Origin of the sequence: Streptomyces sp. NPDC048383 (assembly GCF_040651775.1) — a bacterium.
GTDB lineage: Bacteria > Actinomycetota > Actinomycetes > Streptomycetales > Streptomycetaceae > Streptomyces.
In genome coordinates this window covers 55,321-112,991 of the sequence record NZ_JBEZKS010000013.1, presented here as the reverse complement: position 1 = coordinate 112,991, position 57,671 = coordinate 55,321, and the positions used below count along the sequence as shown (strand labels likewise).

The window sequence follows — 57,671 nt, the reverse complement described above, 5'->3', positions numbered from 1 at the left end:
CCTCCGGCGGCGGGCCCGGCGGTTGCGGGGTGCGTTTGCGGCCCTTGCGGGGCAGGTCCGGGTCCTCGTCGGCACGCGGCAGCCGGCGGTGGCCCTCGGAGTGGTCGTTGACCCAGCCGCACACCCCGCACGCGTACCGGCCGTCGAGCCCCGCGATGTAGGTGCCGCAGCGGCGGCACTCGGCCTCGGTGAGCTCGGGCGCGGGCAGCGGGGCCGTGGCTTCCGCGTACGCGTCGGAGTGGTGAGCCCCGTGGGGCCGGCGGGTCATGGACCGCAGCGTACGCGGAGGTCCGCTCCCGGTCCGTAAAGGGCCCTACCCATTCTGCACACGATCGGATGAATGTGGGGCAGAGAGGGCGGTGGGGGCGGAGTTCGCCGCTACATTCACGCCGTTCACAGGGCCGGGACTCCGGTCCGTCACGTCAGGAAACCGTGGAGCAGATGACGGAACGACCTGCCCAGCGCGTCCCCAACCGGCAGCTCGCGGCGCTGATCGCGGAAGCCGGGTTCTCCAACGCCGGGCTTGCCCGCCGCGTCGACCAGCTCGGCCTGGAGCACGGTCTGGACCTGCGCTACGACAAGACCTCCGTGACCCGGTGGCTGCGCGGCCAGCAGCCCCGCGGCACCACCCCGGCGCTGATCGCGGAGGTTTTCACCCGGCGCCTCGGGCGCCGGTTGTCGGCGCAGGACCTGGGCCTCGACGCGTGCGCGCCCGTCTACGCCGGGCTGGAGTTCGCGGCCACCCCCGAAGAGGCCGTGGACATCGCGAGCGGGCTGTGGCGCAAGGACTCCGGATCGCACGCCGAGCTGCGCAAGATCGCCTTCACCCCGGCCGGCCTCGTGGTGCCCAGCCGGGACTGGCTCATCGGCCGGGCCGACGAACGGGTCGGACGCGGCGCGGACATGGCCGCCTCCCGCGTCCCCGCGCAGGGTCGCGCCTCGGTGCCAAGGCAACGGCAGGTCGACCGCGGGCCCGGGCAGCGGGTCACCGGCGGGGACATCGCGGCCCTGCGCTCGGTGAGCGAGCTGTTCCGCACCCTCGACCACGCCTACGGCGGCGGCCACGCCCGCCAAGCCCTGGTGCGCTACCTGGAGCACGAGGCCGAACCCATGCTCCGCGGCACCTACGGCGAGACCACCGGGCGGCGGCTGTTCTCCGCCGCCGCCGACCTGACCCGGCTCGCGGGCTGGACCTCGTACGACATCGCCGCGCACGGCCTGGCCCAGCGGTACTTCGTCCAGGCGCTGCGCCTCGCGCAGGCCGCCGGGGACCGGCCGTACGGGTCCTACGTGCTGGTCACCATGAGCCGGCAGGCGGTCTACCTCGGGCACGGCCGCGAGGCCGTCCAGCTGGCCCGGGTCGCCCAGCAGGGCGTCGGCTCGGGGCCCCCGCCGGTGGTGCAGGCGCTGCTGCACGCCGCCGAGGCGCGGGGGCACGCGGTGCTCGGCGAGGTGCGCTCGGCGACGGCCTCCCTGGTCCGCGCCGAGCGGGCGCTGGGCGCGGGCCGGCCGGGGGACGACGTACCGCCGTGGGCCCGGTTCTTCGACGAGGCGCAGCTCGCCGACGAGTTCGGGCACTGCCACCGGGACCTCCAGCAGTACCGGGCCTGCGCCCAGCACGCGGAACGCTCCCTGCAACTGCGTTCGCCCGGCTACGCGCGGTCCCGGCTGTTCTGCCGGGTGGTGCTGGCCACGGCGCGGCTGGGGCTGGGCGAGCTGGACCAGGCGTGCGCGCTGGGCGCGGAGGCGGCACAGCAGGCGATGGAGATGCGGTCGGTGCGCGCGGTGGAGTACGTACGGGACTTCGAGCGGCGGCTGGAGCCGTACCGGGACGCGTCGGCGGTGCGGACGTACCGGGACCGGGTGGCGGCGCTGTCGTAGGGGGCGCGTTGCCCTGGCCCGGGTGGTCGGGGCGGGCCGTGACGGTCCGGAGCGGGGTCGGGGCGGTCCGGGGCGGGGTCGGGCGTGTGGAAGGCCCGGCCCCCGTGGCTTGGGGGACCGGGCCTTGGCCGGGGGCGGTCAGGCCACCGCCGGAAGGGCTGGTTCCGGGGCGGCCGGGAGCGGGATGCCGAAGTCGCGGAGCAGGGCCGTGGCCGCCCGCCGGGCGGAGTGCAGGGCGCCCTGGACGGTGTTCGAGTCGCGGTGGTCCCCGCACACGTAGAGCCCCGCCAGAACCCGTACCGGGCGTCGCAGGTCGTACGGCGGGGGCATCGCGGGCACGGCCTCCGGGGTGTGGTGCACGGCGAGGAGGTCCCAGTCCCGGGTCGAGGTGTCGTAGAGCCGGGCCAACCGGGAAGCCACCGTCCGAGCGGGGGGCGGAGGGCCGTGCACGGTGGTGGTGACCAGGCCGCGGCCGGTCGGCGCCCGGCTCGGGTCGACCGCGCTCATCACGGTGGTGTGCGCGAGCGGCCACTTCGGGTCGGCGTCCAGGAGCAGCGAACCGTCCCAGGGCAGCGGCGCGGGGGTCGCGTGGTGGATGACGGTCACCTCGTGGAAGCGCGGCACCCGCAATCCCGGCAGCAGCTCGGCCGCGGCCCGGGCGCCCGTCGCGAGGACCACGGAGCGGCAGCGGAAGTCGCCGTGCTCCTCGGTGGTGACCAGGCTGGTCGCCACCGACCGGACCCGGACCCCGGTGCGGACCGTGCCCGGTGGCAGGGACTCGGCGAGCAGCCGCGGCAGGACCGCGGCCCCGCCCTCGGGCACGGCGAGCCGGCCGCGGACGAAGGTGCGCAGCGCGAGGTCGGCGACGCGGCTGGAGGTGGTGAGGTCCGGGTCGCGCAACAGGGTGGAGAGCAGGGGCCGCAGGACCCCGTTCACGGTGCGCGGTGGCAGGCCGCGGGAGCGCAGCGCGGTGAGCGCCGAGCGTTCCGGGCGGGCCAGCACCCGTTCCTCGGGCAGCGCTGCGAGCCGGCCGAGGGCGGCGCTGAGCCGGGCCTGGTCCAGGGATCCGCCGGCCAGCGCGCGGGCCGGGGTGAGCGCCCCGGCCCGCTGCTGCTTGCCGTCGACCCCGTGCACCAGGACCCCGGGGGCGAAGGGCCGCAGTGTGAGGCCCTCCAGACCGGGGGTGCGGGCCGGTTCGGTGTACGAGGTGTTGAGGAGCTGCCCGATCCGGTCGAGGCGGAACCCGTCGGCCGATTCGGTGGCCATCCGGCCTCCGGGATCGTCGGCGGTCTCCAGGACGGTGACCGTGACCCCCGCCGCGATCAGGTGGTGTGCGGCCGCGAGTCCTGAGACTCCGGCTCCTACGATGACGACGTCCGCGAGCTGTGCGGTGTGGTGTGCGGCGTGGTGCGTGCTGCTGAGCACGTGCCCCTCCCCGAGGTCGGCGCGGCTGTGTGGGGACCTCCTTCCCCCAACGGACTCCAGGAGAACCCGAGTTCGGTGGGGTATTGCGCACAACTTCGGTCGCATGACGGTCGCATACGGGTCACGAACGGTCGCACATGGGCACGGGGGGCGCCTTTGGGGTGCCGGGGGTTGGGGGATGGGGGTCGGGGGACGGCGGGGCTCAGGCCAGGGCTGCCCTGATGGAGTCGTCGATGCCCGGGTGGCGGAAGACGAAGCCCGACTCCAGCAGGCGGGCAGGGCGCACCCGCTGACTGCCGAGCACGTCCTCGGCGAACTCCCCGATCGCGATGCGCAGGGCCGGCGCGGGTACGGGGAACAGGGTCGGGCGGCGCAGCACGCGGCCCATGGCGGCGGTGATCTCACGGTTGGTCAGCGGCTCGGGCGCGGTCAGGTTCACCGGGCCGGAGAGGTCGGGGGTGTCGATCAGGTGCCGCAGGGCGGCGATCTCGTCGTGCATCGAGATGTACGACCAGTACTGGCGGCCGTTGCCGAGCCGACCGCCGATGCCCGCCTTGAAGACGGGGAACAGCTTCCCCCAGGCCCCGCCCTCGGCCGCGACCACCAGCCCGGTACGGGCGAACACGGTACGCACGCCGGCCTCGCGGGCCGGGGCGGCGGCCGCCTCCCACTCCACGCAGACGGACGGGAGGAAGCCGTGGCCCGCCGGTGCGGTCTCGTCCACGGGGCGGTCGCCGGTGTCGCCGTAGTAGCCGACGGCGGTGCCGCACACCAGGACCGGCGGAGGGCTGTCGAGGGCGGCCACGGCCTGGGCGATGGCGGCCGTGCCGAGGACGCGGCTGTCGCGGATCTGCCGCTTGTACGCCGCCGACCAGCGGCGGTCCCCGACGCCGGCCCCCGCCAGGTGCACGACGGCCCCGCACCCCACGAGCCCGGCGGGGTCGACGCGGCCGGCGGCGGGGTCCCACCGCGCCTCGTCCGGCCCGGCGGGCGCCCGCCGCACGAAGCGCACCACGTCGTGGCCGTCGGCGCGGAGTGACTGGGCGAGGGCCTGCCCGATGAGTCCGGAGGATCCGGTGATGGCGATACGCATGCCCCCAGTCTGCCGCCGCCCTGGCCGGGCGGGGCGCCGCAACTCCCCGGGGCGGGGCGGGGGCTGCGTCCGGGGTCGGGGCGCGGGTGGGGGCTGCGGGTGGGCGTGGGGTGCGGGCGGGGGTGGGGTCAGGTGGTGCCCAGCAGGGTGCCGGCCGCGTACGTGACGGCCATCGCGAGGGCGCCGCCCGTGACGTTGCGGAGCACCGCGCGGGGCACCGGCGCCCCGCCCAGCCGGGCGCTGACCACCCCGCACAGGGTGAGCGCGGCGAGAACGGCCGCCACCGTCACCGGCACCCGCGCCGACGCCCCCGGCAGGACGATCGCCAGCAGCGGCAGCAGCGCCCCCACCGTGAACGCCACCAGGCTGGCCACCGCCGCGTGCCACGGGTTCGCCAGTTCGCCCGGCTCGATCCCCAGCTCCACCCGCGCGTGCGCCCGCAACGCGTCGCGCTCCGTCAGCTGGACCGCCGCCTCCCGGGCCAGCTCCTGGCCCAGGCCCCGGGCGGCCAGCAGGTCGGTGAGTTCGTCCAGCTCCTCCTCCGGCTGCTGCGCCAGCTCCCGCCGCTCCACCTCCAGCGCGGCCCGTTCCGAGTCCCGCTGCGAGCTGACCGAGACGTACTCCCCCGCCGCCATCGACAGCGCGCCCGCCAGCAGCCCGGCCACCCCCGCCGTCAGGATCGCGGTCCGCGAGTTGGTGGCGCCGGCCACGCCCACGACCAGGCCCGCGGTGGAGATGATCCCGTCGTTGGCGCCGAGCACCCCCGCCCGCAGCCAGTTCAGGCGGGTACTGATGGCCGCGCTGGTATCCGTCACCGCTCCACTGTCCCGGGCGACGCCCAGGGGGGCCACCCGGCGTGCGCGGCCCGGTACCGCGTACCAGGGTGGAGGGGTGAGACGCGCTTGGGAGGATCCGGGCAGGCTGCACGGTGCCCCGCCGCCGCGCTGGGCCCGGTTCGCGCCCGCCGTGGCCCTGGTGGCACTGTGCTGCGCCCAGTGGCTGACGCCCGGCAACGTCGAGCTGGGCTACTTCCTGGCGGCCCTGCCCGCGGTGGCCGCCTTCTCCTACGGCGCCGCCGGCACGGCCGTCTTCGCCGCCCTGGTGCTCGCGCTGCTCGCCTTCCCCGACCTCGGCGTCGGGCACGCGCGGGGCTCGGACCTGGCCACGGTGGCCGTCGTCGGGCTGCTCAGCGTGGTCATCGCCTGGGTGCGCCACCGCCGGGACGCCCAGCTGGTCAGCGTCCGTACGGTCGCCGAGGCGGCCCAGCTGGCGGTGCTCCCGCCCGTACCGGAACGGGTGGGTCCGGTACGGTGCGCCGGTCTGTACCGGGCGGCCCAGCAGGGCACGCTGGTCGGCGGCGACCTGTTCGACGTACGGGCCGGCCCCTTCGGGGTGCGGGCGGTCGTGGGCGACGTCCAGGGCCACGGTCTGGCGGCCGTCGGGACGGTGGCGGCGCTGCTCGGTGCCTTCCGGGAGGCGGTGCTGGACGACCGGGAGCTGGTGGACGTCGCGTCGCGCCTCGACCGGCGGCTGGTCGCGGACGCCGCCGCTGAGGCGGTGGAGCATCCGGAGCTCTTCGCGACGGCCGTGCTGCTGGAGTTCCCGACCGGGCTGGACCTCGTACGGATCGTCTCGTGCGGGCATCCTCCGGTGCTGCTGCTCCGGGACTTCGTGGCCTCGGAGGTCACGGTGGAACCGGGCCCTCCGTTGGGTCTGGGACTGGCCGGCCCGGCGCTCCCCCCGGTGACCGAACTCCGGCTGGTGCCGGGCGACCGGCTGCTCGCGCACACCGACGGAGTGACGGAGGCGCGCGACGCCGGCGGCCGCTTCTATCCGCTGGCCAGCCGCGTTCCGGTGCTGGCGAGCGACCCGGCGGGCCTGGTCCGGGCGGTCTGGAAGGACCTGGCGTCCTTCACCGACGGCGGGCCGCACGATGACGTGGCCCTGCTGATGTTGTCGGTCGGGGCGGAGGGGCCGGTTCCGCGAGGCGGCGTGACCGGCCCGTACTGATCGGATGATCAGTTGGTAACAGTGCGGGCTACGGCCCGGTTTTCGTGTTTCGCTCGCAGCACGACGACAGCGAAGAACACGATGAGCGCGATGAGCGCGAGGCCGGCCGCGATGACCGCGGCGCGGGCCCCGCGCACGAGAGGACGAGGCCCCCATGCACGCACCGCGTCAGCACAGGAAGCGCTTGGCGGCGGTCGCCGCCGCGGCCACGGCGGCCGGGCTGCTCACCGGGGCGATGCTCCTGGGGTACGAGGCCGGCGACCACTCCGGGCCGTCCACGGACCGCAGCGGCGGAGCCTCCGCCGGCATGGCCCCCGCCGGCGTGCCCCCTACCGAGGCGCGGACGGGATCCATCCACTTCGTCGGCGGCGAGGGCGGCGACGAGGGCGGCGGCACGGTGGTCGGCGTACCGCTGGAGCGGGACGGGACCGCCCGGTCCGGCGGGTCCGGCGGGTCCGCCGACGCATCCGGCTTCGTCGGCGGACCGGACGTCATCGCGGCGTCATGAGACGTCGCGGATGAAGGAGCGCACCATCTTGCAGGTGAGGTTGGACGGGCGGTGGATGCCCACCCGTACCGCCATCGTCCGGATCTTGCGGTTGGTCGCGCGCTTGACGTCGTAGGTCCCGGTGTCGAGCAGGGATATCGCGAGCCGCATCGCCTTCAGACGGCGGTTGTGGCTCTCGTACCATTCGCGGGGCAGCCCCGCGGGCAGCGGCTTCTTCTTGGGCATCACAATGACAGCGGCAGCGGCCATCTACAGCCTCCCAAACGGTAGTTGGCTTCCTGTCGTTCTCCTTCGATTTTACCGGGGGGCACTGACAAAAGCCCCTGGCCAGACGGAGTCCAACTAGGCTGGCGGCCATGGAGATCTGGATCAATCCCGCCTGCTCGAAGTGCCGGAGCGCGCTGACCCTGCTGGACGCCGAAGGCGTCGATTACACGGTCCGCCGATACCTGGAGGACGTGCCGTCGCAGGACGAGATCCGCGCGGTGCTGGAACGCCTCGGCCTGGAGCCCTGGGACATCACCCGCACCTCCGACCCCCTGGCGAAGGAGACCGGCGTACGGGACCTCCCGCGCGAGGAAACCGACACGGCCCGGCAGCGCTGGATCACCCACCTGGCGGCCCACCCGAAGCTGATCCAGCGCCCGATCATCACGGCCGAGGACGGCACGGCCGTCATCGCCCGCTCGGACGAAGCCGTCCGGGACGCCCTGTCCCGTAAGGGATAAGGGGTAGGGGGCGGGGAAGCCACCCAGGCGGTGCGGGGGCGGGGGCGGTTCTGAGCGGCGGGGTCGGGGGTGACGGAACCCCGTTGATCCGGATCAGAGCGGGTTTGGTGGCTTCCCGCCGGTCTCATCGTCTCTCCGCGTCGGGCCGGTCCCTCAAGGGCGCTCCCTTCGGTCGCGTCGCTACGCGATGGCCTACGGCCACCCTTGACCGACCGACCCGCCACGGAAAAACGAAGACCAGCGGGAACCCCCCAAAAGAACGGTCACGGGTCAGAGAGACGAGGAACGGGTCTCTCAGCGATGAGGCGAGGGACCAGGGGCTGGCCGGTTGGGCACACGGGCACGCCGGAGGGCCGGCGGCCGGGCCCCGGGCGCGGCCAAGAGCCCTACCCTGCACTCCAGAACGACCAGAGCAGTCTGGAGTGCGGGTAGGCGGGGGCACGCGCCGGTTCACCGTGGTTCGTCGCTCGGCTCAGCGACTGACCACCGGCCGTGGCTGGACATAAGCCGCACCAGCCCAGTCCATGGCCGAGGCCGTCTCAGCGACCGTCGACCGCCCGAGACCGGACCCCAGACCACAGACACCGGACGGTGGGGGGACGGGTCGCAGGCGCTCGCCAACAGTCTCCACGGGCGGTGTGGGCTGCTTATGTCCAGCCACGGACGGTCGACGGACGCTGAGCCGAGCGACGAGACACGGCGAACCGGCGCGCGTCCCCGCCTACCCGCACTTCCGAGTGCTCTGGTCGTTCTGTTGGGCGGGTAGGGCCGTTGGCCGCGCCCGGGGCCCGGCCGTCGGCCCTCTGAGGCGCCCGTATGCCCCATGGGGCAGCGCCCGGTCCCTCGTCTCGTCACTGAGGGACCCGCTCCTGCTCATTCCTCCCCCGTGACCGTTCTTTTGGGGGGTTCCCGCTGGTCTTCGGCTTTTCGTGGTGGGTCGGTCGGTCAAGGGTGGCCGAAGGCCATCGCGAAGCGACGCGACGACGAAGGAGGAGCGCCCTTGAGGGACCGGCCCGCCACGAAGAGACGATGAGACCGGCGGGAAACCACCAAACCCTCCCTGATCCGGACCATGGGCACCCCGCACACCCCCCACCCCCGCCCAGCAGAACCAGCCCGCCGCGCGGGGGCGGAGCCGCCTCACCCCTCCAGTTGCTGCTCCGCCAACGCCAGGATTTCCGTCAGGCGGGCGCCGAAGGTGGCTCCGCGGGGGTCCGGGGTGCCCGTGTGGGCGGCGGTGAGGAGGGCGTCCAGGGCGCGGCCGTAGGCGGCCGGGACGTCGCTCCAGTCGGGGAGGGCGAAGACGCCCTCGGTTCCGCGCAGTTCGAGCCCCACGCCGGCGGCGGCCTGGGGGGCGCTCAGGCTGAGTACGGCGGTGCTGGCCGCGCCCGAGGTGTGGCGCAGGGTGAGTTGGACGACGTCGGCGGGGCCGCGCGCGGCGGTGACGGAGGTGACGTCGCCGAGGACGGGGATCAGGACGGACAGAGCGTGCGGGCCGACGTCCCACAGGCCGCCCTTGGACTTGCGCCAGGGCGAGTCGGCGTAGGCGCCGGGGGCGCCGTCGGGCGGGAAGACGGCGCCGAGCCAGTGCGCGGAGGCGGTGAACCAGCCGGTGCGCCCGGCCTGTTCGTCGACCCATCCGGCGGTGGGTTCGGCGAAGCGGAGGGTGAGGAAGACGACGGAGGCGACCTGGTGCCGGGCGACGGCGTCGGCGACGGCGCGGGCGTCCTCGACGGTCGTGGCGACGGGTTTGTCGAGCAGCAGGTGGCAGCCGGCGGCGGCCGCGCGGACGGCGAGGGGGGCCTGGACGTCCGGGGGGAGGGCGAAGGCCACCGCGTCGCAGTCGGCGAACAGGGCGTCGGGGTCTTCGTACACCTTCACGCCGAACTCCTCCGCGAGCTCGGCGGCCGCTTCGGGGCGCCGGCCCCAGATCCCGGCGAACTCGGAGCCCGGGTGGGCGGCGAGCGCGGGGGCGTGGGTGCGGCGGGCCCAGGGGCCGGTGCCGAGCAGGCCGATGCGGGGGCGGGGGGTGCCGGGGACCTGGTGGGGGGCGGGGCCGGGGGCTGCCTCGGGGGCGCCGTCGACGGGGTTCACATCGTACGAAATGCTCACGCGCCCAGTCTGCCGCACCCGGACGGGTGTGCGGTCGCCAACCCGCACGACCCGTGCGACCTGCGGTGTAAACCTCGGTAACACGGGGTTCACACGCGGGCAACGGAGGAGAAATCGCGGCGGGGGACGCTGCGGAGGACACCATGGCGATCCACAGCACCCGCAGAGTCAGGATGGGGCCCGTGAGCTACAAGGCTGAGTACATCTGGATCGACGGCACCGAGCCGACGGCGAAGCTTCGCTCCAAGACGAGGATCCTGACGGACGGCGAGGCGCTGCCGATCTGGGGCTTCGACGGGTCCAGCACGAACCAGGCGGAGGGCCACGCCTCGGACCGCGTGCTCCAGCCGGTGTTCTCCTGCCCGGACCCGATCCGCGGCGGCGACCACCTGCTCGTCCTGTGCGAGGTCATGAACATCGACATGACCCCCCACGTGTCGAACACCCGCGCGCTGCTGCGTCCGGTCGCGGAGGAGTTCGCCGACCAGGCGCCGATCTTCGGCATCGAGCAGGAGTACACGTTCTTCGACGGCGCCCGCCCGCTCGGTTTCCCGGTGAACGGCTTCCCGGCGGCGCAGGGCGGCTACTACTGCGGTGTCGGTTCGGACGAGATCTTCGGCCGGGACATCGTCGAGAAGCACCTCGACCACTGTCTGGCGGCGGGCCTGAGCATCTCCGGCATCAACGCCGAGGTCATGCCGGGCCAGTGGGAGTTCCAGGTGGGCCCGGTGGGTCCGCTAGAGGTCTCGGACCAGCTGTGGATCGCGCGGTGGCTGCTGTACCGCACCGCCGAGGACTTCAACGTGTCGGCGACGCTGAACCCGAAGCCGGTCAAGGGCGACTGGAACGGCGCGGGCGCGCACACCAACTTCTCCACGAAGGCGATGCGCGAGGACTACCGGGCGATCATCTCGGCGTGCGAGGCGCTCGGCGAGGGCTCGAAGCCGCTGGACCACGTCAAGAACTACGGCGCCGGCATCGACGAGCGTCTGACGGGGCTGCACGAGACGGCTCCGTGGAACGAGTTCAGCTACGGGGTCTCCGACCGCGGCGCCTCGGTGCGCATTCCGTGGCAGGTGGAGAAGGACGGCAAGGGTTACATCGAGGACCGCCGGCCGAACGCGAACGTCGACCCGTACGTGGTGACGCGGCTGATCACGGACACCTGCTGCACCGGGCTGAAGAAGGACGGCCTCGTCTGAGACCGGCCCCCGACGGCCGTGGCGCCCGTCCTCCCCCGCGGGAGGGCGGGCGCCGCGCTGTCGGAGGGGCCCGCCAGGGGCCCTCGCGCTGTCAGTGGGGCCCGTCAGGCTGGGCCCATGCTGCCCGTGAAGGTCCACACCGAACCCGCCGAGTCCTACGAACGGCCCGCCACCCCCTGGCTCCGCGAGCTCGTGGAGCGCATCGGGGCGCCCGGGGACCGGTTCCTCGTGGTGAACCGGATCCCCGACGAACCCGACTCCTTCGTCCAGGTCTGGCACGAGGCGGGCGGTGACTACCAGGTGGAGCACCGGGCCGGCGCCCCGGACCGGCACTTCCAGGCCTTCGTGCCCACCGCGGCCGAGGTGGCGCGGATGATGCTCGGCTGGGCTCGGCAGGAGAAGGGCTGGGACCTCGGGACGGCGTGGGAGCGGCTGGACTTCCCGGTGGAGGAGGCGCCGCTCCCGCTCGACGAGGCGGTCGAGGAGGAGCTGACGGGGCTCGTCCGGGAGCGGCTGCGGTGCGGCTACGACGACCGGGCGGCGCTGACCGAGTACGCCGGTTACGTCCTCGGGGGCCCGGACGGGAACGCGGGCCCGGGCCCGGGCGCGGGCGGGTCGCTGGTGTCCCCCGCGCAGGCCCGGCAGCTGGTGGACCGGCTGTGGCGGGAGCGGGTGGCCGAGCAGGCCGGCTGGGAGGGGGAGACCGATCCGGAGCGGCTGACCCGGGCGTTCGAGGCGCTCGACGCGCGCGGGATCACGGCGCGGGAGAACTTCGCCTGCTGCCGGAACTGCGGGCTCGCGGAGATCGGCGGAGAGGGCGCGCAGGACGCGCGGGGGTTCGTCTTCTTCCACTCGCAGTGCACCGAGGGTGCGGCGGCGGGCCACGATCTGTGGCTGTTGTACGGGGGGTTCGCGGCGGGGGACGAGCTGACGGCGTCCGTCGGCCGGGAGGTGGTCGCGGCGCTGGACGGGGTGGGGCTGCATTGGGTGTGGGACGGATCTGCCCAGGATGCGGTACGGGTGACCGGTGTGGACTGGCGGAAGCGGCTCGTCGGCTGACTGTTTGTCGGGATTGTGACGTCCTGACGAAACCTTGATCACGGAATATGAGATTCCGCTCCATCAGGTGAGATGGGGCCTGCCCCGGGCCCCGTACATCTGCTTCAATGTGGCCCATGGCCAGCCACCAGCACACCTCGACAGGTCGCAGAGACCTCGAACCGTTCTGGCCCTCCCGTCAGGATCACGATTTCGACCGGGTGTGTTGCCGCGCGAAGAACGCGCCGGCCCTCTAAAGCCTTCCGGGACCTCCCAAAGACCTGCCCGAGGCCTTCGGTCTGCGCGGTACGACAACGACGACGTACGTACGTCTCCTGCCGACCACTCCGCGTGAAAGAGCTGACCACTCATGACCAACACCCGTTCCCTCGTCTCCGGCACCTCCGCCGCGACCTCCGCTCCCCTGACCTTCCCGCCCAGTCCCCGCCACCGGCTGCGAGCCGTCGACCGGGACGAGGTGGCCCGCGTCGTGGACCTGCTCCCGCCCGGCGCCACTTGGCTGCCCGCGCCCCAGCACACCCTGCCGACGCTGCCCGGCAACCCGCCGATGGTCGGCTACCTGGTGCTCGTACCGGCCGACCAGCAGCCGCCGATCGCCTTCGCCCCGCGGTCCGTCCCGCTCCCCTCCGCCGCGGCCCCGACGACCACCGGGGACGAGCTCGTACGGATCGACTCCGCGCAGCGCACCGCCGAGGTGGACGGTCAGGTCCTGGACCTGACCTACCTGGAGTTCGAGCTGCTCGCCCACCTCGTGGCACACCCCCACCGGGTGCACAGCCGGGACCAGCTGGTCACGACGGTGTGGGGTTACGGGCACGTCGGCGACGGCCGGACGGTCGACGTCCACATCGCCCGACTGCGCCGCAAGCTGGGCGCGGCGCACCGCGGGACGATCCAGACGGTCCGCCGGGTGGGCTACAAGTACGCGCCCTGAGCGGTGTGTCGACCGGCGTCGGCGACCGGCCGTGACCCGCGCCCGCGCCCGTACGGTCGCGGCCTGCCGGCCCCCGGCCGGCGCTCCGGAACGACGGTGGGCCCGCACTCTCCGGGGGGAGTGCGGGCCCGGCCGCGTGCGCGGTCGCGTACTAGACCTGCGGCTCAGGTGTCGTCGCCCGGCGGCGGGCGGCCACGAGGCCGAGGAGCACGTCACCCGCGAGGAAGACGAGCAGGCTGATGCCCAGCATCGGGACGAACCAGCCGACGAGCGCGGTCACGGCGGCCAACGGCAGCAGCAGGGTCACCGACAGCTTCCGCCAGGCACCGCGCGGCTGCGGACGTCCCACCGCCAGCTTGCGCTCCTTGGTGGGGCGACGCATCCACCACATCCGGTAGCCCCACACGACGAGGAACATCACGGCGACGGCCAGCGCGGCCAGGGCGAGCTGGTTGGCGAGCCCGAAGGTCAGGCCCATGTGGAGGTCGATGCCGAAGCGCGTCAGCTGGGCGAGCAACGGGTGGTCGGCGAAACGGAGTTCGTCCATGATCCGACCGTCGGCGGGGTCCACCGCGACCGCGTCCAAGTGCACCGGGAACTGCTTGTCGGTCTCCTTGACGACGTAGCCCTTGCCCTGGGCGGGGAGGGTGACGCGCAGGCTCGCGTCCACCCCGACGGCCCGGGCGGCGTCCACCGCGCGGTCGATGCCGATGTCGGTGGTGGGCGGCGGCGGGGGCATCTCCATGCCCTCCGTCATCACGTGCCCGGCGTGTTCGCCGGCGCCGCCCGCCGCGCCGTTCAGGGCGGCGGCGACGGAGGGAGTGGCTCCGCCGAGGCGGTCCTGGAGCTGCCCGATGTTCTCGCCGGCGTAGCGGGACCAGGTCAGGCCGGTGGCGGAGAGGACGACGAGTCCGACGACGGCCCACAGGCCGACGGTGCCGTGCCAGGACAGGGTCCGGCGGCGGCCGGTGGCCCCGCGGTCGGGGAGCACGAGGTGGGCCTTGCGGGAGCGGCGACGACCGATCCACAGGGCGAGCCCGCCGAGGGCGACGACCCACAGCCAACTGGCGGCCAGTTCGCTGTAGTTCCGGCCGAACTCGCCGAGCTGGAGGCTGGAGTGGAACTCGCTGAGCCAGGCCCGAAGCGGCAGCGCGTCACCGGCGGTGGTGAGCTGTCCGCGCACGTCGGCGGTGTACGGGTCGACGAACACGGTGAGGGTCTCGCCCTCACCGAGGCCCGGGCTCTCCATGATCACCCGGGTGGTCGCCTCCTCCTCGGGCGCGGGCCACACCCCGAGCACCTCGCCCTCGGGCGCGGCGGCGCGGGCGGCCCCGACCTGGGCGCTGAGCGGCAGGGCGCTCCCGCCGACCCGGGCGACGGTCAGTTCGTCGGAGTAGAGGACCTTCTCGGCCTGCCAGGAACCGGCGTACAGCAGGCCGGTGGTGGCGGCGAGGAACAGGATCGGGGCGATGAGCAGCCCCGCGTAGAAGTGGAGGCGCAGGAGCAGCGGGCGCAGGGCGGCCCAGGTGCCGCCGGTGCGCTTCGGTGGTGCGGCGGGGTCCCCGGTGGGGGCGTCCGGAAGCACGTCGAGAGACATGTCGGTCCTCAGGTTGGCGAAGGCATGGGTGGGCGGCCCCAGGTCTCGCCCCCCCTCGCCGAGGAGGTGCGCCGGTCAGGCGCGGGCAGGACGGCCGGGGGCCGTGGCGCGGGCGATCCACCGGCCGGGCGGCCCGCGACGTACCGCGGTGTGGGCGTGGACGGCGCCGCGCAGTCGGCGCGGTCGGTCGCAGGGGGCGCGGTGCGCGGGCGGGCGCGGTACGGGGGCCACCCGGGTGCGGAGCAGCGCGAGGGCGCGGGCGAGCGGGCGAGCGGCCAGTAGCGCGCTCGCGCCGAGGACGCCGACCAGCCGGAACACGGCGGCTTCGCCGCGGGCCAGCCAGGCGGCGCAGAAGAGCCCGGCGAGGACGTGCGCGGCGATCATGCCGAGGCCGCCGTGGGCGGCCATGGCGGTCATGTCGTGCAGGCCGGGCAGGCCGGGCAGCGCGTCGGGCAGGCCGGGCAGGGCGTGCACGCCGTCGGCCACGGCGGTCATACCGGGCAGCGTGTCGGGCAGGCCGGGCAGGGCGTCGGGCGGGGCGGGCAGCGCGGCCAGGCCGTCGGGCATGCCGATCATGCCGTCGGGCGTGCCGATCATGCCCTCGTGGATGCCGGCCCCGGTCATCTCGTCCGTCAGGCCGGACGGGGCCGTGTCGTGGGTCAGGCCGGCCGTGCCGGCCGAGCCGTCGGCCGCGTCGGGTATGTCATGTGCCATGCCCGCCATGTCATGCGCCGTACTCGGCACGCCGTGGCCCGCACCCGGTACGCCGTGCCCCGCTCCCCCGGCCGGACCGGCCGCCGACCCGACCTCGCCGGCTCCTGCAGGCACCGCGTGCGCGGGGTCGTGGTCGAGGGGCGACGGCGGGGTCGCGGCGGGCGGGGACGCGTGGGCCTGGGCCGCCGAGAAGGTGAGGTGGAGCGCAGCCTGTACGCCGAGCAGTGCGGCGCCGATCCCGGTGGGGCCGCGGCGCCGGCCGGCCGCGAGCCAGGCGAGCGCGCCCGTCACGGCGAAGGCGGCCGTCAGCGTACCGAGGGGGACATTCGTCCCGGACATGTACGAATGCCCCAGCGCACCCAGTGCCACGCACACGGCCGCGAACATCGCGGCCCGTACGACGCGCAGCGGCGCGGGGGTCCCGGACATGTTCCGGTCATATTCGCACGAGGCCCGGTGGTGCCGTCGACAGGGCGGTGTCCGATCATGGGCGGGTGAATCCATTGCCATGGTCATGGTCGTTGCCCTTCGGCGCGGTGTACGCCGCAGGGGTGCAGCTCGGCGCTCACGCCCTGGACCGGCTGGGTCCGGAACGCCGCGACCGGGTGCTGCTGGGTTGTTCGACGAACGTGGACAACCTTTCGGCCGGCCGCTGGGAAACCCTGCTGAGCAGTGCCTTCGTCGTCGAGGAACCGATGCCGCTGCCCTACGCGTTGCTGCTGGTGGCGGTGCTCGGGTACGCCGAGTACGCGTACGGGGCCTGGTGGACGGTGGCCGTGTTCCTCTTCGGGCACGCCTCCGCGACCCTGCTCGTCTACGGCGCGCTGCGGCGCACCACCGACCGCCGGACCCGGAGCGCGTTGGACGTGGGCACGAGCTACGGGTTCAACGCCGTGCTCGGCGCCCTGACCTCGGCCCTGCCGCCCGGGACCGTACGGAACGCGGCCCGGGTGGGCCTGCTGGCGCTCGCGGCGCAGCCGGTCCTGCGTCGGGAGCGGACCTTCACCGACGCCGGGCACCTCGCGGCGCTGGGCGTGGGGATCGGACTCTCCCTGGCTCTGGACCGACTGGTTCCGGACCGGCCGATTCCGGACCGGCCGGCCCTCGCCCGGCATGTGGGACCGGCTCGTCGGCATACCGCTCTTGCCTGACCCGAATGATACGAATGATCTGAATAATCCGAATGACACGAGTAATCCGACCCTCGCGCATACCGCTGGAGACGCCACGATGACCGCCACGCCCTCCACCACCGTCGCCAACCTCCGCGATCTGGGTGGCACCCCGCTCGCCGGCGGGCGGACCGTCCGGCCCGGACTCGTGCTGCGCTCGGGCTCCCTCGACCGGCTCGACCCGGCCGCGGACCCGGTGGTGGCCGCGCTGGGACTGCGTACGGTCATCGACTTCCGCAGCGACTCCGAGCGCGCCGATCACCCCGACCGGCTGCCGCAGGGCGCCCGGCTGGTCGTGCGCGACGTGTTGGCCGACAAGATGAACGACGGCAGGATGCCCGCCGCGACGCAGCTGAAGGACCTGCTCGCCGATCCGGTGGTGGCCGAGGAGCACCTGGGCGGCGGCAGGGCGCAGGAACTCTTCGGCTCGGTCTACCGGTCGTTCGTCAGCTCCGGGTCCGCGCAGGCCGCCTACCGCACGCTGCTCGTCGAGGCCGCCGACCCGGAGTCGGGTCCGCTGCTCTTCCACTGCACGGCGGGCAAGGACCGTACGGGGTGGGGCGCGACGCTGATCCTGGCGCTGCTCGGCGCCGACGACGAGACCCTCATGGCGGAGTACCTGTCGGTGAACCCGGCGGTCAAGGCGGCCTTCGCCCCCATGATCGAGGGCTTCACGGCGGCGGGCGGGGACCCGGACATCGCGCTCGCCCTGATCGGGGTGTTCCCCTCCTACCTGGAGGCGGGCCTCGACGAGGTCCGCACGCGCTACGGGTCGATCGAGAAGTACGTGCGCGAGGTCCTGGGCGTGTCCGAGGAGACCATCGAGGCGCTGCGGACCAAGCTCATCGCCTGACCCCTGCCGCGTCCCCGACGACCCGGGGGCGGAGAGCGCGCCCGGGGCCCGGTTCGTCCGAACGTGTGCGCTGGGGACGGGTGACCATCCGACGAATCGCTCGTTCTGCTGAACGTGACTGCGCCGGATACCGCCACCCGCCCCCTGCCTCCCGACGTCGAGCAGGCCGAGGCCGCCATCGTCGAGCACTACCCGCGGCTGGTGCGGCTCGCCTATCTGGTGCTGCCGCCCGCCCTTGGCCGCAATCGGCGGGTCCTGACCGCCCATTCGCTGACCCAGCGCGCCCTGCCGCGCGGTCGGCGGGCCGCGGGGGCCGACGCCGCCCTGGTGCGCGGCGGGGTCCCGGCGCAGCGCGACGGGGCGGACGGGCCCGAGTCGGGCTACGCGTACGTCCGGTTGCGGGTGCTGCGCTCCGCGCTGGAGGCGGGGATCCCGCTGAGCTTCCGGGCGCTCCCGCTGCGCGGGCAGTTGCCGCCGCTGCTCCCCCAGGTGTGGGGGCTGCGGCTGTTCCCGAGGTCGGGCGGGGCGGAGGAGCTGGCGCTGGACCAGTGGCTGGCCGGGTTGAACGGGCCCGGTCGGGCGGCCTGTGTCCTGCGGGCGGTGGAGGGGCTGGCGGAGCCGGACGTGCTCCGGGTGCTCACCGAGGCCGGGGTCGCCGATCCGGCGGCGGCGGTCGCGGAGTCCGGGGATCCCGCGCACGACGCCCTGTTCGCTTCGCCGGAGTTCGATCCTTGCGTGCTCCAGGCCCGGCCCACCGATCTGTTGCGCCGCCGGCGGTTCACCCGGGCCGGGTTGGCGGCGGCCGCGGCTCTGGCGGTGTGCGGGGCGCTGCTGGCGTTGCCCGGCGGTGGGTGGGGTTCCGACGGGCCGGCCGCTCCGCCGTACGCGTTGAACGCGGCGGCCGAACAGGCTTTGGATCCGGGGCAGTTGGTGCGGGCTTCGGCGGCGCTGTGGCGTACGTCCTCCCGTACGGACTACTCGGCGTGGCCGGCGCGCGGCGACCGCGCCGACGACGTGGAGCTGCTGCGTCGGGCGTTGGCCGTATGGGCGCGGCCGGGGAAGGGGGTCGTGGTGTCGGCGACGCCGGGGACCCCGTCGGGCCCGCCGATGGGGCCGCCGCAGTTGTTGTTCGCGGGGGCCGTCGACCAGGCGGTGGTGGTGCTGCTGTACGACGGGCTGCGGGTGGTCCGGTACGCGGAGCCGCGCGCCGGGACCGCGGGGGCCGCCCTCGACTTCGCCCGGACCGACGGGGCGTCGGCGGACACCGCGACGGGGCTCGTGCTCAGCCGGGTCGACGGCAACGTCCGCTACCTGACGGCCCCGTGGGTGACCGGCGCCGCCCTGCGGGACCTCCTCAAGCCCGCCGAGGCGCCGGTGGCGCTGAAGCTGACGCCGGAGGGGATCACTCCGCCGGTGGCGAGTCCCGCCCCGGGCGGCAGTTGCGGCAGCTGGAACGCCATGGCGCTGACCGGTGACGGGGCGACCCGGCTGGTCACGGACCTGGGCGAGCTGACGCCGGCCCGGCTGACGTCGGGGGCGCCGGGCGCCGCGCGGGACGTGTCGGAGGCGGCCGAGCTGGGCGAGTGGTCGAAGATCGCCTGTCTGCTGCCCTCGGTCCGCTCGCACGGGGTGCGCGGCGTCAACGCCTGGACGTACGCGAAGCAACCGCTGCCGGAGAACGACGGAACGGCGACCTGGCTGTGCACGCGGGCCGAGACCTGGCAGGGCGGGTCGGACCGGGTGCAGGCGCAGTTCCTGGCCCCGGGTGCGGCGCTGGCGGCCCAGGCGGCGAAGGCGGAGGGGACGGCGGCGTGCGGGCCGCGGGAGCCGCGGGTGTTGGCCGGGGTGCTGTGGAAGTCCCGGGCGGGGAGTTGGTACGTACTGGCGGCGGGCAGCGCGCAGTTCGCCTCGTTGTCGGTGTCGGGCGGGGTCAGCGGTTCGGCGACGGGCAACCGGTTGGCCGTGAAGGCTCCGGAGGGCGCGCAGGTCGATCTTTCGGGCAAGCTGACGGACGGTACGAAGGCCGGGGTGCTGCGGTAGGCCGCGTCGTCCCGGTGGGACGGTGGCAGATTGGCGTGCCGGAGGGGTTTTCCTCTCCGGTACCCGTCAGTACATTGACGCCATGTCTAATACGCCGCTCGTGCCCGCCCCCGTGGCGTCGGAACAGACGGACCTCCAACCGCGGAACGTCTCCTTCTCCTGGCAGGACACCCCACTGCACTGGCTGCCCGGCGATCCGTTCGCCGGGCACACCATCAACGTGCTGCACCTGCTGCTGCCCGCCGGCGAGCGCTGGTTCGTCCACGTCTACAAGCAGGTCCTCCCGCACATCACGGACGAGCGGCTGCGGGCGGACGTCATCGGCTTCATCGGGCAGGAGGCCATGCACGCCGCCGCGCACGACGACGTGCTCCCGCACCTGAAGCGGCTGGGCCTGGACCCCACCCCGTACACCGCGCAGGTGGACTGGCTGTTCGAGAAGCTGCTCGGCGACCGGACCCTGCCGCCGGGGCGGGCCCGCAGGTGGTGGCTGATGGAGCGGGTCGCGATGATCGCGGCGATCGAGCACTACACGGCGTTCCTGGGCGACTGGATACTCAACGCCGACGAGCTGGACCGGCGCGGCGCCGACCCGACGATGCTGGACCTGCTGCGCTGGCACGGCGCCGAGGAGGTGGAGCACCGCTCGGTGGCCTTCGACCTGTTCATGCACGTGGACGGCAACTACCGCCGCCGCGCCCGGACCTGGGCGACGGCCTTCACGGCCCTGGTGTTCCTGTGGCAGCGCGGCGCCCGCTTCTTCATGGAGAACGACCCGCACCTGCCGGCCGCGAGAGCCTCCCTGGGGCAGTTCTTCCGGGCGGGACAGCAGGGCGTCCTGCCCTCGGCGGGGGCGATGGCCAGGTCGATCCCGACGTACCTCTCCCGTACCTACCATCCCTCCCAGGAGGGATCCACCGCCCAGGCGGAGGCCTACCTGGCCACCTCGCCCGGCGCCAACGGCGGAGTCCGGCCGTGAGGCGGGCCCTGGCCGTGACCGCCGTGGCCGGCGCGGCGTTCCTGACCCGGCGCGCGCTGGGCCGGCGGATCCGCCGCTCCCCGCTGTGGCCGCTTCCCGCGCTGGAGAACCCGGTGTCCGGCCACTCCCCGCGCCGACTGCTGCGCACGCTGATCGTCTCCCGTACGGAGCCGGCGCAGGGCGTGCTGCGGCTGGTCCTGGAGTCCCCCGAGCTGCCGGCCTGGACCCCGGGCGCGCACGTGGACGTCGTCCTCCCGTCGGGCCGGGTCCGCCAGTACTCGCTGTGCGGGGACCCCGCCGAGGTCGGCCGGTACACGATCGCGATCCGGTTGATCGAGGACGGCCGGGGCGGCTCCCGCGAGGCGCACGCGCAGCTGGTGGAGGGCGCGGAGCTGGAGGTCCGCGCGCCCCGCAACCGGTTCGAACTCGCGCCGGCGCCCTCGTACGTCTTCGTCGCGGGCGGCATCGGCATCACCCCGATCCTCCCGATGCTCCGCGCGGCGACGGCCTCGGGCGCCGACTGGACGCTCCTGTACGGCGGCCGCTCCCGCGCCTCGATGCCGTTCCTGCCCGAACTCGCGGCGTACGGGGACCGGGTCACGGTCCTGCCCGAGGACGAGACGGGCCTGCCCGACCTGAGCCCCCTGGCGGCGCTCGCGCCGGGCACCCTCGTCCACTGCTGCGGCCCGGAGGCCCTGATGCGGGCCGTCACCGACGCGGTGGCGGACCCGGCGACGGTCCGCCTGGAGCGGTTCGCCCCGGCGGCGGGCGGCCCGGCGCGGCCCTTCACGGTGGAACTGGCCCGCTCGGGGCGCGCGGTGGAGGTCGCGGCGGACGAGTCGACGCTGACGGCGGTCCGCCGGGAGCTCCCGAACACCCCGTACTCCTGCGAGCAGGGCTTCTGCGGCACCTGCCAACACCGGGTGTTGGCCGGGGAGATCGACCACCGCGACGCGCTGCTCACCGACGGCGAACGCGCGGACTCCATGCTCCTGTGCGTCTCCCGCGCCGCCGCGGACCGCCTGGTCCTGGACCTGTAGCGGCCGGTGGGGGCCCGACTCCCGTCCCGTGGGGCGCAGTAGGGTGTCGGCATGACAACCGGGGTGCGGCGCAGGATGGGAGTCGAGGAGCGGCGGCAGCAGCTGATCGGGGTGGCCCTGGAGCTGTTCAGCAACCGCTCCCCCGACGACGTGTCGATCGATGAGATCGCGGCGGCCGCCGGGATATCGCGGCCGCTCGTCTACCACTACTTTCCCGGCAAGCTCAGTCTGTACGAGGCCGCGCTGCGGCGGGCCGCCGACGAGTTGGCGCAGCGGTTCGTGGAGCCGCACGAGGGGCCGCTCGGGGCTCGGTTGCTGCGCGTCATGGGCCGGTACTTCGCGTTCGTGGACGATCACGGGCCCGGTTTCTCGGCGTTGATGCGCGGTGGTCCGGCGGCCGGCAGCAGTCGGGCGAACGCGATGATCGACGAGGTGCGTCAGGCGGCGTACGAGCAGATCGTCTCGCACATCGGGGTGCAGGATCCGCCCGCCCGGCTGGAGTTGGTGGTGCGCTCCTGGGTGTCGCTCGCCGAGTCGACGGCGTTGATCTGGCTGGACGGTCGGCGCATTCCGCGCGCCGAGCTGGAGTTGCAGCTGGTGCACGACTTCGCGGCGCTGGCCGCGGTCAGTGCCTCGTACGACGCGGAGATGGCGGGGATCCTGGGGCAGATCCTCGTGCACGAGCCGGCGGACGGGCCGTTCGGTGAGCTCGTGACACGGCTGGTCGGGCTGGTGCCCGGGGCCGGCTCGGCGGCCGGCTGCGGCGAAGGTGACGGACGCGGCGGGGTGCCCGCGGCCGGATGATCACCGCGCGATAATGCCCGCGTGATCATTGACGACGAGATCCTGTTCCGGCGGGCCGTGGAGAAGGACGTCGGCACGTTGGTCGACCTGTACGACCAGGCCGCCCGGTGGATGCAGAAGCGCGGGATCGAGCAGTGGAAGCCCGGTGAGAAGGACGCCGCGCACTTCGTGAAGAAGATGCGCGAGGGCGAGGTGTGGCTGGCCGGGGACCCGGACCGGCGGATCGTCGGGGCGTACGAGCTGTGGTGGTCCGACGAGGAGGCGTGGGGGGTCCAGCCGCCGGTCGCGGGGTACGTGCACCGGCTGATGGTGGACCGGCGGACCGCGCCGGCCGGGGCCGGGCGCCGCATGCTCGAACACGTCGAGCGGCGCGTCGCCCGGTCCGGGCTGGCCCGGGTCCGGCTGGACTGCGTCTCCACCAACCCCCGGCTGCTCGCGTACTACCGCAACGCGGGCTACCGGGTGGTCGGGGAGTTCCCCCACAAGGAGGCGTCGGACGGCAGGGTCTACGGGGTGATCCTGCTGGAGAAGCGGCTGGACCGGCTCACCGTCGTGTGAAGACGGCGACCGAGCGGGCCGGCGTGGTGAACTCCCCCTTCGTCGCGTCGTACGAGGCGGTCTTGACCACCGGGTCCGCGCCCGCCCGCTGGACGGGGTGCAGGGCGTACGCGGTGCCCGCGAGGGCGGGGACGCGCTGCCGTTGGGCGGTGGGGGCTGCGTTGAAGACGACCACCAGGTCCCCGAGGGTCATGGTGATCACGCCGGGGGTCTCCTCGGGGCCCGAGAGCGGGAACGCCAGCTTCGACTGGACGGCGTCCGCGGTGGTGAGGGCGAAGGCGCTCTCCGTCGTGCGGATCCGCAACAGGTCGCGGTAGGCGGCCGAGGTCGCGGTGATCTCGGCGCAGCCGGGGGCCGGGCCGGTGAGCAGGGGCTTCGCGTACGTCCACTTCGACTGGTTGTCGGCCGCCGGCGGCAGGCCGCGGCCGAAGCCGTTGCCGTCCCGGCAGTCCCAGTGCAGGGCGTTGAACCAGTCGCCGCTGTCGTAGGAGTTGCGGTCCAGGGACTTCGAGCGGAGCAGGTCGGTGCCCGCCTGGGAGAGGGCCGGGCCCTGCGAGAGCGCGGCGGTTGCCATGGCCAGGACGTGCGCACGGGCCTGGTCGGCGGGCGAGGTGCCCTGCGGGAGCTTGAAGGTGAGGGCGTCGGCGAGGGTTTCGTTGTCGTGGGCGTCGACGTAGGCGAGGGCGTCGCCGGGCGCCGCCGCGTAGCCGGCCGGGGAGCCGTTGTAGTCGACCTCGGAGCCCTTGACGCGGCGGCCGGTGGTGTCGGTGAAGGTGTACGGGGCGAGGTTCCCGGACAGTCCGACCTTGATCAGGTCCTGGGAGTGCAGGAGCCGGGCGCGCTGTTCGGCGGGGGTCCCGTTGGCCGGTGAGGCGTTGGGGGCGGTGAACAGGCCGGTGGCGAAGCCCTGGACGCGCGGGTCCTCGTCGAAGGGTCCGCCGCCGCGGACGGCGTCGCGGGCGCGGTCGGAGAAGGTGGCGATGCCGGTGCCCGCCATGTTCTTCTGGGTGGCCTGGACGAAGCGGGCGTCGTCGGCGACCTCGCCGAAGTTCCATCCCTCCCCGTAGAGGACGATCTTCTTGCCGTCGACGCCGTCCTTGGCGAGGGTCAGGGCGTCGAGGGCCTTGCGGACGGCGAGGACGTTGTCCTTGGGGTGGTGGCCCATCAGGTCGAAGCGGAACCCGTCGACCTTGTACTCCTTGGCCCAGGTGACCAGGGAGTCCACGACGAGCCGGCCCATCATGGCGTTCTCCGGCGCGGTGTTGGCGCAGCAGGTGGAGGTGGCGACGCCGCCGTCGGCGAGGAGCCGCTGGTAGTAGCCGGGGACGATGCGGTCCAGGACGGACGTCTCGGCCTGCCCGGAGGCGACGGTGTGGTTGTAGACCACGTCCATCACGGTGCGCAGCCCGGCCCCGTTCAGCGACTGGACCATCCTGCGGAACTCGACGGTGCGGGCGGTGCCGTTCGGGTCGCTCGCGTACGAACCCTCGGGAACGGTGTAGTGCAGCGGGTCGTAGCCCCAGTTGTACGCGTCCTTCGCGGCGGCGGCCGCCACGCAGGCCTGTTGCTCCGCACTGTCGGGGGCGTACACCTTCAGGTCGCAGGCGGGTTCGGTGCGGTCGGCGGGCTTCTCCGGGATGGTGCCGATGTCGAAGGCCGGCAACAGGTGGACGTAGGAGGTGCCGGCGGCGGCCAGTTCCCGCAGGTGCCGCATGCCGGCCGAGCCGGTGTCGGTGAAGGCCAGGTACTGGCCGGGGTGGCGGCTGGTGCGGTCCGCGACGGAGAAGTCCCGGACGTGCAGTTCCTGGATCTGGGCGGAGGTGAAGGGGACGGCCGCCGGCTTGCGCAGGTCCTTCCAGCCGGGCGGGGCGAGCTTCGGGTCGGTGAGGTCGACGGCGAGGCTGTGCGTGGAGTCGGCGGTGAGGGCGGTGGAGTAGGGGTCGGTGACGAGGTTGCGGACGACCTGGCGGGTGCTGGGCGCCCACACGGTCACGGCGTACCGGTAGGGCTTGCCGGTCCAGGAGCGTTCGCCGCGCACCGACCAGACGCCGGTGGCGTCTTCGCGGCGCATGGGGACGGTGCGGCCGTCGAGTTCGAGGGCGACCTGCTGGGCGGTCGGCGCCCACACGGACAGGGTGGGGCGGCCGTCCTTGAAGACGGGGCCGAGGGCGGCGTTCGTCGCGTACAGGTCGTCGAGGACGCCGGCGAGCTGGACGCCCGTGGCGGCGAGGACGGCGCCGTTCGCGGTGCGGGCGCTCGCGACGAGTTGGCCGCGCGGGGCCTCCCGTACGCGGTCCCGGTCGCGGGGGTCGACGGTGAAGGCCGGGTACGCCGCCAGGTGCGGGAACTTCTGCTTCTGGGCGGCGGTGAGCTCGGAGCGGTTCAGCCGCAGCCAGCCGGCGCCGGCTTCGCGCAGGACGCCGTTCTCCGCGGTGATGCGGCCTTCGCGGGAGGCGAGGAGCTGTACGGAGGCGGCTGCCGGGGGCGCCTTCCAGGCGACGGTGTCCCGGTCGATCCAGACGGCTTCGGCCTTGGTGAGGTCGAGGGCGGCGGCCGATCCGGCGGGCTGCGGCAGCAGGTACGGCTGCCGGCCGGCGAGCGTCCACACCTCGTGGCCGGTGGCCTTCAGGTCGAGGGACTGGTCGGTGGGGAGGTCCTTCTCGTCGCCCTTGTGCAGGACGTAGCTCAGGCTGGTGGCGCCGGCCGCGAGGGGCACCTCGTAGACCGCGCCCCAGGGGTCGAAGCGGGCGCGCATCAGCGGCTTCGACCAGTCGGTGGGGTTCGCCGCGCCGGTCCAGACGTGCAGGCCCCAGCCGTCGTACGCGCCGTCGGGGCGCTGGTGGTGCAGGACGGCCTTGGTCGTGTCCTGCGGCGGTTGGGCGGGCGGCTCGGTGCGGGCGGGTTCCTTGCCCTGTTCGAGCCAGATCTCGCCGGTCCTCGTCACGTCGATGGCGCGGTCGACGGCGACGTCCTTGGTGCCGTCCTTGTCGATGACCAGGTAGTTGACGGTGGAGGCGCCGGGCTTGAGCTTGACGTGGGCGAAGGCGCCGTAGGCGTCGCGGCCGGTGAAGGCGTGCCCTTCGGGCCACGGAGTGGATTCGCCCTCGGCGATGTCTCCCCAGGCGTACAGCCGCCAGTTCGCGTAGTCGCCGTCGGGGCGGTTCCAGTGGACGACCGCGTAGTCGCGTGCGGCGGCGGTCGGGGTCTCCTTCGGCGGCGTCTGCCCGGCGACGGAGGCGGCGAGGGCGCCGGCGGTGCGTCCCGCCGCGTCGATGACGACGGCCTTGTACCGCAGGGGCGTTCCGGCCGGAGCCGTGACGTGCTGGGTGACCTTGTACGGGGCGTGGTCGGCGGAGCCGAGGACCTGCCACTTCCCGGTGCCGGTCTGCGCGGCGAACACGACCCGGTTCAGGCCGCCGCCGGTGACCTCGGCGGACAGCTCGACGGTGCCGGTGGCGCCGGGCGCCGGGGCCTTCAGGGTGAGCGCGGGCTTGACGGTGGGCGCCGCGAGCGGCGCCACGGCCTGCAGGACCACCGAGCCGAGCGCGGGCAGCGGGACGGTGAGCTTGCCGGCCGCGGAGGCGCGGACCAGGGCGGTGCCCCCGTACAGGTGGCGGTACTGGGCGCCGGCGGGGGCGTCGATCTCGACGGTGCGGGCCTCGGGGGCGTTGTTCGCCGCGACCAGGTACTCGGTCCGGGTGCGGGCGTCGGTCCGGGCGAAGGCGTACACCGGCCCGTCGGCGAGGCGCTCGCTCTGCACGCCGTCGCGCAGGGCCGGGTGGGCCTTGGTGAGCTTCGACAGTTCGCTGATCCGCCGGTACAGCGGGTGCCCGGGGTCGTAGGCGTCGCTCGCGTGGGTGCGGGCCGTGCCCAGCTGGTCGTCGTCCAGGTAGTCGGCGGTGCGGGAGGCGAACAGCGGCTGGCGGGCGTCCTTGTCGCCGCCCGCGCCGGTGAAGCCCTGCTCGTCGCCGGAGTAGACCACCGGGTTGCCGCGGGAGAGGAACATCAGCTCGTTGGCGAGCCGGTAGCGGTCGAGGAGCTCCTGCTCCCCCGCCCCGGGCCGGTCCTGCTTCAGGAAGGTCCCGAAGCGGCCCATGTCGTGGTTGCCGAGGAAGGTGACCTGCTCGTACGCGTTCGCCTTGTCGGTGGTGTAGCGGTAGTCGTCGGCGAGTACGGAGCCCAGCCGGCCGGCGGCCGCGCCCTGGGAGGCGTAGGCGCGGATGGCGTCCTGGAGCGGGAAGTCGAGGGTGGCGTCGAGCCGGCCGCGGGTGACGTACGGGGAGGTGACGGCGGTGTCGGCGGAGTAGACCTCGCCGAACATGAAGAAGTCGTCGCGGCCGCGCTCGGCGGCGTACGCGTCGAGGGCGGTGGCCCACTTGGTCCAGAACTCGGTGTTGACGTGCTTGACGGTGTCGATGCGGAAACCGTCGATCCGGAAGTCCTTGACCCACTTCTGGTAGATCTTCTCCATGCCGCTGACGACCTCGGGACGCTCGGTCCACAGGTCGTCGAGCCCGGAGAAGTCGCCCTGCTCGGAGGACTCGCCGGCGAAGGTGGAGTCGCCCCGGTTGTGGTACATGGTGGGGTCGTTGAGCCAGGCGGGGACCTTGAGGTCCTTCTTCGCGTCGGGGACGAAGGGGGTGCGGGGGAAGGACGCGGTGCCGGTCTTCGGGAACGTGGCCCGGCCGGCCGCGTAGTCGGCGTCGTCGAAGGGGACGCCGCCCTTGGTCAGGTAGGGGAACGCGCCCTTCGACAGGTAGGAGCGGGATCCCTCGCGGTAGTCGACGACGTCGGCGGTGTGGTTGGTGATGACGTCGAAGAAGACCTTCATCCCCTTCCCGTGCGCCTTGTCGATCAGCTTCTCCAGGTCGGCGTTGGTGCCGAAGTGCGGGTCGACCTGCGTGAAGTCGGTGATCCAGTAGCCGTGGTAGCCCGCCGAGGCGTCCTTGCCCTCGCCCTGGACCGGCTGGTTCTTGAAGATCGGAGCCATCCAGATGGCGGTGGTGCCGAGGCCCTTGATGTAGTCGAGCCGGTCGGTGAGGCCCTTGAGGTCACCGCCCTGGTAGAAGCCCTTGTCCGTCGGGTCCAGGCCGGTCTGCGACCGGGTGCCGGTGAGGCCGCCGCGGTCGTTGCGCGGGTCGCCGTTGGCGAACCGGTCGGGCAGGACGAAGTAGAACTGCTCCCGGGTCAGGTCGTGCCGGGCCGGCTCGGCGGCCAGCTTCGCGTCGGGGGGCGGAGCGGGGGCCTGTGCGGCGGCCGTCGCCGGGAGCACGGGCAGGAGCGTCACGGCCAGGGCGGCGGCGAGCACTCCTGCGGCAGGGCGTATCAAGGCGGGTTCTCCTCGGTCGCGGGGTGGAGGGCCGCCCGGCGGTGGCGGGTCCGATGGGTGCCGGGCGGCCCTGGTCTGCGGGGCGACGGCTCAGTTGCGCCAGGTGTCGGTCAGCGTGACCTTGCCGCTCGCGGGGACGGTGGCCGTACGGTTGGCGCCGCTCTCCCAGGTGACGTTCCCGGCGGCGTCCTTGCGCACGTACTTGTAGGCGAAGGCCGTACCGGCCGGCAGGGCGGCGTCGAGCTTCCAGACGGGGTAGGCCGCCGGGTCGAGCTTCGGGGCGGCGGCCGGGTTCCAGCTGCCGAGCTCGGGCCGGTCGCCGGTGACGTACACGTTCTGCCCGGGCACGGTCGTCGCGTTGACGGCGAACGAGGCGCCGGAGCCGGCGGAGGGCGGAGTCGTGTTGCAGGTACGGGCGTTGACGTGCAGGGCGAGGGCGGTGCCGGCGGCCAGGGTCGCCGTGAACTGCCCGGAACCGTTCACCGCGACGGGCCGTCCGCTCTGCACGTCGCAGTAGTCGCCGGCGGGGAGGGAGGTCTGGAAGGTGCGGGTGAGCGCGGACGCCTCGTGGTTGATGGCCACGTACGCCTTCGCGCCGCGCCCGAAGGCGATCCGGTCGCCGCCGTCGTCCCACCAGTTCGTGACGGACTGGCCGCGGGCCGCGTTGCGGAAGCCGACCATGGAGGAGATCTCCCGCCAGGCGTGCTGGCACTTCCAGCCGTCGCTGTAACAGGATTTGACCGTGCCGCCGTTGGGCGGGCCGGCGTCCTTGTCGGACCACTCGTAGCCGGAGTGCACGTCCGGGGAGCCGTAGGGCCAGGCCAGCATGAAGACGTTGGCCAGGGTGTAGGAGGAGCCGTCCTTGTGGCTGAGGGTGTCGCCGCCGCGCTCGGTGTCGTGGTTGTCGACGAAGGCGCCCGCCTGCGCGGACGGCATGTGGCCCCAGGCCTCGCCGAAGTTCTTCAGGTGGGCGAGGCTCTCATCGCGGAAGACCCGCTTGAGGTCGCGGGCGTACCGGAACTCCTGGACGTCGCCGCTGCCGAGGTACTCGCTCGGCGAGACGGCCTCCCCGGCCCCGAAGATGGCCTCGTGCTTCCAGTACACGCCGGGTTTGGTCAGCCGGGACTTGATGTTCGCCAGGTCGCCGGCCGGCATGTGCTTGGCGGCGTCGATCCGGAACCCGTCGACGCCGAGGGAGAGCAGGTCGTTGAGGTACCCGGCGATGCGGCCGCGTACGTACTCCTCCCCGGTGTCGAGGTCGGCGAGCTGCACCAGCTCGCAGTTCTGGACGTTGCCGCGGTCCTGGTAGTTGGAGATCGTCGCCCGGCAGTCGTCCATGTCGGCGCCGGAGTAGAGGCCGGGGTAGGCGTACTTCGTGTACGAACTCCCGCCGGTTCCGGTGTGGGTGGCGCCCGCGTCCGCCGGGCCGGCCATGTGGTTGATGACCGAGTCGGCGACGACCTTGACGCCGGCGGCGTGACAGGTGTCGACCATGGCCTTGAACGCGGCCCGGTCGCCGAGCCGTCCGGCGATCTTGTAGCTGACGGGCTGGTACGAGGTCCACCACTGGCTGCCCTGGACGTGCTCCTGGGGCGGCGAGACCTGGACGTACCCGTACCCGGCCGGGCCGAGGCTGTCGGTGCAGGCCTTGGCGACGGAGTCGAAGCGCCACTCGAAGAGCACGGCGGTCACGTCCCGCTCCCCGGGAGCGGCGGCCCGCGCCTGCGGCGCCTGGGCGGTGAGGGTCCCGGCGACGGCAACTGCCGTGACGGCGAAAAGGATTGCAGCTCTGGCGGCTCTGACAGGCATGCGGGGTCCTCCTGGCGTAGAGGTGGGGATTGCAGGCGACCGTAGAGCCAGGCAGGGAGTGTTGCAAGAGTTTGCGCAAGAGGTTGCAGATTTGTTTCCGGGGGTGGGGCGGACGGCTGGTCGGGCCACCCGGTGCGGGGTTCGACTCGTCCGGATCGGAGCGGGTTTGGCGGTTTCCTGCCAAAGAACGGTCACGGGGACGGATAGGCAGGAGCGGCTCCCTCAGCGAAGCGACGAGGCGCCGGGGGCTGAACGACCGGGGCATACGGGCACGTCGCGGCCCCTTCCAGGACCACGACCACGCCTTACGCACCCGAAAGGACGACCACAACGGCCTGGGAAGCCGGTAGACGCTTCAGGTCGCCCCTTCCCCATCGCTCGGCGCCCGCGACCCGTCTGGGGGCTGGTCCTACGGCGGGCTCGATGGGGTCGCCTGCGGTGATGGATGAACGTCTGGGCGACAGGGCCGATATGTCATGGCCCCAGGGCGCACAACTGTTTCGGGAAGCGTGGATCGCGGGCGTGCACCAGCACTTTCCCGGGGAACCCAAGCCGGGCTACGTCACACCGTGGGCCGACACCCCGCAGTGGGAACGCGAGGCGGCCGGCTCCGTGTACGGCGCGACGTGCTGGACGGCCCAGATGTACAAGCAGTTCGAGGACCCGAAGCCCGGGTACGTGGCCGACTGGCCCGAACTGCCGACCTGGCAGCAGGAAACCGATGCCGACATCTTCGAGGCCATCGAGAGGGCCGACGTCAGGGGGCGATGAGGCGACTCGTGAAGCCGTCACGGACGAGGGATTCGTACGCGTCCCGCACGTCCTCCGGAACGTCCTGGACAATGGCGAACCCCAACTTCGGGTACTCAATCACCCGCTGAAGATCGCCGACGAGCATGTCCAGGACGAGCTTCTCGTCACCGATGCTCTTGAGGTAGTCGTCCAGCTCAAGTGGCTCGGACGCACAGAGAATCTCGACTTCGGGCCACAGCTTGCAGGCGGTGGCGAAGGACCGTCGCTCCATGTAGGGCTTGGAAACGAGCAGCACAGTCTTCGGCGTGAGACCGTGCGCGGTCAGGAGTTCGCGGGCGAAAGTGATGTTCTGGCCGGTGTTGGCGGCATCGGGTTCGACGAGGATGGCGTCGTCCGGGACACCAAGCTCGAGGGCGTGCTCACGGAAGTGGACGGCCTCGCCCCGAGGAAACCGAGACCGGGTCGTGGCGCTGTTTCCGCCCGTGAACACGAGCACAGGAAACAATCCAGTCCGATAGAGACCGGCGGCCGTCGCGGCGACTCCGAGGTCGTGACTGCCCAGTCCGATGGCGACGTCCACGGGCGCCATTTCGTGGCCCATCTGGTGGTAGTCCCAGATCAGCTCGGCCCGCCGCCACTGGTCCTCGCTGATCGCCTGCTGCATGTCCGACACGCCGCCTTCTCCCTGGTCACCGTCGCCGGAGGCGGGACGCCCCCTCGCTCATGGCCCTAATGCCCTCGATGCTCGCCAGCTGATGGCTGAGGCCGAACCGCCCGGCCAGTCTGGCCGCTCTGTCGAGGACGGTCAGTCCATCATCGCGGGTGGCGGGATCGGACAGCAGAATGTGGCCGTGGGCGGTTTCCAGCCGGACCCTCTGCATAGGCACGTCAGTGACAGCTGTCCTGCGAGCAATGTCAATGAGGTGCAGGGCATTGGTCAGGTCTCCGGCTCCTCGATGTGCAAGCGCGAGCTTCTGGTGTGCGACCGACCAGTCCTCCGGCTCGCCAAGGTCCTCAAAGTCCCTGGTCGCACCGAGCATGACACGTGAGGCATAACTGTGGTTTCCGTCCTTACTCAGGGCGGTTCCCACCCACAGCCGAGCCCTGGCCTGGTCACGGCGGGAAAGCCGGTCGTCGACAGCCAGGGACTCGTACTGCCGGGCTGCGACCTCCAGCCTCCCCGACATCTCCGCTACGACCGCGAGGGACAGATCGAGCTGCGCGACGCGGCGGTGGATGCCCAGCTGACCGAACAGTGACTTCGCCGAAGCATAGGAGTACTGGGCCGACAGCGGGCCGAGCACCGCCCCCTGATCGCGTTGGAGATCGCCCAGCAGGGTCGTTGAGCGAGCGAAGAGATACAGGCCCTTGTCATCCAGGGCAGTGGTCTTGAAACGTCCGAGCCAGCGGCGGATCAGGGCTTCACCGAAGGCGAAATCCTGCCGGGAGAGGGCCACCACTGCCCGCTCGAGATCATCTGTCCACGACTCGTGCTCCCAAGCCATCGGCCCGCTGGCAGTGGTCCGGCGGCCGCCCATCGAGCAAGTACGGCCGGTTTCGGACAGGAACGTCTCGAAGCGGAGATGAGTGGCCACATCCGCGCGCGCCAGGGCCGTATCCAAGATCGCTTGGGTGTCCTGGCGGGGCTCGGTCGCGGCCAGGAGCTTCTCCCACTTGGAGATGGTGCGGATACCGACACCGAGGTGGCTGGCGAACGATCGGACACTCAGACGCAACGCAAGACGCAGGGCCCGGGCCTCCAGGCCTGTCCATTGGTGCACGGTCGCCACGCCTCACTCCCTTCTCGCCGCCAGCGAACCACAGCCCGCGAGCGCCAGGAGACAGAAGTGCCACAGAAGTGCAACGGGCGGTCATTCCCGCATCGTTGAAGCAGGTCCAGGCTGAGACGAACCCTCATGAAGAACCCGGAATCGGAGACCCGCGGAATGAACGTCGAAGCCCTCGACAGAGCCTGTCCGTGCTTGGAATACAGGCCTGCAGTGAGCCAGGAACTTCTCGACCGAGCACGCCTGGGATGGGAGCGTTTCATCGCCTCTCTTGAGGAGTCGGCCGATGAGTGAACGGTACGAGTACATGTCTCATCGGCTCCTGCGCCGCTGGGTCCGCGATGTCGCTTCCGGCGTCGAGGGCGAGCTGATGGCCGTGGTCAACGAAAACGTCTCGGACACAGCAGCAGAGCGCTGGATGGAACTGGCCTACATCCGTGCGGCATCCGGCCGTGAATTCTCCACCGCGGTCGCCAACGTAGAACCCGCCGCTGACCAGCCCCGGACGGCCACCGGACGGCCGCCGGACGCCAAACCATGAGGAGCGCCTGGTGGCCCGCCAGGCCGTTGTGGTCGTCCGTTCGGTGGGGTAAGGCGTGGTCGTGGTCCCGGAAGAGGCCGCGACGTGCCCGTATGCCCCGGTCGGGCAGCCCCCGGCCCCTCGCCTCGTCACCGACGGGGGGGCTCCTGCTAATCCGTCCCCGGGACCGACCCGACGCGGGGAGGCGATGAGACCGGCGGGAACCCCCCAAACCCACTCTGATGCGGAGGAGTTGAACTTCGCCCCCTACGCCCCCGGGCCCGGGCCCGTGGAGCCGCGGACGACCAGTTCCGGTTGGAAGACGTACTCCGTGCGCTGGACCGGGGTGCCGGCCACCGCTTCGAGGAGGGCGCCGACCGCCGCCGTCGCCATGGCGCGGACGGGTTGGCGGACCGTCGTCAGGGGCGGGTCCGTGAACGCGATGAGCGGGGAGTCGTCGAAGCCGACCACCGAGACGTCCTCCGGCACCCGCAGCCCCCGTTCCCGGGCCGCCCGTACGACGCCCAGCGCCATCGGGTCGCTGCCGCACACGATGCCGGTGCAGCCCCGGTCGAGGAGGGCCCCGCCGGCGGCGTGGCCGCCCTCGACCGTGAACAGGGTGCGCTGGATCAGCCCCTCCTCCTCGGCCGAGGGAACGGCCGCCAGGAACCCCTGCTCCTTGCGCGCCGACGGCACGTACCGCGTCGGCCCGATCGCCAGGCCGATCCGCCGGTGCCCGAGTTCCTCCAGGTGCCGGACGGCCATGTCGGCGGCGGCCCGGTCGTCCGGGGAGACGAAGGGCGCGCTGATCCCCTCGTTGAACCCGTTGATCAGTACGAACGGCACGCCGCGCGCCGCCAGTCGCCGGTAGCGCGACGGGTCGGCGTGCGCGTCGGCGTGCAGTCCGGACAGGAAGACGATGCCGGTGACCCCGCGTTCCTCCAGCTGTTCCACCAGTTCGTCCTCGGTGGCCCCGCCCGGCGTCTGCGTGCACAGCACCGGCGTGTATCCGTGGCCGGCCAGCGCCTGCTCGATCACCTGGGCGAACGCCGGAAAGATCGGGTTGGTGAGTTCGGGGATGAGCAGCCCGACGAGCCCGTTGCTGCGGCGCTTGAGCCGGACGGGCCGCTCGTAGCCGAGCAGGTCGAGCGCGGCCAGCACCTTGTGCCGGGTGCCGGCGGCCACGCCCGACTTGCCGTTGAGCACGCGACTGACGGTCGCCTCGCTGACCTGGGCCTGCGCGGCGATGTCCGTCAGCCGCAACGGGGAAGTCACCCCCGCCACCACACGGCGCTGTCGGCGGGCAGAACACCGGGCAGGACGCCGGACGCGGTACCGGCGACGTCGGGAGCACAGCTGCTCAGCAGCACCTCGCTCGCGCCGGGGGCCGCGTACGCGACGGGCTCGCCGGTGGTGTTGACGGTGCACACGAAGCGGCCCCGGCGGAACGCCAGCACCCCGGCGGGGGCGGGCAGCCACTCGACGTGGTCGCCCGCGCCGAGGTCGGACTGCTCGCGGCGGATCCGCAGGGCGGCCCGGTACAGCTCCAGGGTGGACGCCGGGTCGCCGGTCTGCGCCTCGACGCTCAGGCCCGCCCACTCGGCGGGCTGCGGCAGCCAGCTGCCGCCGTCGCCGAAGCCGTACGGGGCCCGGTCGCCGGACCACGGGATCGGGACGCGGCAGCCGTCGCGCAGGCCGTCCTGCCCGTTGGCCTTGAAGAACGAGGGGTCCTGGCGGACCTCGTCCGGGAGGTCCACGACCTCGGGCAGCCCGAGTTCCTCGCCCTGGTAGACGTACGCCGATCCGGGCAGGGCCAGCATGAGCAGCGCGGCGGCGCGCGCCCGTTCCAGACTGCCGAAGCGGGTGCGGTGGCGCACGACGTCGTGGTTGGACAGCACCCAGGTGGTGGGGGCGCCGACGGGACGCATCGAGTCGAGGGAGTCGTCGATGGCGCCGCGCAGCGCTTCGGCGTCCCAACCGGTGTTCAGGTAGTGGAAGTTGAAGGCCTGGTGGAGTTCGTCGGGGCGCAGGTAGAGGGCGGTGCGGTCGGCGCTGGGGGTCCAGGCCTCGGCGACGCCGATGCGGTCGCCGGCGTACTCGTCCAGCACGGTGCGCCAGGAGCGGTAGATCTCGTGGACGCCGTCCTGGTCGAAGAAGGGCAGCACCTGGTTGCCGAGCAGCTTGAGCTGTTCGTCGCGGCCGAGGTCGGGCAGGCCGGGGGCCTTGACGAGGCCGTGGGCGACGTCGATGCGGAAGCCGTCGGCGCCGAGGTCGAGCCAGAACCGCAGGATGGAGCGGAACTCGTCCTGGACGGCGGGGTGTTCCCAGTTGAAGTCGGGCTGTTCGGGGGCGAAGAGGTGCAGGTACCACTCGCCGTCGGCGACGCGGGTCCAGGCGGGTCCACCGAAGATGGACTCCCAGTCGTTCGGGGGCTCCGCACCGTCGGCCCCCCGGCCCGGGCGGAAGTGGAAGCGCTCGCGCAGCGGGGTGCCGGGGCCCTCCCGCAGTGCCTGCTTGAACCATTCGTGCTGGTCGGAGCAGTGGTTGGGGACGAGGTCGACGATGATGCGCAGGCCCAGGTCGTGGGCTTCGCGTATCACCGCGTCGGCGTCGTGCAGGGTGCCGAACATGGGGTCGATGGCCCGGTAGTCGGCGACGTCGTAGCCGGCGTCGGCCTGCGGGGAGGCGTAGAAGGGGCTCAGCCAGACGGCGTCGACGCCGAGCTCCTTGAGGTAGGGCAGTCGGGTGCGGATGCCTTCGAGGTCCCCCATGCCGTCCCCGTTGGAGTCGGCGAAGCTGCGCGGATAGACCTGGTAGATCACCGCTTCTCTCCACCAACCGGGCAGGGTGCCGGTCGGGGCGGGAAGTGCGTCGGCGAGGTGCTGGGTCATGTCGTCCTTGGAGAGGTCGGGCCGGGAGGTGGAGCGGGCGGGCGCGGCTGCTGGTGAGCCGCCGGGTGGTGGGCGGCTCGGGTGGTCAGCGGCTCGGGTGGTCAGCCCTTGGTCGCGCCCGCCGTCATCCCGGCGACGAGGTGACGCTGGGCGAAGAGGAAGAACACGGCTGCGGGGATCGCGATGAGGACGGAGGCCGCGCTCATCGCTCCCCAGTTGGAGGTGTACTGGGTGACGAAGGTCTGGAGTCCGCCGGCCAGGGTGAGGTTCTCCTCGCCGACCATGAAGGCGGAGGCGTAGGCGACTTCGCCCCAGGCGGTGATGAAGGCGTAGAAGCCGGTGACGGCGAGGCCGGGCTTGGCGAGCGGGAGGATCAGCCGCCAGAAGGTGCCGAACGGGTTGAGTCCGTCGACGCGTCCGGATTCGTCGATCTCGACGGGGATGGTGTCGAAGAAGCCCTTCATCATCCACGCGCAGAACGGCACGGCGATGGTGAGGTACGTGATGATCAGGCCGAGCGGCTGGTTGAGCAGCCCCAGCTCGCCCATCAGGTTGTAGAGCGGGACGATGAGGATCGCCATGGGGAACATCTGCGTGATGAGCAGGGTCCACATGAGGGGCTTCATGCCGGGGAACTTGAACCGGCTGACGGCGTATCCGGTGGTGGCGGCGATGAACACGCCGAGCACGGTGGTGACGCCGGCGACGAGGACGGAGTTCGCGAACCAGCTGAGGAAGTGGGTGTCCTCCAGCAGGTGGCCGTAGTTCGCGAGGGTCGGTTCCTTGACGAAGTCGGTGGTGATGGCGTGCTGCGCGGGCTTGAGCGAGGTCAGCAGGATCCAGAGGACCGGGAAGACGGCGATCACGGACGCCCCGACGAGGGTGGCGTGCAGGGCGAAGGAGGCGAGCGGGGAGCGGCTGCCGCGCGGGCGGGCGGGGTGCGCCGCGGCGGGCGGAGCCGCCGGGCCGGTGCGCGTGCCGGTCCCGGCGTCGGTGGTCGTGGAAGTGGTCACGGTCACCACACCTCTCCCTGCTTGCGCAGCGAGCGCCGGTAGACCAGCGCGAAGATCATGAGCAGGGCCAGGATGAGGACGCCCCAGGTCGCGGAGCCGGCGAAGTCGCGCGGGCTGGCGACGAAGGCCTCGCGGAAGGCCTGGGTCACGAGGATCTCGGTGGAGTCGCCGGGCCCGCCCCGGGTGAGCAGGAAGATCACCGGGAACATGTTGAAGGTCCAGATGGTGGAGAGCAGGATGACGGTCATGCTCACCGCGCGCAGTCCGGGCAGGGTGATGTGCCGGAAGCGCTGCCAGGCGGAGGCCCCGTCCATCTCGGCGGCCTCGTACAGCTCTCCGGGGATGGACTGCAGTCCGCCGAGCAGGGCGACCATCATGAAGGGGACGCCGAGCCAGACGTTGACGGCGATGACGGAGAACTTGGCCCAGGTGGGGTCGTCGAGCCACGGGATCGCGGCGATGCCGCCGCCGTCGAGGACCTTGTTGAGGATGCCGTTGTCGCGGTTGAAGAGGAACCGCCAGGCGAAGACGGAGACGAAGCCGGGGACGGCCCAGGGCAGGATGAGCGCCATCCGGTAGGCGGCGCGGCCCCGGAACTGCCGGTTGAGCATGTTGGCCAGGCCGAGGCCGAGGCCGAAGGTGATGGACACGCACGCGACGGTCCACACCACCGTCCACACCAGCCGCTGCAGGAACACCGGGTCGCCGAGGACGGCCACGTAGTTGTCGAGGCCGACGAACTCGTACGTCGCCTCGATGTGGCGGACGCCGATGGTGCGGGCGACGTTGCGTTCGTTGGCGTCGGTCAGCGACAGGTAGATGCCGCGGACGAGCGGCCAGCCGATGATCACGCCGAGGACGAGGACGACCGGGGCGATCATCGTCCAGGCGTACCAGTGCGTGGCGAGGGCCCGCTTGAAGCCGGGGCGCGGGCCGCGTGCGCCGCCGGTGCCTGCGCTGTCAGTCCTGCGGCTCCGGCCGCGGACGGGACCGGTGGTACCGGCTACCCCGTCCGCGGCCTTCGCCACCGACTGGCTGGTGTGAGCAGCCATGGTTCGTTACTTCCAGCCCTTGAGGATCTTGCGGAACTCGGCTCCGGCGGCCTTGGCGGCTTCCTCCGGGGTGGAGGTGCCGGTGAGGGCCTTGGTGTATTCGACCTTCAGCGGCTCGAAGAGGGAGCCGTTCTCCGGGATCCAGGCGCGCTCGACGGCCTTGTCGACGGCCGGCTTGAAGAACTGGACCATCTCGCTGCTCTTGACGTCCGGCTGGTCGTAGGCGGCGGTACGGGTCGGCAGCAGGCTCAGCTCCTTGGCGGACTGGACCTGCACCTCCTGCGAGGTGAGGTACTCGACGAAGGCGTGCGCGGCGGCGCGGTTCTTGGAACCGGCGTACACGGCGAGGTCGTGGCCGCCCTGGGGGGCGCCCGCCTTGACGGAGCCGGCCGGGACGGCGGCGACGCCGAGGTTGGCCTTGTCCTTGAACTGCTCACCGGCGTAGGTGTCGGCGACGGCCCAGGGGCCGTTGATCATCATGGCGACCTCGCCGGACTTGAAGGCCGTCTGCATGTTGGCGAAGCCGTCGGTGGCGTTGGTCACCGCGGCGCCCGAGGTGACGAGGTCACGCGCGGCCTTGAAGGCCTTGACGCCGGCCGGGTTGTCGACGGTGACCGTCTTGTTCTTGGCGTCGACCAGGTCGCCGCCCTCGCCGTAGATGAACGGGAAGAGCCAGTAGGAGTCGTCGCCGCGCAGGTAGAGGCCGGTCTTGCCGCTCTTCGCCTTGATCGCGGCGGCGGCCGTCTTCAGCTCCTCCAGCGTGGTAGGGGGCTGGACGCCGGCGTCCGCGAGCATCTTCTTGTTGTAGAAGAGGCCGAGGGTGTCGATGACCTGCGGGACGGCGAAGGTCTTGCCGTCGTACTTGCCGCTGGCCGCGGCCTGCGGCAGGAACTCGGCGTCGATCTTCTTGGCCGTCTCGGCGGGAACCTCGTCGAGGTAGCCGAGGGAGGCGAAGTCGGCGACCCAGCCGACGTCCGCGCGGATCACGTCAGGGGCTTCGGCGCCGGAGTTGAAGGCGTTCTTGACCTTGTTCTGCGCGTCGCCGTACGGGACGTTGACGTACTTGACCGTGACCTTCGGGTGCTTGGCGGTGAACGCCTCGGCGATCTTCTGGAAGCTCGCCTTCTCGGCCTCGTTCGAGGTGTCCCACCAGGTGACCGTGCCGCTCAGTTCACCGCCGGCCTTGATGTCCCCGGTGTCGTCCTTGGTGTCACCACCGCAAGCCGTCGCCGCGAGCGCCAGGGCCGCGACCAGCGCGGTGGCCGCTATGCCACGCCGCATATGAACTCCTTCGATGATCCCGGCCGCGTCCCTGCGGTCCCGAGTTGCCGAGAACGTAACAAGACTGAAAGCCGACCGAAAGACCTTGCGGCAATTTTCTGCAAGACGCGGCGATCGTTACATCCGTGTGTCCGTACGGTTGCCTCGGCTTGCTGTTAGTTCGACCCACCTTCGAGTGTCCGGGCCCGCAACCATGGGGTGTGTACCCGCGTTGACCCCGATATGACCCACGAGTTGACGGCCTCCGGGCTTGCAAGCGCTTCCAGCAACCCCACCACGAGCGGTGGCTGGTGGCGCGATGCCGTCATCTACCAGGTCTACGTGCGCTCCTTCGCGGACGGCGACGGCGACGGGATCGGCGACCTGCGCGGGGTCCGCGAGCGGCTCCCGCACCTGGCCCGGCTCGGCGTGGACGCGGTGTGGCTGACCCCCTTCTACGTCTCCCCCCAGGCCGACGGCGGCTACGACGTCGCCGACTACCGCGCCGTCGACCCGCTCTTCGGGGACCTCTCCGACGCCGACGACCTGGTCCGCGCCGCGCACGCGCTCGGCCTGCGGGTCATCGTCGACGTGGTGCCGAACCACACCTCCGAGCAGCACCCCTGGTTCCGGGAGGCCCTCGCCGCCGGGCCGGGCAGCCCGGCCCGGGAGCGGTACCTGTTCCGGCCCGGGCGCGGCGCGGACGGGGGGCGGCCACCGAACGACTGGGAGTCCGTCTTCGGCGGTCCCGCCTGGACGCGGGTGCCGGATGGGGACTGGTACCTGCACCTCTTCGCCCCCGAGCAGCCCGACCTGGACTGGGAGCACCCGGAGGTGGCGGCGGAGTTCGCGTCGGTCCTGCGGTTCTGGCTGGACCTCGGGGTGGACGGCTTCCGCATCGACGTGGCCCACGGCATGGTCAAGGCGCCCGGGCTGCCCGACATCGGCCGTGGCGCGCAGGCCACGCTGATCGGCACCGAACCGCTCCCCTTCTTCGATCAGGACGGGGTCCACGAGATCCACCGTTCCTGGCGCCGGCTGCTGGACTCCTACGGGGGCGAGCGGATCGGCGTCGCCGAGGCGTGGGCGCCGACCTCGGAGCGGCTCGCGCTGTACGTCCGGCCCGACGAGCTGCACCAAGCCTTCAACTTCCGGTTCCTGAACTGTCCGTGGGACCCGGCCGCGATGCGGACCGTCATCGACGAGTCCCTGGCGGCGACGGCCTCGGTGGGGGCGCCGACCACGTGGGTGCTGTCCAACCACGACGTCGTGCGGCACGTGACCCGGTACGGGGGCGGGCCGCGGGGCCTGGCCCGGGCGCGGGCGGCGGCGCTGCTGATGTTGGCGCTGCCGGGTTCGGCGTACGTGTACCAGGGGGAGGAACTGGGGCTGCCGGAGGTCACCGACCTGCCCGACGAGGCCCGCCGCGACCCGGCGTTCCGCCGCGGCCGGATCCCGCGCCAGGCCGGCTCCCCGGCCCCCGCGCCGGGGAGCGGGGAAGCGGAGGCCGCCGAGGCCGCCGAGGCCGCCGGGCAGGACGGGCTCCGCGACGGGTGCCGGATCCCGCTGCCCTGGTGCGGCGAGGAGCCGCCGTACGGTTTCGGCGGCGCCGGCAGCTGGCTCCCGCAGCCCGGTGACTGGGCCGGGCTGAGCGTGGCCGCCCAGACCGGGGACCCGCACTCCACCCTGGAGCTGTACCGGGCGGCCCTGGAACTGCGCCGGGCGATGCCGGGCCTGGGCGCCCCGGAAGCCGGCCGGTGCGCGGCGGACGCTCCGCCCGCCCCGGCCGATACCGCGGCGGCCGAGGTTCCCGGCGCCCGCACCCCCGGGGCCGTCGCCCCTTCCGGCATGGAGTGGCTGCCGGCGCCCGACGGAGTCCTCCTCTTCACCCGCCCCGGCTTCGCCTGCACCGTCAACACCGGGTCGGAGCCGGTGGAGCTGCCGGCCCCGGGGCGGCCCGTCCTGTCGAGCTCGCCGGTGCGGACGGACGGGCGTACCGTCCTGCTCCCGGCGGATTCCTGCACGTGGTGGGCAATCTGAACGCGCGCCCGGTACAGTCCCATCCCGTGACCGCACGGCTAGCCGACATCGCAGCCCAGGCGGGGGTCAGCGAAGCCACAGTCAGCCGCGTGCTCAACGGCAAGCCCGGTGTGGCCGCAGGCACCCGCGAGTCCGTGCTGGCCGCCCTCGACGTCCTCGGCTACGAGCGTCCCGTACGGCTGCGGCAGCGCAGCGCGGGGCTCGTCGGGTTGATAACGCCCGAGCTGGACAACCCGATCTTCCCGGCGCTCGCGCAGGTCATCGGGCAGGCCCTGACCCGCCAGGGGTACACCCCCGTACTGGCCACGCAGACGCCCGGCGGGTCCACCGAGGACGAGCTGACGGAGATGCTGGTCGACCGCGGCGTCTCCGGGATCATCTTCGTCTCGGGATTGCACGCCGACACCACCGCCGACATGGGTCGCTACGACCAACTCCGCGGCCAGGGCGTCCCGTACGTCCTGATCAACGGGTTCTCCGACAAGGTGCGGGCCCCCTTCGTCTCCCCCGACGACCGGGCCGCCATGCAGCTCGCCGTGACCCACCTGACGGCGCTCGGGCACACCCGGATCGGGCTGGCCGTCGGGCCGAAGCGGTTCGTGCCGGTGCTCCGCAAGATCGAGGGCTTCCGGCTGGGCATGAAGGAGCGGCTCGGGCTCGACGGGGCCGAGGCGGAGGAGCTGATCCAGCACTCCCTCTACACCCTGGAGGGCGGGCAGGCCGCGGCGGCCGCGCTGATCTCCCGGGGCTGCACCGCCGTGGTGTGCGCGAGCGACATGATGGCGCTGGGCGCGATCCGTGCCGCCCGGCAGCAGGGACTGCGCGTCCCGCAGGACGTGTCGGTCGTGGGCTTCGACGACTCCCCCCTCATAGCGTTCACCGATCCGCCGCTGACCACGATCCGCCAGCCGGTCCTGGCGATGGGGCAGGCCGCGGTGCGGACCCTGTTGGAGGAGATCGGCGGTACGCCGGCCCCGCACAGCGAGTTCGTCTTCCTGCCCGAGCTGGTGGTCCGTGGTTCGACCGCTTCCGGGCCGGGCCAGCGGCGGGCCCGGGAAGCCTCGGCCCGGTAGGAGCCGGGGTTGTAGTCCGCAGGGCGGACCCCCCGCTCCCCAAGACCGTCCCGAGGGATGATCGGAGGGGAGATCCCATCTGGCAGACTCTCTCCCCATGGGTGAAGCGAGCGTGAAGACACTGGAAACCCGGACGGACGTCTCGTCACCCCCCGTGACCGAGTACGAGGCCCGTCCGGCGTCCGAACGCACCCTCCTCACACGGCTGCGCGCACCGCGCCGGCCCCGCATCTGGTTCGAGATCCTGCTGATCGCCGTCAGCTACTGGACGTACTCGCTGATCCGCAACGCGGTGCCCGAGCAGAAGGCCGCCGCACTGGCGAACGCCGACTGGATCTGGGAGCTGGAGCGGAGCCTGGGCATCGCCGTGGAGCAGGGCGTCAACCACGGCATCAACTCGGTGACGTGGCTGATCGTCGGCATGAACTACTACTACGCGACCCTCCACTTCGTGGTGACCATCGGCGTGCTCGTGTGGATCTACCGCTTTCATCCGGGGCGGTACGCCGCGACCCGCCTGATCCTCTTCGCCACCACGGGCGTCGCCCTCGTCGGCTACTACCTGTACCCGCTCGCGCCGCCCCGGCTGATGAACGGGCAGAACTTCATCGACACGGTGCTCGTGCACCACACCTGGGGTTCCATGGCCTCCGGGAACCTGAAGAACATGTCGAACCAGTACGCCGCGATGCCGTCCATGCACATAGGGTGGTCGCTCTGGTGCGGGCTGACGATCTTCGCGGTCGCCTCGGCCCCCTGGGCCCGGATCCTGGGTCTGCTCTACCCGACGGCGACCCTCGTCGTCATCGTGGCCACCGCGAACCACTTCTGGCTCGACGCCGTCGGCGGAATGATCTGCCTGGCCTTCGGCTACGGCGTCTCGCGGGCCTGGTACGGCGCACTGCCGCACCGGCTGCCGCGCCACCCCGAGCGCGATGACGCCCACCCGGCGACGGACCTGCTGAACCGCCTGCGCCCCCGCACCCGCGCCTGAGGCGGGTGCGGACGCGCGGGCGCCGCGATCAGGAGGACTGCTCCGTCAGGATCGCCGGGTCCGAAAGGCCGGCCGCGCCGGTCTCCACCTTGCCGGCGAAGCGCCGGCCGAAGTCCGCGACCTCGGACGAGGTGACCGTCACGTCGTACCAGCGCTTCGTGTTCTTCAACGGGACGCTGTGGGTGACGGTGGCGCCCTTGGCCACCGTGAGGCGCTTGGGGCCGCCGCCGTAGGCGTTGGTGACCGTGAGCGTCGCCGTCGAAGCACCCGCGTTGGTGAGGGTGAGGTCCAGGTTGCCCGTGCCCGCGTTGTGGCGGGCCGTGACCTCGGGGCCGGCGGTGGTGCCGGGGTTGCGGAAGCCGCGCAGGAACCCGTTCGGGCCGTGGACGGTGAGGTCGGTGACACCGGCCGAGTAGCGGGTGTTCCAGGTGTCCGAGATCGTCCTGCCGGCCTCGGTGGTGTACGTCCAGGGGGCGTCGGTCCGGTTGGCCGCGGTGACGTAGAACTGCGCACCCAGGTCCGGGCCGCCGCTGAACGTCAGCCGGAACCTGCCCTCGCCGATGAGCGCCGAGCCGTCCACGTACGGGGCGTAGCCCAGCGGGCGGGTGCGGCACAGGCCCTTCTCCTGGCGCGGCATGGCGCCCACGGCCGGCGGGGTGGCCCGGAAGTCGGGGTGGCGCTCGCGGTCCTGCGGCGCCCACGCTCCGGTGTCGGGCAGCGACACCGTGGCGGTGTCCTTGCGGGCGAAGTCGAAGGCCGAGGTCAGGTCACCGCAGACGGCGCGGCGCCAGGGCGAGATGTTGGGCTCGTGCACACCGAAGCGCTGCTCCATGAAGCGCAGCACGGAGGTGTGGTCGAAGGTCTCGGAGCAGGAGTAGCCGCCGGTGCTCCACGGGGAGACGACCAGCATGGGCACGCGCGGGCCCAGCCCGTACGGTCCGGCGACGTAGCCGGCCTTGCCGGGGAAGACGTCCAGTGCGGTCGGCGTGGTCGACAGGCCCTGGTCGGCGTTCGCGGGGGCGTACGGCGGGACGACGTGGTCGAAGAAGCCGTCGTTCTCGTCGTAGGTGATGAAGAGCGCGGTACGGGCCCAGACGTCCGGGTTGGAGGTCAGCGCGTCCAGCACCTGCGCGATGTACCACGCGCCGTAGTTGGAGGGCCAGTTCGAGTGCTCGCTGAAGGCCTCGGGGGCCGCGATCCAGGAGACCTGGGGCAGCGTGCCTGCGGCGACGTCCGCGCGCAGCCGGTCGAAGTAGCCCTCGCCGGTCCGCGCGTCGGTGCCGGTGCGGGCCTTGTCGAAGAGCGGGTTCCCCGGCTGGGCGCCCCGGTACTTGTTGAAGTACAGGAGCGAGTTGTCCCCGTAGTTGCCGCGGTAGGCGTCGTTGATCCAGCCCCAGGAGCCGGCGGCGTCGAGGCCGTCGCCGATGTCCTGGTAGACCTTCCAGGAGACGCCCGCCTCCTCCAGGCGCTCGGGGTAGGTGGTCCAGTCGTATCCGGCTTCGGCGTTGTTGAGGACCGGGCCGCCGTTCTTGCCGTCGTTGCCGGTGTGGCCGGACCAGAGGTAGTAGCGGTTGGGGTCGGTCGAGCCGATGAACGAGCAGTGGTAGGCGTCGCAGATGGTGAACGCGTCGGCGAGCGCGTAGTGGAACGGGATGTCCTCGCGCGTCAGGTGGGCCATGGTCGCCGGCGTCTTGGCGGGCACCCAGTTGTCGTACTTGCCCTTGTTGAAGGCGCTCTGGCCGCCGGCCCAGTCGTGGTTGAGGCCTTGGAGGAACTCCATGCCGAGGTCGTCCGACGGCGGACGGAAGGGCAGCGTCTCCTTGCCCGCGTTGTCGCTCTGGTGCCAGACGGACTTGCCGCTCGGCAGGGTCACGGGGCGCGGGTCACCGAAGCCGCGGACGCCGCGCAGCGCACCGTAGTAGTGGTCGAAGGAACGGTTCTCCTGCATCAGGACCACGATGTGCTCGACATCGGCGATGGTCCCGGTGGTCCCCTGCGCGGGGATGGAGGCGGCGCGCGCGATGCTCTCGTTGAGCAGGCTCAGGGCGGCGGCGCCGCCGGTGAGCTGGAGAAACCGGCGGCGGTTGAGTTCTGCCATGGCGAGAGTGACCTCTGCTTTGTTCGTGGGTGTTGACCGTTCCCAAGGACAGCGCCCCGGGAAAACCGGGGAGGGAGCCGTGTATGACGGTGACGGGTACACGAGACGAACGGCAGCCGGATTCCGGCCGAGTTCACCGCGGACCGTGCGTCGGTGCGGCCGGCAACACCCCGCTCGACCGCCGCGTCAGGCGGCGGGGCCTTGGTCGCGGTGGGTGATCCGGCCGCCCGACACCGTCAGGCGGATCGGGGCCTCGGCCAGTTCGTCCGGTGCGGCCGTGACCGGGTCGACGGCGAAGGCCGTCAGGTCCGCCCGGTGGCCGGGGGCGATCCGGCCGGCCACCCACTGCTCCCCCGCCGCGAGCGCGGCGTGCGAGGTCATCCCCTCCAGGGCCATCAGGCCCGTCAGGTAGCGGCCGGCGGCTGCCGCGCCGCGCGGGCGCAGCGCCGTCGCGAGGACCTGGCGGGCGTCGTGGTGGGCGATGGGCCAGTCGGAGCCGAGGGCCAGGACCGCGCCCGCGTCCCGCAGGTCCCGGCAGCGCCAGGCCCGGGCGGCCCGCTCGTCGCCGAGCCGTTTGGACCATTCGTCGGTGTGGTCGGCGCGGGTGTACGCGGTGTGCGGGGGCTGCATGGAGGCGATCACGCCGAGTTCGGCGAACCGCCCCAGCTGGTCGTCGGGGACGGTCTCGATGTGTTCGATCCGGTGCCGCATCGCGCCGTGCGCGCCGAGGGAGGCGACGGTGTCCAGGACGTGTCGGACGGCCGCGTCGCCGATGGCGTGGGTGGCGGTGCGGACCCCGGCGGTGTCGAGGATGCGTACGGCGCGGGCGTAGGCGGGGAGGTCGGGCCAGAAGGCGTCGGTGCCCTGGCCGTGGCAGTCGGCGTGCTCCAGCCAGGCGGTGCCGCCCTCGACGGTGCCGTCCATGAAGAACTTGACGCCGCCGACCTGCCAGTGCCGGCCGCCGGTGAGTTGCAGTTCGATGAGTTCGGCCAGTTCCTCGTCGCTCGCGCCCGGCATGCACCAGGGGGCGAGGCGCAGCCGCAGCGGCAGGTCGCCCTCGTACTCGACGGTGGCGAGGAGGGCGGGTACGTCGCCGTCGCCGAGGTCCATGACGTGGGCGCCGGTCAGGCCGGTGGCGGCCATCTCGCCGAGCAGGGCGAGGAGGCGGGCGCGGCGGGCGGCGGCGGTGGGCTTGGGGGCGACGGCGCCGACGAGGGACATCGCGGCGTGCTCGATGAGGTGGCCGGTGGGGCGTACGGCGCCGGTGGCGTCGGTGTCGCAGACGATCTCGGAGCGTTGGGCGAACGTGCGGGGGCCGGTGATGCCCGCGGCGGCGAGGGCCGGGCCGGTGGCGAGGGCGGAGTGGCCGTCGTAGAGGCGCAGGAAGGCGGGGGCGCCGGCGAGGGCGTCCTCGACGAGGGCGCGGTCGACGGGCCGGCCGCCGAAGGCGTTGTGGTCGAGGCCGTGGCCGAGGACCCAGCCGCCGGGGCCGCGCTCGGCCGTGCGCAGCGCGGCGCGCAGTTCATCGAGGTCGCGGACGGTGGAGAGGTCGGTTCCGGCGGCCATCTCGACGCCCCACACGGGGTGGCTGTGGGCGTCGGTCAGGCCGGGGGTGAGGGTGGCGCCGACCAGGTCGACGACCTCGGTGCCGGGTCCGCGCCAGTCCCGTACGTCGCTCTCCTGACCGACGGCGATGATCTGCCCGTCGCGGACGGCTACCGCACCGGCTTCCGGGCGGGCGGGGTCGAGCGTGCGGACTCGGGCTCCGGTGAGGACGGTGTCGGCAGCGGGCACGGCTCTGCTCCTTCGAGGGGGGTGCGGGGGACTTCGGCTTCGGCTTCGGCTCGGGGTTCCGCCGCGGCTTCCGTAGGGTCCTCGGCGAAGCGGGCGTAGACCTCCGGGCGACGGGACTTGAGTCGCCGGGCGAGGCCGAGACCGAGGAGGAACACGGCGGGGACGACGGCCACGAGGACGGTGTTGACGGTGGTGGAGGCGGCGGTGAACAGGCCGACCTTGGAGACGACGAGGAAGATCGCGACGGTCAGCAGGGCGGCCGCCGTGACCGGCGCGACCAAGGTGCGCCAGGGCCCCTCGGCGTGGACGTGGCGCCGGAAGTACACCGGTACGGCGATGGCGGCGAGCAGCATCAGGGCCATGAGGCCGATCATGCCCGGGGTGTTCACCCAGAGCAGGAGCTGTTGGTACGGGTCGGCCCCGGCGAGCGCGAACACGAGGACGATGACGGCGCCGAGGACGGTCTGGGCGGCTCCGGCGAGGTACGGGGAGCCGTGCCGGGGGTGGACGCGGCCGAGGGCCGCGGGCAGCACGCCTTCCTCGGAGAGGGCGAGGACGTAGCGGTTGATGGCGTTGTGGAAGGCGAGCAGGGAGGCGATGACGCTGGTCACGATGAAGACGTGCATGAGGTCCGCCGCCCAGGGCCCGACGTACGTGGTGATCGCGGCGAAGAACAGGCCGCCCGGGTCGGCGGCCGCGGCGGTGAGCACTTCCTCGGCGCCGAAGGCCTGGATGACGGTCCACACGACGAAGGCGTAGAAGAGGCCGAGGAAGGCGACGGCGATGTAGGTGGCGCGCGGGATCGTCCGGTCGGGGTCGCGGGCCTCGCGGCGGTAGATGACGGTCGACTCGAAGCCGGTGAACGCGGCGAAGGCGAAGGCCAGCACGGCGGCGGTACCGGGGACGAGGACGGCGCCGGGGGCGAAGGAGGCGGCGGACAGGCCGTGGGCGCCGCCTTCGGCCAGGACGCCGACGGCGAGGAGGACGAGTATCCCGGTCTCGGCGACGAGGAGGACGCCGAGCAGCTTCGCCCCGAAGTCGATGGAGCGGAAGCCGCCGTACCAGATGAGCAGGAGGCCGGCGAGGGAGACCGGTGGCCAGGGGATGTCGACGCCGGCGAGGGCGTGGCCGGTGTCGGCGGTGGTGGTGCCGAGGAGGCCGTAGACGCCGATCTCCATGCCGTTGTAGCCGACGAGTGCGAGCAGGGCGGCGCCGATGCCGACGTGCTTGCCGAGGCCGCGCGCGATGTAGGCGTAGAACGCGCCGCCACTGCGGACGTGGCGGCTCATGGCGGTGAAGCCGACGGCGAAGACGGTGAGCGTGAGGCCGGCGAGGAGGTATCCGGCGGGGGCGCCGATGCCGCCGAGGAGGATCGCGACGGGCGCGACGCCGGCCATGACGGTCAGCGGGGCGGCGGCGGAGACGACGAAGAAGGAGATGTCGGCCGTACCGAGGGCGCCGCTGCGCAGGGCGGACCCGGCGGCGGTGGTGGTGGGGGTGGATCTCGGCGCGGGTTCCGGCGTTTCGGGCATGCGGGGGCACCCTTCTGCGAACGGCAGGCGGCGGGAGTCCGAAAACCTAAAGGCTTTCGGTTTGCGGCAATGTAGCCTCCGGTTCTGGCGTACGGGAAGACCTCATGGCGGGAGACACCGATGGCACGGCCGCGCACCCCCCTGCTCGACCGGGAGCGGATCGCCACGACCGCCCTCCAACTGGTGGCGGAGCACGGGGAATTCAGCGTCCCGCAGATCGCCCGGGCGCTCGGGGTGCAGACGGGCTCGCTGTATCACCACGTGGACGGTCGGGCCGCGGTGGTGGAGCTGATCCGGGAACGCGTGTGCGCCTCGATCGCCGGTTCCGCGTTGACGCTGACCCCCTGGGACCGGGCGCTGGAGGAGTGGGCCCGCTCCTACCGGGCGGCGTTCGCCGCCTACCCGCGGGCCATCCCGCTGCTGATGACCACGCCGGTACGGGCTCCGGCCGTGCTCGCCCAGTACGAACAAGCGGTCGCGTTGCTCCTCACGGCCGGGTTCGGCGAGGAGCGGGTGATGCCGCTGCTGACCGCCCTGGAGAACCTGGTGCTGGGCTCCGCGCTGGACCTCGCGGCCCCCGAAGCCATGTGGGAGCCCTCGCCGCAGACCCCCCTGCTGGCCGGGGCGCTCGCCGCGGGCGGGCCGGGGCGGGCCGACGCGGCCTTCGACCTCGGCCTCGCCGCCCTCCTCGCGCACGCCCGGGCCCTGCGGGCGGCGCGGGCGTGAACGGGGGTGGGCCGGCCGCTCAGGATCCGTAGAAGAGGTCGTCGACGACGGCCCGCGCGCGCCGCGTCGTACGGCGGTAGTCCTCCAGCATCTCGCCGACCCGGCCCTCCTGGTAGCCGAGGTAGCGTCCGACGGCCGCCAGTTCGCGGGCCTCGGACGGGAAGGTGTCCCCGGCCCGGCCGCGGACCAGCATGACGGCGTTGCGGACCCGGGTGGCGAGCACCCAGGCCTCGTCGAGGATCTGGGCCTCCTCGGTCGGGATCAGTCCGGCGGCGTGGGCTGCCGACAGCGCCCGACGGGTCCGGGTGGTGCGCAGGCCCGGCTCGGCCCAGGCGTGCCGCATCTGGAGCAGTTGGACCGTCCACTCGACGTCGCTGAGGCCGCCGCGGCCGAGTTTGGTGTGCAAGGTCGGATCGGCGCCGCGGGGCAGCCGCTCGGTCTCCATCCGCGCCTTGAGCCGGCGGATCTCCCGGACGGCTTCCTCGCCGAGGCCGTCCACGGGGTAGCGCAGGGGGTCGATCAGGTCGATGAAGCGGCTGCCGAGCTCGTCGTCCCCGGCGACCGGCACGGCGCGCAGCAGCGCCTGGCTCTCCCAGGTCAGCGACCAGCGGCGGTAGTAGGCGGCGTACGAGGGCAGGGTGCGCACGAGGGGGCCGGAGCGGCCCTCGGGGCGCAGGTCGGCGTCGATGAGCAGCGGCGGGTCGGCGGAGGGCAGTTGGAGGAGCCGCCGCATCTCGGAGATGACGGTCTGGGCGGCCTTGGCGGCCTCCTGCTCGTCGACGCCCTCGCGGGGTTCGTGGACGAACAGGACGTCGGCGTCGGAGCCGTAGCCGAGTTCGTGGCCGCCGAAGCGACCGACGCCGATGACGGCGAAGCGGGTGGGGAGGGTCTCGCCCCACTGGTCGCGGACGGCGGCGCGCAGGGCCCCGGCGATGGTGGCGGCGGTGAGGTCGGAGACGGCTTCGCCGACCCGGTCGACGAGCGCGCCGTGGTCCGTCTCGGCCGGGCTGTCCTCCGTACCGTACGAGGCGATGATGTCGGCGGCGGTGGTGCGGAAGAGTTCGCGGCGGCGGACCCCGCGGGAGGCCGCGACGGCCGCCTCGCCGCTCCCGGCGCGCCCGACGGCGGCCAGGACCTCCTGCTCCAGGGCCTCGTGCGTACGCGGCCGGAGGTTCTCGGGGTCCCCGAGGAGGGCGACGGCCTCGGGGGCGCGCATCAGCAGGTCGGGGGCGAGGCGGCCGGCGGACAGGACGCGGGCGAGGTTCTCGGCGGCGGCGCCCTCGTCGCGCAGCAGGCGCAGGTACCAGGGGGTCTTGCCGAGGGCGTCGGAGACCTTGCGGAAGTTGAGGAGGCCGGCGTCCGGGTCGGCCGAGTCCGCGAACCAGCCGAGGAGGACGGGCAGCAGGGTGCGCTGGATGGCGGCCTTGCGGCTGACGCCGGAGGCGAGGGCTTCGAGGTGGCGCAGCGCGGCGACCGGGTCGGCGTAGCCGAGGGCTTCCAGGCGCTGGCCGGCGGCGCGCGGGGAGAGCCGGGTCTCGCCGGGGGTGAGCTGGGCGACGGCGTCGAGGAGCGGACGGTAGAAGAGCTTCTCGTGCAGCCGGCGGACGGCGGAGGCGTGCCGGCGCCAGGCCTTGTTGAGCTCGGCGACCGGTTCGGTGCGCAGGCCCATGGAGCGGCCGAGGCGGCGCAGGTCGTTCTCGTCCTCGGGGACGAGGTGGGTGCGGCGCAGCCGGTAGAGCTGGATGCGGTGCTCCATGGAGCGCAGGAACCGGTACGCGTCACCGAGCTGGGCGGCGTCCGTCCGACCGACGTAGCCGCCGGCGGCCAAGGCGTGGAGGGCGTCGAGGGTGGTGCCGGAGTGCAGGGTGGCGTCGCCCCGGCCGTGGACGAGCTGGAGGAGCTGGACGGCGAACTCGACGTCGCGCAGGCCGCCGGGGCCGAGTTTCAGTTCCCGTTCCACCTGGGCGGCGGGGATGTTGTCGACGACGCGGCGGCGCATCTTCTGGACGTCGGCGACGAAGTTCTCGCGTTCGGCCGCCTGCCAGACCAGGGGCGTTATGGCCGCGATGTACTGGACGCCGAGGCCCGGGTCGCCGGCGACCGCGCGGGCCTTGAGCAGGGCCTGGAACTCCCAGGTCTTGGCCCAGCGCTGGTAGTAGGCGAGGTGGGAGGCGAGGGTCCGCACGAGGGGGCCGTTGCGGCCCTCGGGGCGCAGGTTCGCGTCGACCGGCCAGATGGTGCCCTCGACGGTGGTCTCGGAGCAGATCCGCATCAGGTGGGAGGCCAGCCGGGTGGCGGACTGGATGGCCTTGCCCTCGTCGGCGCCGGGGGCGGCGTCCGCGACGAAGATCACATCGACGTCGGAGACGTAGTTGAGTTCGTTGCCGCCGCACTTGCCCATCGCGATGACGGCGAGCCGGCAGCGGGCGGCGTCCTCGGGGGCGGCGGCGCTCGCGATGCGCAGGGCGGCGCGCAGGGTGGCGGTGGCGAGGTCGGCGAGTTCGGCGGCGGTCTGGGCGACGTCGGTGGTGCCGCAGACGTCGCGGGCGGCGATGGACAGCAGGCAGCGGCGGTAGGCGACGCGCAGGGCGACGGGGTCGTGCGCGTCGGCGAGTCCCTGCTCGAACTCGGGCAGGCCGGGGTGCAGGTCGGCGGCCTCGTAGGTGACGAGGGCGAGCCAGTCCCGGGGGTGGCGGGCGAGGTGGTCGGCGAGCGCCTCGGAGGCGCCGAGCACGCCGAGGAGCCGGTCGCGCAGGGGCTTGGCGCTGACCAGGGTGTCGAGGAGCCCGGGCAGCTGGTCCGGCGGCTGCGCCTCGGCGAGGCGTACGAGGCCGCGCAGGGCGAGGTCCGGATCGGCGGTCGCGCCGAGGGCGTCGAGGAGCACCGGGTCGGTGCGGACGGAGGCCAGCGCGTCGGCGTCCAGGAGCCGGGCCGCGGCGGAGGGGTCGGTGAAACCGCTGCGCAGCAGCCTGATGAAGGTGCTGCTCCTGCGTCCCGGGACTGTCATCCCGTCGCCTCCCGCGTGCGTCGCGGCCGGTGGCCCGGCCAGGTCTGTGGTGAGCCTAGCCGGAGCGGCGTTCGATTCACCGGCGCGCCGTGGCGCACATCATGAGGCGGATTATCGGATTTTCTGAATACTTGTAGATCTATGCGCCAAGGGGACCGGTCCCCGGCTGACCGGCCTTGAGGAGCCCCATGTCCGAAGGACGCCCCCTCCTCGATCCCCCCTGCCCCAAGGACCCCACCGACCCCGCACCGCGGGCGCGCGGCGGGTCCGGCGTGGACGCGGGCGGCGGGGCCGGCGCGGGCGGCGGGGCGGGCGCGGTACCGGCCGCGCGCGGCCGGGGGACCTCGGGTCGGGCTGCGGGTCGGGCCTCGGAGGGGCTCGCGGGTCGCGCTTCGGAGGGGCTAGCGGGTCGAGCTTCGGAGCAGGCCTCGGACCGGGCCTCCGAGCAGACCTCGGACCACGCCGTGACGGCGTCGGTCGCATCCTCCGGAAAGCGGGCCGGGCGCGAGTCGTCCCCGACCGCCCGTCCGTCCGTGATCAAGCCGCGGTCGGCGCCGGACGCCTGTGTGCGGCACCCGCGGGGCGACTGCGCCGGGGGGCGGGGTGGTGCGGGCTCGGGTGCCGTCCGCGCGGCGGCCGCACCCGAGCCGGACGCGTCCGACGAGCACGCTCCGGCCGGCCGGCTCCCGTACGGGGGCGGGCGCGATCGCGGGGAGACTGGCGGGGCCGGGGCTGAGGCCGCGACTGAGGCCAGGGCTGAGGCTGAGGCCGGGGCCGCGACTGAGGCCGGGGTCCGGTCCGGGCGGGCGTACGGGCACGCGCACGCCCATGCCCACCACCGCCGGCTCGCCCGGATCGTCACGGTGGTCGCCTTCTGCGCCGCCACCGCTGCCGGGAGCATGCTCGTCCTGCGGGGCAACGAGGCCCTCACCGGTCTCGGCACGCCCACCACCCCCGACTCCCGGGCCACCACCGCCACCGCCGCGGGACTCCCGGATCCGGGCCGGGTGCTCCAGATCGTCGCGCACCCCGACGACGACCTCTACTTCATGAACCCGGACCTGCGGTACTCCATAGCCGCCGGTCACCCCGTGACCTCCGTCTACCTCACCTCCGGCGAGTCCGACGGCATCAACGCGGGCGCCGCGAAGGGCGCGGCCACCCGCCCCGACAAGCCGGCCTACGCCGAGGCCCGCCAGAACGGCATCCGCGCCGCCTACGCCAAGATGGCCACCGGCGACCGCGGCAGCGCCTGGAAGCGGACCGTCGTGCCGACCGCCGGCGGCGCGCACGCCGAGGTCGACGTGCTCGTCGCGAAGCCCGAGGTGAACCTCGTGTGGCTGCAACTGCGCGAGGCCGGCCACGTCTACCGGGACGTCCCCGACAGCCTGCACGGCCTGTGGGACGGCAAGGTCCCGCACCTGGAGTCGATGCTGGCCTCCGGGACCCCCGTCAAGCAGCCGTTCACGTACACGAAGGACCAGGTCGTCCGGACCCTCGCGGGCATCCTCGCCCGCTACCGGCCCACCACCATCCGCACCCAGGACCCCACGCCCGGCCGGACCCCGGACACCAAGCGGTACACCGACCACCAGGACCACTTCTACGGCGCCCGGTTCGTGCAGTTGGCGAGCGAGGCGTACGCGCGGGAGGTCAAGGACCGGCCGCACTTCGCGACGCAGAACTACGTCGGCTACTTCAACAGCTCGCTGCCGAGCTCCCTCGACCCGGCCGAGGCCCGCGCGAAGCTGGACATCCTGGACACGTACGCCTGGCTGGACGGGGAGAACCACTGTGGCAGCGAGGCCGGTTGCGGGGACCTCAAGGTCGCCGACCGGCCGGCGGGCAACCGTTGGACCGATTCCATCAACTATGCGCGCGGCACCGGGACTTCCTGGCTGACCTCCGACGCGCGACAGGGCCTGTGGGCCTTCAAGGTGCTCGACGGCCAGGTGGCCCTCTGGCACCGGACCGGGCTGATAGGCCGCTGGAGCGGACCGCGATTGCTGCCCGGAACCGGGATGGACCAGGGCATATCGACGGTCACGTTGAAGGACGGCCGGATCGCCGCGTTCGGCACCCGCACCTCGTTCGGGGAGGCGCCCTCGGACTACCGCCGCGAGATCGTCTACACCGTCCAACAGACCCCTGACTCCGAGGAGTTCGGGGCGTGGGAGTCGCTGGGCACGCCGGAGGCGGCGGACGAGGAATGGACGTCCGACATCAGCGCGCCGGCCGTGTCGGTCGACGGCGCCGGGCGGATGGCGGTGTACGTGCGCGACGGCGCGTACACCCTGCGCGGCCGGACCCAGGGGGCGGACGGCGCGTGGGGGCCGTGGGAGCGGCACGGCGGCGCCGACCTGCACGGCACCCCCGTCACCGCGACGGACGGCGCCGGGCGGCTGATGGTGTTCGCCGCGACCACCCGTTCCGTGACGGGTTGGGCGCAGCCGGAACCGGGCGCGGCCTTGGGCCCGGCGACCGCCACCGGCCTGCCGGAGACGACGGTGCCGCTGACTGCCGCGAGCCGCGAGGGCGGGGTGCGGCTGTGGTTCCGCAAGCCGGGCTCGGGCAACGTCCGTACCGCCCTGATGACGGCGACCGACGGGCTGAAGGTGAACGGCCTCACCGACCTGGGCGGGCTCCAGGGCTTCGGCGCGGTGACGGCGAGCGGACACCTCCTCGCCGGCCGTGCGGCGGGCGGGCAGTTGGGCTCGGACCTCGGGCCGGACCACCTGTGGCGGCGCTCGCCGCTGATGTTCGTGGGCGCGCCGTCCAGCACGATGACGGGGAAGAACCTGGTCAGCCTGGCCGTCGTCGGGCTCGACGCGCGGCTGTACGTCACGTCCTCGGCGGGCCGGGCGGGAGGTTCGGGCGGAGCGGGTGGGACCGGGGCGGCCGGGGGCGCGGGGGCTATCGGCGGGGCGAACGCGTACCTGGCGCCGTGGATGCCGGTGGGCCCGAGCACCACCGGGCCGTAGGAAACGCCGGGTTCGCGGGTCTCGCCGACTCCCCGTCCCTCGCCGGGTTCGCGCCCCTCGCCGGCTCCGCGTCCCTCGCCGGGTTCGCGTCCCTCGCCGGCTCCACATCCTCCGCCGACTCCGCTGTTCCGGCGCGGTCAACTCCGTCCACCAGTCGGGCACATACGCCGCTGCGGACCCCAACCGGCATCATCACACCCGGTCGTTTTCGGAAAGCATGCGTCATCGGCGGAATCGGTGAACCAACTCCCGCGATTTGACCTCTCACTGACCGAACAGCGGTTCTTCCCGCCCCGGAACGACGTCAAGGCGTGACCGATGCCCGTTTCCCGCCGCCGCTTCCTCCTCGCGGCCGTGTTGCCCATGCTCACCCTGGGCGCCACCGGTGTGCTCGCCGTCGCCTCGGGCCAACAGACCTCGGCCGAGGCGACCGACGCGCGGGGCTCGCTGCCCGTCGTCCCGGCGAGCACCACGGCCGGAACGGTGGTGCAGGTCGTCGCCCACCCCGACGACGACCTGTTCTTCATGAACCCCGACCTCAGCCGGTCCCTGACCGCCGGGACCCGGGTCACCACCGCCTACCTCACCTCCGGCGAGGCCGACGGTCGCAACCAAGCGCGGGGCGGCGAGGCGAAGGACCCCGAGCAGCCGGCCGACCGCGCCCACTACGCGGAGGCCCGGCAGAACGGCATCCGGTCCGCCTACGCCCAGATGGCCACCGGCGACCGCACCAGCGCGTGGAAGCGCACGGTCATACCGACGGCGGGCGGCGGAGAGGCCGAGCTCGACGTCCTCGTCGCCCGGCCGGAGATCCACCTCGTCTGGCTCCAACTGCGCGAGGCGCGCAGCCCGGCCGGTAGGAACCCGGACAGCCTGCGCGGCCTGTGGGACGGGGACATACCCGCGCTCGAAGCCCAACTGGCCTCCGGCACCCCGGTCAAGCAGCCATTCACGTACACGAAGGACCAGGCGATACAGGCGATATCCGGGGTCCTGGAGCAGTACCGGCCGACGACGATACGGATGCAGGACCCGACACCCGGCCGGTACGAGAAGACCGGCAAGTACACCGACCACCAGGACCACATGTACGGCGCCCGCTTCGTGCAGGCCGCCACCGCCGCGTACGCGGAGCGGGTCGGGGACCGCCCCCGCTTCTCGGTGCAGAACTACCTCGGCTACCACAACGGCGACCTGCCGCACTCGCTGGACCCGCAGACGGCCGAGACGAAGACCGGCTACCTGCGGACGTACGCCTGGCATGACCGCGCGGACCACTGCGGCAGCCCCTCCGGCTGCGGCGACCGCAAGGTGGCGGGCAGTCCCACCGGCCGCAACTGGGCCCAGTCGCTGCGCTACGCCCGCGCCGACACCACCTCCTGGCTGACCGAGGGCACGCCCGGCCGGCTCTGGGCCTTCACCGCGCTGGACGGCCGGATGGGCGTCTGGACCCGCGACCGCGCCGGTACCTGGACGGGGCCCGCCCTGCTCCCCGGCACCGGCATCGACCCGGGCGCCGGCACGGCCCGGCTCCCCGACGGCCGCGTCGCGGTCCTCGCCACCCGCACCACGCTGGGGCCCCGGCCGGCCGACTACCGGCGCGAGGTCGTGCTCGCCGTCCAGACCGCCCCCGACGGGCCGTTCGCGCAGTGGCAGTCGCTCGGCACCCCCGAGACGGGCGACGAACCCGGCACCTCGGCGATCAGCGCCCCGGCCGCCGCCGTCGACCCGGCGGGCCGGCTCACCGTCTACCTGCGCGACACCCGCCGCACCCTGCGCGCGAGCGTCCAGCAGCCGTCGGGCGGCTTCGGCGACTGGCAGCGCCTGGGCGGCGAGGACCTGCAGAGCGACCCGGTGGCCGTGGTGGACGCGGCCGGGCGGCGCCACGTCTACGCCACCACCGCCGCGTCCGTCCTCGCCTGGACGCAGCCCTCCCCCGGCGCCCCGCTCGCCGGCCCCTTCCCGACCGCGCTCCCCGCCACCACGGTCCCCCTCACGGCCACCCCCGACGGCGCGGGCGTCCGCCTCTGGTTCCGCCGCCCCGACTCGGGCGCCGTGCGCAGCACCCTGGTCACCGCGGGCGCCGCCGCCCCCCAGGTCTCCGCCCTCGCGGAGGCCGGTGGCCGGGCCGGCTACGGAGCGGTCGGCGTCGCGGGCCGCCTCGTCACGGGCCGCGCCGACACGGGCACCATCGCGGCGGCCCCCTTGGGCGGCCCGCCCGCCTGGACCGAGTCCCGCATGCTGTACGCGGGCGCCCCCGCCGCCGTCCAGGAACCCGGCGGCGTCACCACGGCAGTCCTGGG

The 57,671-nt window shown here is 73.0% G+C and carries 44 protein-coding genes (3 of these 44 cut by a window edge); 22 read left to right on the top strand and 22 right to left on the bottom strand.

What is annotated here, in order from left to right:
- Positions 1 to 208 carry the 5' portion of a hypothetical protein gene (locus AB0D46_RS12270; RefSeq protein WP_362877272.1) on the bottom strand. The gene continues 29 nt to the left of window position 1, outside the view, so 208 of the gene's 237 nt are visible here — the first part of the coding sequence; its start codon is at positions 206 to 208; its stop codon lies beyond the left edge, outside the window.
- 233 nt (positions 209 to 441) lie between these two features.
- On the opposite strand from AB0D46_RS12270, the gene AB0D46_RS12265 reads away from it, so the two are divergent.
- Positions 442 to 1,881, top strand: a complete 1,440-nt coding sequence (locus tag AB0D46_RS12265; protein ID WP_362877234.1) for a regulator — start codon at positions 442 to 444, stop codon at positions 1,879 to 1,881.
- A 138-nt stretch (positions 1,882 to 2,019) separates the two neighbouring features.
- Here the strand turns inward: AB0D46_RS12265 and AB0D46_RS12260 are convergent, their stop codons facing one another.
- From AB0D46_RS12260 to AB0D46_RS12250, 3 genes are all read right to left on the bottom strand, one after another.
- Positions 2,020 to 3,306: an NAD(P)/FAD-dependent oxidoreductase gene (locus AB0D46_RS12260; protein ID WP_362877233.1), complete on the bottom strand. Its 1,287-nt coding sequence runs from the start codon at positions 3,304 to 3,306 to the stop codon at positions 2,020 to 2,022.
- 202 nt (positions 3,307 to 3,508) lie between these two features.
- Entirely contained in the window at positions 3,509 to 4,399 is an 891-nt protein-coding gene (locus tag AB0D46_RS12255) for a TIGR01777 family oxidoreductase (protein ID WP_362877232.1), read from the bottom strand.
- 128 nt (positions 4,400 to 4,527) lie between these two features.
- Positions 4,528 to 5,214, bottom strand: a complete 687-nt coding sequence (locus tag AB0D46_RS12250) for a VIT family protein (protein ID WP_362877231.1) — start codon at positions 5,212 to 5,214, stop codon at positions 4,528 to 4,530.
- A 76-nt stretch (positions 5,215 to 5,290) separates the two neighbouring features.
- Here AB0D46_RS12250 and AB0D46_RS12245 point away from each other — a divergent pair, with 76 nt between their 5' ends.
- Together AB0D46_RS12245 and AB0D46_RS12240 are read left to right on the top strand one after the other, a co-directional pair.
- The gene (locus AB0D46_RS12245; protein ID WP_362877230.1) at positions 5,291 to 6,409 is read left to right on the top strand and encodes a PP2C family protein-serine/threonine phosphatase; all 1,119 of its coding nucleotides are present in this window, start codon (positions 5,291 to 5,293) and stop codon (positions 6,407 to 6,409) included.
- A gap of 154 nt (positions 6,410 to 6,563) precedes the next feature.
- Entirely contained in the window at positions 6,564 to 6,917 is a 354-nt protein-coding gene (locus tag AB0D46_RS12240; RefSeq protein ID WP_362877229.1) for a hypothetical protein, read from the top strand.
- Here the strand turns inward: AB0D46_RS12240 and AB0D46_RS12235 are convergent.
- Positions 6,912 to 7,166, bottom strand: a complete 255-nt coding sequence (locus AB0D46_RS12235) for a hypothetical protein (RefSeq protein WP_362877228.1) — start codon at positions 7,164 to 7,166, stop codon at positions 6,912 to 6,914. The genes AB0D46_RS12240 and AB0D46_RS12235 overlap by 6 nt on opposite strands.
- A 107-nt stretch (positions 7,167 to 7,273) precedes the next feature.
- On the opposite strand from AB0D46_RS12235, the gene AB0D46_RS12230 reads away from it, so the two are divergent.
- Positions 7,274 to 7,645 (top strand): ArsC/Spx/MgsR family protein, encoded by a 372-nt coding sequence (locus AB0D46_RS12230; protein WP_362877227.1) that lies wholly within the window; start codon positions 7,274 to 7,276, stop codon positions 7,643 to 7,645.
- Between the two features lie 1,140 nt (positions 7,646 to 8,785).
- Here AB0D46_RS12230 and AB0D46_RS12225 read toward each other — a convergent pair.
- Positions 8,786 to 9,661 carry a Gfo/Idh/MocA family oxidoreductase gene (locus AB0D46_RS12225; RefSeq protein WP_362877271.1) on the bottom strand — a complete coding sequence of 292 codons (876 nt, stop codon included), beginning with the start codon at positions 9,659 to 9,661 and terminating at the stop codon, positions 8,786 to 8,788.
- Positions 9,662 to 9,939: 278 nt separating this feature from the next.
- On the opposite strand from AB0D46_RS12225, the gene glnII reads away from it, so the two are divergent.
- The 3 genes from glnII to AB0D46_RS12210 all read left to right on the top strand — a co-directional run bounded on the left by glnII (position 9,940) and on the right by AB0D46_RS12210 (position 12,952).
- Positions 9,940 to 10,959, top strand: coding sequence for a glutamine synthetase (glnII, locus tag AB0D46_RS12220; protein ID WP_362877226.1), 1,020 nt, complete (start codon positions 9,940 to 9,942; stop codon positions 10,957 to 10,959).
- Positions 10,960 to 11,076: 117 nt separating this feature from the next.
- On the top strand, positions 11,077 to 12,018 hold the full coding sequence (locus AB0D46_RS12215; protein ID WP_362877225.1) for a hypothetical protein: 942 nt from the start codon (positions 11,077 to 11,079) through the stop codon (positions 12,016 to 12,018).
- 349 nt (positions 12,019 to 12,367) lie between these two features.
- Positions 12,368 to 12,952, top strand: a complete 585-nt coding sequence (locus AB0D46_RS12210; RefSeq protein WP_362877224.1) for a winged helix-turn-helix domain-containing protein — start codon at positions 12,368 to 12,370, stop codon at positions 12,950 to 12,952.
- Positions 12,953 to 13,103: 151 nt separating this feature from the next.
- On the opposite strand, the gene AB0D46_RS12205 is transcribed toward AB0D46_RS12210, so the two are convergent.
- Together AB0D46_RS12205 and AB0D46_RS12200 are read right to left on the bottom strand one after the other, a co-directional pair.
- On the bottom strand, positions 13,104 to 14,549 hold the full coding sequence (locus AB0D46_RS12205; RefSeq protein ID WP_362877223.1) for a PepSY domain-containing protein: 1,446 nt from the start codon (positions 14,547 to 14,549) through the stop codon (positions 13,104 to 13,106).
- A gap of 75 nt (positions 14,550 to 14,624) precedes the next feature.
- Positions 14,625 to 15,692: a hypothetical protein gene (locus tag AB0D46_RS12200; protein ID WP_362877222.1), complete on the bottom strand. Its 1,068-nt coding sequence runs from the start codon at positions 15,690 to 15,692 to the stop codon at positions 14,625 to 14,627.
- 65 nt (positions 15,693 to 15,757) lie between these two features.
- Between AB0D46_RS12200 and AB0D46_RS12195 the strand changes: the two genes are divergently transcribed.
- The 7 genes from AB0D46_RS12195 (at position 15,758) to AB0D46_RS12165 (ending at position 22,709) form a co-directional block, all read left to right on the top strand.
- Positions 15,758 to 16,414, top strand: coding sequence for a rhomboid-like protein (locus AB0D46_RS12195; RefSeq protein ID WP_362877221.1), 657 nt, complete (start codon positions 15,758 to 15,760; stop codon positions 16,412 to 16,414).
- A 79-nt stretch (positions 16,415 to 16,493) separates the two neighbouring features.
- A complete protein-coding gene (locus tag AB0D46_RS12190; RefSeq protein ID WP_362877220.1) occupies positions 16,494 to 17,288 on the top strand; it encodes a tyrosine-protein phosphatase in 795 nt (264 codons plus the stop codon).
- A gap of 114 nt (positions 17,289 to 17,402) precedes the next feature.
- Positions 17,403 to 19,328, top strand: coding sequence for a hypothetical protein (locus AB0D46_RS12185; RefSeq protein WP_362877219.1), 1,926 nt, complete (start codon positions 17,403 to 17,405; stop codon positions 19,326 to 19,328).
- An 82-nt stretch (positions 19,329 to 19,410) separates the two neighbouring features.
- The gene (locus AB0D46_RS12180; RefSeq protein ID WP_362877218.1) at positions 19,411 to 20,307 is read left to right on the top strand and encodes a metal-dependent hydrolase; all 897 of its coding nucleotides are present in this window, start codon (positions 19,411 to 19,413) and stop codon (positions 20,305 to 20,307) included.
- Entirely contained in the window at positions 20,304 to 21,347 is a 1,044-nt protein-coding gene (locus AB0D46_RS12175; protein WP_362877217.1) for a PDR/VanB family oxidoreductase, read from the top strand. Before AB0D46_RS12180 ends, AB0D46_RS12175 begins: the two co-directional genes overlap by 4 nt.
- A gap of 51 nt (positions 21,348 to 21,398) precedes the next feature.
- On the top strand, positions 21,399 to 22,151 hold the full coding sequence (locus tag AB0D46_RS12170; protein ID WP_362877216.1) for a TetR/AcrR family transcriptional regulator: 753 nt from the start codon (positions 21,399 to 21,401) through the stop codon (positions 22,149 to 22,151).
- A gap of 21 nt (positions 22,152 to 22,172) precedes the next feature.
- On the top strand, positions 22,173 to 22,709 hold the full coding sequence (locus AB0D46_RS12165) for a GNAT family protein (protein WP_362877215.1): 537 nt from the start codon (positions 22,173 to 22,175) through the stop codon (positions 22,707 to 22,709).
- On the opposite strand, the gene pulA is transcribed toward AB0D46_RS12165, so the two are convergent.
- Both pulA and AB0D46_RS12155 read right to left on the bottom strand, forming a co-directional pair.
- Positions 22,696 to 28,017, bottom strand: a complete 5,322-nt coding sequence (gene pulA, locus AB0D46_RS12160; RefSeq protein ID WP_362877270.1) for a pullulanase-type alpha-1,6-glucosidase — start codon at positions 28,015 to 28,017, stop codon at positions 22,696 to 22,698. The genes AB0D46_RS12165 and pulA overlap by 14 nt on opposite strands.
- A 111-nt stretch (positions 28,018 to 28,128) precedes the next feature.
- Entirely contained in the window at positions 28,129 to 29,847 is a 1,719-nt protein-coding gene (locus AB0D46_RS12155; RefSeq protein ID WP_362877214.1) for a carbohydrate-binding module family 20 domain-containing protein, read from the bottom strand.
- A 471-nt stretch (positions 29,848 to 30,318) separates the two neighbouring features.
- Between AB0D46_RS12155 and AB0D46_RS12150 the strand changes: the two genes are divergently transcribed.
- Positions 30,319 to 30,618 carry a hypothetical protein gene (locus tag AB0D46_RS12150; RefSeq protein WP_362877213.1) on the top strand — a complete coding sequence of 100 codons (300 nt, stop codon included), beginning with the start codon at positions 30,319 to 30,321 and terminating at the stop codon, positions 30,616 to 30,618.
- Here the strand turns inward: AB0D46_RS12150 and AB0D46_RS12145 are convergent.
- Complete coding sequence (locus tag AB0D46_RS12145) at positions 30,605 to 31,273, bottom strand: YdcF family protein (RefSeq protein WP_362877212.1); 669 nt, start codon at positions 31,271 to 31,273, stop codon at positions 30,605 to 30,607. The genes AB0D46_RS12150 and AB0D46_RS12145 overlap by 14 nt on opposite strands.
- Before the next feature lie 16 nt (positions 31,274 to 31,289).
- Positions 31,290 to 32,390: a hypothetical protein gene (locus AB0D46_RS12140; protein ID WP_362877211.1), complete on the bottom strand. Its 1,101-nt coding sequence runs from the start codon at positions 32,388 to 32,390 to the stop codon at positions 31,290 to 31,292.
- 283 nt (positions 32,391 to 32,673) lie between these two features.
- Between AB0D46_RS12140 and AB0D46_RS12135 the strand changes: the two genes are divergently transcribed.
- Positions 32,674 to 32,928 carry a hypothetical protein gene (locus tag AB0D46_RS12135; RefSeq protein WP_362877210.1) on the top strand — a complete coding sequence of 85 codons (255 nt, stop codon included), beginning with the start codon at positions 32,674 to 32,676 and terminating at the stop codon, positions 32,926 to 32,928.
- A gap of 246 nt (positions 32,929 to 33,174) precedes the next feature.
- On the opposite strand, the gene AB0D46_RS12130 is transcribed toward AB0D46_RS12135, so the two are convergent.
- From AB0D46_RS12130 to AB0D46_RS12110, 5 genes are all read right to left on the bottom strand, one after another.
- Complete coding sequence (locus AB0D46_RS12130; RefSeq protein WP_362877209.1) at positions 33,175 to 34,191, bottom strand: LacI family DNA-binding transcriptional regulator; 1,017 nt, start codon at positions 34,189 to 34,191, stop codon at positions 33,175 to 33,177.
- The gene (locus AB0D46_RS12125; protein ID WP_362877208.1) at positions 34,179 to 35,798 is read right to left on the bottom strand and encodes a glycoside hydrolase family 13 protein; all 1,620 of its coding nucleotides are present in this window, start codon (positions 35,796 to 35,798) and stop codon (positions 34,179 to 34,181) included. Before AB0D46_RS12125 ends, AB0D46_RS12130 begins: the two co-directional genes overlap by 13 nt.
- Before the next feature lie 101 nt (positions 35,799 to 35,899).
- Positions 35,900 to 36,691: a carbohydrate ABC transporter permease gene (locus AB0D46_RS12120; RefSeq protein WP_362877269.1), complete on the bottom strand. Its 792-nt coding sequence runs from the start codon at positions 36,689 to 36,691 to the stop codon at positions 35,900 to 35,902.
- A 122-nt stretch (positions 36,692 to 36,813) separates the two neighbouring features.
- Positions 36,814 to 37,863, bottom strand: a complete 1,050-nt coding sequence (locus AB0D46_RS12115; RefSeq protein WP_362877207.1) for a sugar ABC transporter permease — start codon at positions 37,861 to 37,863, stop codon at positions 36,814 to 36,816.
- Positions 37,864 to 37,869: 6 nt separating this feature from the next.
- The gene (locus tag AB0D46_RS12110) at positions 37,870 to 39,144 is read right to left on the bottom strand and encodes an extracellular solute-binding protein (RefSeq protein ID WP_362877206.1); all 1,275 of its coding nucleotides are present in this window, start codon (positions 39,142 to 39,144) and stop codon (positions 37,870 to 37,872) included.
- 222 nt (positions 39,145 to 39,366) lie between these two features.
- On the opposite strand from AB0D46_RS12110, the gene AB0D46_RS12105 reads away from it, so the two are divergent.
- The 3 genes from AB0D46_RS12105 (at position 39,367) to AB0D46_RS12095 (ending at position 43,230) form a co-directional block, all read left to right on the top strand.
- Positions 39,367 to 41,163, top strand: coding sequence for an alpha-amylase family glycosyl hydrolase (locus tag AB0D46_RS12105; protein ID WP_362877205.1), 1,797 nt, complete (start codon positions 39,367 to 39,369; stop codon positions 41,161 to 41,163).
- Positions 41,164 to 41,189: 26 nt separating this feature from the next.
- Positions 41,190 to 42,236 carry a LacI family DNA-binding transcriptional regulator gene (locus AB0D46_RS12100; protein ID WP_362877204.1) on the top strand — a complete coding sequence of 349 codons (1,047 nt, stop codon included), beginning with the start codon at positions 41,190 to 41,192 and terminating at the stop codon, positions 42,234 to 42,236.
- Positions 42,237 to 42,333: 97 nt separating this feature from the next.
- A complete protein-coding gene (locus tag AB0D46_RS12095) occupies positions 42,334 to 43,230 on the top strand; it encodes a phosphatase PAP2 family protein (RefSeq protein WP_362877203.1) in 897 nt (298 codons plus the stop codon).
- A gap of 28 nt (positions 43,231 to 43,258) precedes the next feature.
- Here AB0D46_RS12095 and AB0D46_RS12090 read toward each other — a convergent pair whose 3' ends face one another.
- The 3 genes from AB0D46_RS12090 to AB0D46_RS12080 all read right to left on the bottom strand — a co-directional run bounded on the left by AB0D46_RS12090 (position 43,259) and on the right by AB0D46_RS12080 (position 48,654).
- A complete protein-coding gene (locus AB0D46_RS12090) occupies positions 43,259 to 45,328 on the bottom strand; it encodes a phosphocholine-specific phospholipase C (protein ID WP_362877202.1) in 2,070 nt (689 codons plus the stop codon).
- Positions 45,329 to 45,514: 186 nt separating this feature from the next.
- Positions 45,515 to 47,122 carry an amidohydrolase gene (locus AB0D46_RS12085; protein ID WP_362877201.1) on the bottom strand — a complete coding sequence of 536 codons (1,608 nt, stop codon included), beginning with the start codon at positions 47,120 to 47,122 and terminating at the stop codon, positions 45,515 to 45,517.
- Positions 47,044 to 48,654, bottom strand: coding sequence for an APC family permease (locus AB0D46_RS12080; protein WP_362877200.1), 1,611 nt, complete (start codon positions 48,652 to 48,654; stop codon positions 47,044 to 47,046). The genes AB0D46_RS12085 and AB0D46_RS12080 overlap by 79 nt, the downstream gene beginning before the upstream one ends.
- Positions 48,655 to 48,774: 120 nt before the next feature.
- Here AB0D46_RS12080 and AB0D46_RS12075 point away from each other — a divergent pair, with 120 nt between their 5' ends.
- Positions 48,775 to 49,380 carry a TetR/AcrR family transcriptional regulator C-terminal domain-containing protein gene (locus AB0D46_RS12075; protein ID WP_362877199.1) on the top strand — a complete coding sequence of 202 codons (606 nt, stop codon included), beginning with the start codon at positions 48,775 to 48,777 and terminating at the stop codon, positions 49,378 to 49,380.
- 19 nt (positions 49,381 to 49,399) lie between these two features.
- Here the strand turns inward: AB0D46_RS12075 and AB0D46_RS12070 are convergent, their stop codons facing one another.
- Positions 49,400 to 52,387 carry a bifunctional [glutamine synthetase] adenylyltransferase/[glutamine synthetase]-adenylyl-L-tyrosine phosphorylase gene (locus AB0D46_RS12070; RefSeq protein WP_362877198.1) on the bottom strand — a complete coding sequence of 996 codons (2,988 nt, stop codon included), beginning with the start codon at positions 52,385 to 52,387 and terminating at the stop codon, positions 49,400 to 49,402.
- An 863-nt stretch (positions 52,388 to 53,250) separates the two neighbouring features.
- Between AB0D46_RS12070 and AB0D46_RS12065 the strand changes: the two genes are divergently transcribed.
- Together AB0D46_RS12065 and AB0D46_RS12060 are read left to right on the top strand one after the other, a co-directional pair.
- A complete protein-coding gene (locus tag AB0D46_RS12065; RefSeq protein WP_362877197.1) occupies positions 53,251 to 55,368 on the top strand; it encodes a PIG-L family deacetylase in 2,118 nt (705 codons plus the stop codon).
- A gap of 318 nt (positions 55,369 to 55,686) precedes the next feature.
- Positions 55,687 to 57,671: the 5' portion of a PIG-L family deacetylase gene (locus AB0D46_RS12060; protein ID WP_362877196.1), read on the top strand. The gene runs 79 nt beyond the window's last position; 1,985 of the gene's 2,064 nt are visible here — the first part of the coding sequence; the start codon lies at positions 55,687 to 55,689; its stop codon lies off the right edge, out of view.
- A protein-coding gene (locus tag AB0D46_RS12055; RefSeq protein ID WP_362877195.1) for a histone deacetylase crosses the window boundary here: on the bottom strand, positions 57,653 to 57,671 show its 3' portion. The gene runs 788 nt beyond the window's last position; only the last 19 of its 807 coding nucleotides appear in the window; its start codon lies off the right edge, out of view; its stop codon occupies positions 57,653 to 57,655. The two genes, AB0D46_RS12060 and AB0D46_RS12055, sit on opposite strands and share 98 nt — an antisense overlap.

Excerpts from the sequence above, each read along its gene's own strand:
- AB0D46_RS12265 (WP_362877234.1), top strand. The coding sequence starts at position 442 with ATGACGGAACGACCTGCCCAGCGCGTCCCCAACCGGCAGCTCGCGGCG.
- AB0D46_RS12255 (WP_362877232.1), bottom strand. The coding sequence starts at position 4,399 with ATGCGTATCGCCATCACCGGATCCTCCGGACTCATCGGGCAGGCCCTC.
- AB0D46_RS12240 (WP_362877229.1), top strand. The coding sequence starts at position 6,564 with ATGCACGCACCGCGTCAGCACAGGAAGCGCTTGGCGGCGGTCGCCGCC.
- AB0D46_RS12235 (WP_362877228.1), bottom strand. The coding sequence starts at position 7,166 with ATGGCCGCTGCCGCTGTCATTGTGATGCCCAAGAAGAAGCCGCTGCCC.
- AB0D46_RS12230 (WP_362877227.1), top strand. The coding sequence starts at position 7,274 with ATGGAGATCTGGATCAATCCCGCCTGCTCGAAGTGCCGGAGCGCGCTG.
- AB0D46_RS12215 (WP_362877225.1), top strand. The coding sequence starts at position 11,077 with ATGCTGCCCGTGAAGGTCCACACCGAACCCGCCGAGTCCTACGAACGG.
- AB0D46_RS12210 (WP_362877224.1), top strand. The coding sequence starts at position 12,368 with ATGACCAACACCCGTTCCCTCGTCTCCGGCACCTCCGCCGCGACCTCC.
- AB0D46_RS12205 (WP_362877223.1), bottom strand. The coding sequence starts at position 14,549 with ATGTCTCTCGACGTGCTTCCGGACGCCCCCACCGGGGACCCCGCCGCA.
- AB0D46_RS12200 (WP_362877222.1), bottom strand. The coding sequence starts at position 15,692 with ATGTCCGGGACCCCCGCGCCGCTGCGCGTCGTACGGGCCGCGATGTTC.
- AB0D46_RS12190 (WP_362877220.1), top strand. The coding sequence starts at position 16,494 with ATGACCGCCACGCCCTCCACCACCGTCGCCAACCTCCGCGATCTGGGT.
- AB0D46_RS12180 (WP_362877218.1), top strand. The coding sequence starts at position 19,411 with ATGTCTAATACGCCGCTCGTGCCCGCCCCCGTGGCGTCGGAACAGACG.
- AB0D46_RS12170 (WP_362877216.1), top strand. The coding sequence starts at position 21,399 with ATGACAACCGGGGTGCGGCGCAGGATGGGAGTCGAGGAGCGGCGGCAG.
- AB0D46_RS12155 (WP_362877214.1), bottom strand. The coding sequence starts at position 29,847 with ATGCCTGTCAGAGCCGCCAGAGCTGCAATCCTTTTCGCCGTCACGGCA.
- AB0D46_RS12150 (WP_362877213.1), top strand. The coding sequence starts at position 30,319 with ATGTCATGGCCCCAGGGCGCACAACTGTTTCGGGAAGCGTGGATCGCG.
- AB0D46_RS12135 (WP_362877210.1), top strand. The coding sequence starts at position 32,674 with ATGAGTGAACGGTACGAGTACATGTCTCATCGGCTCCTGCGCCGCTGG.
- AB0D46_RS12125 (WP_362877208.1), bottom strand. The coding sequence starts at position 35,798 with ATGACCCAGCACCTCGCCGACGCACTTCCCGCCCCGACCGGCACCCTG.
- AB0D46_RS12115 (WP_362877207.1), bottom strand. The coding sequence starts at position 37,863 with ATGGCTGCTCACACCAGCCAGTCGGTGGCGAAGGCCGCGGACGGGGTA.
- AB0D46_RS12110 (WP_362877206.1), bottom strand. The coding sequence starts at position 39,144 with ATGCGGCGTGGCATAGCGGCCACCGCGCTGGTCGCGGCCCTGGCGCTC.
- AB0D46_RS12105 (WP_362877205.1), top strand. The coding sequence starts at position 39,367 with ATGACCCACGAGTTGACGGCCTCCGGGCTTGCAAGCGCTTCCAGCAAC.
- AB0D46_RS12095 (WP_362877203.1), top strand. The coding sequence starts at position 42,334 with ATGGGTGAAGCGAGCGTGAAGACACTGGAAACCCGGACGGACGTCTCG.
- AB0D46_RS12090 (WP_362877202.1), bottom strand. The coding sequence starts at position 45,328 with ATGGCAGAACTCAACCGCCGCCGGTTTCTCCAGCTCACCGGCGGCGCC.
- AB0D46_RS12080 (WP_362877200.1), bottom strand. The coding sequence starts at position 48,654 with ATGCCCGAAACGCCGGAACCCGCGCCGAGATCCACCCCCACCACCACC.
- AB0D46_RS12075 (WP_362877199.1), top strand. The coding sequence starts at position 48,775 with ATGGCACGGCCGCGCACCCCCCTGCTCGACCGGGAGCGGATCGCCACG.
- AB0D46_RS12070 (WP_362877198.1), bottom strand. The coding sequence starts at position 52,387 with ATGACAGTCCCGGGACGCAGGAGCAGCACCTTCATCAGGCTGCTGCGC.